The sequence below is a fragment of the Methanolobus halotolerans genome (genome assembly GCF_004745425.1).
GTDB lineage: Archaea > Halobacteriota > Methanosarcinia > Methanosarcinales > Methanosarcinaceae > Methanolobus > Methanolobus halotolerans.
Map to the genome: position 1 here is coordinate 171553 of NZ_PGGK01000002.1, position 56615 is coordinate 228167.

Consider the following 56615-nt stretch of genomic DNA (forward strand, 5'->3'; position numbering starts at 1 on the left):
AAATGGGTATTGAAAGCGAGGTTATAAGGATTGTTGACTACAATGTAAAATTCGGCATCACTTCCGATGAAGGCAAAGGTGATGAGTGGCCTTTGATATTAGAAAAGATCAAAGGATCCGATATTCTTGTGATCGGCTCTCCCATATGGTTCGGCGTACGTTCATCGGTTACACAGCTTGTAATGGAAAGGCTTGACGGGACCTATATGGAAGGAGACCCCCAGACAGGCCAATTCCCCCTGTATGGGAAAGTTGCGGGAGTCCTTGTCACAGGGAATGAGGATGGTGCTCATAATGTGGCAGCAAATACCCTCTTCAATCTGACCCATCTGGGATGTACAGTTCCCCCGAATGCCGATTGTTACTGGGTAGGAAATGCAGGTCCGGGTCCGAGTTACATAGAAGCGGGTGGCGAAAGGCATCTCTATACGAACAAGACGGTCCGTTACATGACGCATAATCTGGCATTCTTTGCAAGACTGCTGAAAGAGAATCCTATTCCCACAAACCTTAATAAAATTTATGAGCAGGCAGCAGAAGAGAGTGACTGATCAGAAATTAGTTTTTAACCCCTGATAGAACTTACATGAATTTCTTTGTTGCCAGCTATTTTTATCAGATATGATAAGTAGGAAAATTCCTACAAATATTTACTCCGGCATTTAATACTGTGGACCACATAAAGAACATTATAATTAAAGGGGGTTCAAGGAGGTGAGAATTTGGCGGCTGTAATGAATGGTCTTGACTGGGCAGCACTAGCCTTGGTCATAATCGGAGGACTTAACTGGGGCCTGGTAGGTGCATTTGGTTTTGACCTTGTAGCGGCAATTTTCGGCGATATGTCCTGGCTATCAAGGATCATATACATACTTGTAGGTCTCGCAGCACTCTATTTGATATACTTCGCTACAAAAGTAAGCAAGTGAATGCGGATTGATAATTATATCTTCTTATGTTGATGATGGATTATTCCATCATCAAATTTAAGAGACTTTTTTTTGCCTCATTGATTTCTGTTACTGATACAGATATATCAAAACCGGCTCCTGACAGATTAAGCTCGTTTCCGCCTACCTTACCAATAACTGCGTGAGGAACATCTTTAAGCATATTTTTTACAGCATCCGGTTCGGAAGTGGTAAGGATTGCCCTTGCATATGATTCTGAAAAGAGCAGGTCATCCGGCCTCATTCCGTTTCCGACATCCTTCAGGTCCACGCTTGCACCCATGTCCTCGCACATCTCACAGAGTGCTACCGCAAGTCCCCCGAGTGAGAGATCATGAGAGGCTGTCAGCTTTCCGCCCTTCACGGAATTAATGATAGAATCAATGACCTGCGAAACGTTTTCAGGTACAATTGGTGATCTTCCGTTTTCCCTGGCACCGATCAGCCTGTAATATTCAGAGCCGCCCAGTTCATCATATGTGGTTCCCACAAGTATGATAATATCACCTTCGTTCTTGAATACCCCTGGCGGGGCCATGGTGACATCCTCAACATATCCGACAAGACCTATGGAGGGAGTGGGGGCGATCGCAGTCTTGAATTCCTCGCTCTCATTGTAGAGGGATACATTCCCACCGACCACAGGGATCGACAATTCCCTTGCACCATCTCCGAGTCCCAGGATAGCCTGTTTGAACTGCCAGTAGATATCCGGCTTTTCGGGATTACCGAAGTTGAGACAGTCTACAAGGGCTATACCATGTGCACCTTTAACAGCCAGATTCATGGCATTTTCGATAACCGTCCCCTTTCCTCCCTGGTACGGGTCAAGCAGGGTATGCTTCGGGTTGCATCCGCATGAAAGTGCAATACCCTCATTACCATCTATGCGCAGTATGCCGGAGTCATCACCGGGTTTTGCTACCGTCCGCAATTGCACATCATGGTCATACTGCCTGTAGATCCATTTCTTTGAGGATACATTGTGAGATGAGAGCAACTCAATGATCGCTTTTTTCAGGTCATCTGTCATTTCCGGTTTTTCCCCTTCCTCGCGGGGAGCCGGTTCACTGGAAGGGCGCTCGAATGTAGGAGCGCCTTCTGTAAGTAGTTTGATGGGAATATCGGTAGCTATTTCCCCGTTGAACTCCACGGTATATGTCAGCTTTTCAGTAAGTTCCCCTATCATGCTTGCGTTAAGGTCATATTTTGCTGCAATGTCCAGCACAGCCTGCACATCCTGAGGCTCCACTTCAAGAAGTATGCGTTCCTGCGATTCGGCAATAAGTATCTCATAAGGAGTCATGCCAGCCTCACGCAGAATCACATTATCTGCTATGATCTTCATCCCGAGATCACCTTTGGACGCCATCTCTGAACTTGCACCTGCAAGACCTGCTGCCCCGAGGTCCCTGCAGGACCTGACGTACCCTTTTTCAATTACTTCAAGGGTTGCTTCTATCAGCAGTTTCTCTGTGAACGGGTCACCGATCTGGATACTTGGCCGGTCCTCTGCCTCGGACGATTCCGACAGGTCTCTTGATGCAAAGGATGCTCCTCCAAGTCCGTCCCTTCCGGTTGTAGAACCCATTAGCACGAGTTTATTACCTGCCTTCTGTGCACATGCCGTCACGATGTTATCCTCACGTGCAAGGCCAACGCACACGACATTCACAAGAGGATTCCCGCTGTAGGATTCATCGAACAGTGCCTCTCCGCGCACTACGGGCACACCGATACAGTTACCGTATCCTGCAATACCCTCGATAATATGCTCGAAAAGATAGAAGTTCTTCGGGTTGTTTAGCGGTCCGAAGTAGAGAGGGTCCATCAGTGCAATAGGACGTGCACCCATGGATATGATATCACGTACAATTCCCCCGACACCTGTTGCAGCTCCGTTATAAGGATCCACGTATGAAGGGTGATTGTGGCTTTCCATTCCTATAGAAAGGGCCCAGCCGTTCCCAAAACTGATGATAGCCGCATCATCTCCGGGACCTATGACCACCCGGTCTCCTGTGGTCGTGAAGGTTTTGAGCAGTGGTGCGCTTGAGCGATATGAGCAATGCTCACTCCAGAGATTAAGAAAACATCCCTGTTCCACAGGATTCGGTTTCCTACCCATCTCTTTAGTTATTATGTCAAGGTCATTTTCAGGTAACATTCATGTGCCTCAGTATTTAAACTAGCATTAACTAGGGGTTTAAAGAACCCGGAAGCAAATAAACGTTTCTTTAAACAATGCCGGGTTTTCAGCATTCGCTCTTGAATGAAAGCATGTCCCCAACATGAAGATCTGCCTTTTCCGGGATTTCCCTGCTGGTCTCAATGATATATTTCACCTTTGTGCCAGATGAGCACAATCCGGCCCAGGGCCTGAGCTGTGAGATCTTTACTATCTTTTTATCCTCATCAAGGAATATCACCCCTATAGCAAAATTGACAAAGAGCATATGTAATGATACTTTCCTGCTTTTTTTCATTACAAATACCAGAGCGTAGCCCTCCGGGATGTTCTTTCGGAACATAAGACCAAGTGCCTGTTTAAAAGTGCTACACGCAAATTCGACGTGTGTAGAGACGTATTCACCATCAGATTTTAATATCATCGCTGTTTACTTTAACCATCTATTTTAGTTAAAGACTATGGAGTGTTTAAAATAGATAATAATCTCGGAGGATATACCACAAGATGAGTTCTGAAATGTGTTCGGTCTGCGGATTGCCAAGAGAGCTTTGCATATGCGAAGAAGTGGCAAAAGAACAGCAAAGGATTACTGTCAAGGTAAATAGAAGAAGATACGGGAAGGAAGTTACCGTTGTAGAGGGCTTTGATGCCCATGAGATAGATCTTCATGAGCTTTCGACCTATTTGAAATCTAAGTTTGCATGTGGCGGTACTGTAAAAGGCACTGGTGTCGAATTGCAGGGAAACCACCTAGGACGCATGAAAGATGTTCTTGTTGAGCGGGGATTTTCTCCGGATCAAATAAAGGATTAATAACTTTTCCAAGGAATCATATTAAGTATCTAAGTATCTGATTTTTTGTGTGAATTCTTTCCTTCACACAATTTTCCCGAGGCCACAGGCCATCTCCTATCGTATCCTAAAACGATCTGGTGTTGGTTATCTATTTATGAAATGCATCCTCTAGTAATGATGAGTACTATGAAACGCATTTATATGGACCACAGTGCGACTACAGAAGTAGACCCTCTTGTGCTTGATTCCATGCTACCCTATTTTACGGAAAAATTTGGCAATGCATCAAGTTTACATTCTTTCGGCCAGGAAGCCATAGAGGCACTTTCTGCAGCACGCCAGCAGGTTGCCGATTCGATTGGTGCAAAGGCCAATGAGATCATATTCACATCGGGAGGTACGGAATCGGATAACCTCGCCATCAGGGGAGTTCTGGCTAAAAAGAAAAATGATACCTCCAGAAGTCAGCATATTATCACATCCATGATAGAACATCCCGCAGTACTCAGCACATGTTCCTTCCTTGAGAGCATAGGATATGAAGTCACTTACGTGCCGGTAGATAGTGAAGGTGTTCTTGATCTCGACAAACTTGAAAGATCCGTACGAGACGATACTTCAATAATAAGTATCATGCATGCAAATAACGAAATAGGAACTATACAGCCTGTAAAAGATATTGCCAGGATTGCACGGGATAAAGATGTTTACTTCCATACCGATGCAGTGCAGTCCTTTGGAAAGATACCTGTTGACGTGAACGAGATGGGAGTAGACATGTTATCCATTTCCTCACATAAGATACACGGGCCAAAAGGGGCAGGTGTACTATATGTAAGAGAAGGTACGGAACTGGAACCCTTTATCTTCGGAGGCGGACATGAGCAAGGCCTGAGACCGGGTACTGAGAATATCCCGGGTATCGTAGGTCTTGGCAAGGCTATGTCCCTCGCAAAGGAGCGTCTCGGACATGATCCGGAACATATGCTCAGGCTGCGTGATTCTCTTATTGACAGGATTTTTGACAGTCTGGACGATGTACGTCTTAACGGTCACCCCACACAGCGCCTTCCAAACAATGTGAACCTGAGCTTCAGATATGTGGAAGGAGAATCACTTCTTATGTTACTTGACGTAAAAGGGATTGCAATATCAACAGCTTCCGCATGTTCATCAATATCGAAAAAAGAATCACACGTATTAAGCTCCATAGGACTTAATGCGGATTATATCCACGGCACCATAAGGATCAGTCTGGGTAAGGACAATACAATAGAAGAAACCGATCATGTAGTTCAGTCCCTGCAGGAAAGTGTTGGCAAGCTCAGGGAAATGTCTGCTATTTCAAAAAGCTGAAATTTTAAAGGGAGAATGCTGATGTATTCAAGAAAGGTAATCGAGGAATTCACCGATCCGAAGAATGTGGGGGTTATAGAAGATGCAGACGGAGTCGGCGAAACCGGCAGTACTGTTGACGGGGATATCATCACTATCTACATCAAGGTAAAGGATGAGGTTCTGGAAGATGTCCGGTTCAAAACATTTGGTTGTGTGGTGGCGATCTCCACATCAACTATGGTCACACAGCTCGCAAAAGGGAAAAAGATTGATGAAGCACTCAAAATAACGAACAAGGATGTTATTGATGCACTCGGAGGACTGCCGGAAGACAAGAGAAGATGCTCGGGTTTTGCCCTGGCCGCCCTTCACAAGGCTATTGAGGATTATAAGGAGAGAGGCACAGCCTGACATCTAAAAGAGGATGATTTTTGTGAAAACAACGTGTGAGATTATGGTTCAGCGGGTTCTGCCTGCTATACGTGCTGAGATTGCCCGCACGATAATTAGTGAACATGGCCGCAGCCAGCAGGAAGCTGCGGAGGTATTGGGGCTTTCAAGAGCAGCCGTATCCCAATACCTCAGTGAGAAACGAGGTGCTGAAGTTGATTTTTCAAAGGACGCCCACGAAGAGATAAGGAAATTCACTGCTGAACTGCTGACAGGCCTCAGTCCGAAGGAAGAAGTGTCAGGAATGTGCAATATATGTAAGTATGTGCAGAAATCAGGTTGGTTGAACAGGAACGAGCCCGAAGCTGCTTATTGTGTTCTTTGCGGAGAGCCGGAGAGCCATTGAACAGCAGCCTCTGCATTAAATGCAAGGGGAAAGGGCTTTGCGGCCGTCCTTTTTGCCCCATCCTTGAAAAATTCCGGTCAGTAGAATCTGCATCCTCCGGGATCTCAGGGGAAACATCCATCTTTGGAGCATCGCCACCTTCTGTTTTCGTAGGGAGCCACAATTACCCGGAAGTACGGGCAGGTCCGATGATACCCCCGTATCTGAAAGATGATGAGGCTATTCAGCTCGAAGATCCCAAGGCCCTGCTTAAGATGGGGATACAGGATATAATCTCCTCACGCTCCCGGCTGGTCAGGGCAAATACCGCCATCAACGTCAGGAATGCTCGCAATCCGGATAATCCGCTTATTGAAAGATCACAGGAGCTGGCCCTCTCAAAAAGACCCGTAGATACCGAGGCCTGGTTCAGCAAACCCATACGCAACAGGCTAAAGTTCGATAATGTACTTACTCCAATGGGCCCATCCGGGGAGTTGAAGGACTTTGATATCACAGAGAACCCGAAAGTACCTAAAAAGATAGATTCCCTGATATACGATACCCATGCCCTTGCAAAGGATGCGATCTCCGAACTGTGGGACAGCAGCATACCTGCAGAGCATATTACTCGCCTTTTTTCGATTGGCCTGCTGGGCCAGGAAAGGCGCCTGGTACCGACAAGGTGGTCCATAACCGCTGTTGACGACCTTGTAGGTAAGGATCTGCTCGGGAGTGTAAGGGACTACCAGCAAATAAGTGACATCCGGGTTTTCAGCGGAGGCGTTTTCGGAAACCATTTTGAGGTTCTGCTCATGCCCAGGACTTTCAGTTTCGAGCTTATAGAGGTGTGGATGCCACGTGCGATATGGTCAGGGCAGAGCACATGGATAGAATCAGATAGCGAGGGTCTCTCAGGAAAGAAGGGATATTCCGGCCTTGCCGGAGGTTATTATGCCTGCAGGCTGGGAGTACTTGAACACCTGAAAGACATCCGCAGGCAGGCTTCTATATTTGTGGTAAGGGAGATCAGACCTGAATACTGGGCACCCCTGGGTGTGTGGATAGTACGGGAAGGAGTACGGGAAGCGATGAGATCAAAACCTATGGTGTTCGAATCCGTGGAAGCGGCACTTCAGGACATGTCCACCCGCATCAGGACACCTTACAGCCAATGGAAGGAAAAAGCAAGGATGTTATCAGACATAAGATCCCAGCGAACTCTTGACTCTTTTTTTATGATTTAATGTAGTAATCCCCTATCAAAAAATATGTATTACTATATATTCTATATAAGACAGCTTTATCTACGAACGGTCCGTTGCCCTACAAAAATATGCAGAGGAAATAACAAATGGTCTTACTCGATCCTTTAGTAATTCTACTTTTGATTGCAGGTTTATATATGGCATGGAACATTGGCGCAAACGATCTTGCCAATGCCATGGGAACGTCTGTGGGTAGTGGCGCCCTCTCCATAAAACAGGTTATCATCATAGCAGGAATATTTGAATTCGCAGGTGCGGTCTTTTTCGGGAAAAAAGTAACATCCACTATTGCCAAGGGCATAGTGCCCATAGATACTATCAGTCTGCTTGACAGCCATCTGGTGGCTATCGGAATGCTGGCAGCGATTCTTGCAGCAGGCTTCTGGATCACCCTTGCAACTTTCTATAATCTTCCGGTTTCTACAACACATTCAATTGTCGGAGCTGTTCTTGGCTTTGGCCTGATAGCTGCCTACAGAGGCATTATCGAGTTCAGTGAGATCAAATGGGAAGTACTTATAAAAATAGTCGGCAGCTGGCTAGTATCTCCGCTGCTGGGCGCTTTGCTTGCCTTCCTGATATTCTCACTTATAAGGCACTTCATCCTGCAGAAAACGGACGACCCCTATAAGATAGAAAATAAGTTCGTTGGCCTGCAGATCATGACCGCATGTTACATCGCGTTCGCACATGGCTCAAATGATGTTGCCAATGCCGTCGGACCACTATATGCAGGACTTCAGGCGATGGAACTTGCAGGTACAGGTATCCCACTCTGGGTGATGCTGGTGGGTGGTTTCGGAATGGTATTTGGCCTTGCTACATGGGGATACCGTGTAATAGAGACCATCGGTACGAAAATCACAGAACTAACTCCCACAAGGGGTTTCTCAGCCGAATTCGCAACAGCTTCTGTTGTGGTACTGCACAGTTACAGTTCCCTACCCATCTCAACCACCCATACACTGGTTGGCTCTGTTATAGGAGTAGGGCTTGCAGGTGGTCTTGCAGCGGTTGATTTAAGTGTGATATGGAAGATAATTGCATCCTGGATAGTTACAGTGCCTGTTGCAGCATTTACATCCGCACTGATATTTGTAGGACTTTTGGGGATTGGATTATGATTAAAAAGGAATATATCCGCTCAGTATTGAATATATTTGCAAAATCACCGTTTAAGCCATTGGGAATGCACGCTAACAAGGCAGGAGAAGCTGTAAGGAAACTCAGTGAATCCGTACTTGCTTATTGTGAAGATGACATGGAAAGAGTGGAACAACTCAATCATGAGATCGATGATATAGAACATGAGGCAGATATGATCAAGCAGACCATCCGGTCTGAACTGTCGTCTTCCATAATGCTCCCGGTGAATGCCAGTGACCTGCTAAGCTTCCTCAAGCCCCAGGACTCAATAACCGATGATGCCCAGGAGGTATCCTATTGGCTGACGCTACGAAGACTCGAGGCATCCACAGACATACGCGAAGGTTTTCTGAAACTCATGGAAAAAACTCTCGAGACTGTCGAGATATACGAGAGACTTGTGGATACCCTGAGCGAACTGCTGGAAACATCTTTCAGCAAAAGAGATGTTGAGGAGACTCTTGCACTTGTAGTTGAAGTTGAGGAGATGGAACATCAGGTCGATATTGTAGAAAAAAAGCTCATTCAAAAAGTGTTTATGGAAGAAGATGCCCTTGGAGGAGCAGGTGTATATCACCTCGTCCAGCTTATAACCGGGATAGGCAACATTGCTGACAAGGCGGAACACGCTGCAGACCGCCTGAGGACGATGGTCATGAGAAGGTGAACCTTCTCAACTCCTGTTTTTTTATCGGTGAAGATTTCGATCTTCATTCATTTTTTTAAGTAGCTCAATGACAGAATAAGAAGCACGTGTGATTCCCATGCTGCGCTTGTCAGTGTCAGTACCGGCAACATAGAGATTTTTGACAGGTGTTCTGACATCCGCAAAATAACCATCGATAGTGACAGCCGCTTTTTCTGGAATGGTGATCTGTTCATGCTTCATCTCAATATGGTCTTCAATCGAAGGTATAGCATGGTAGATCGTTTCATATGCCCTCTTTATATTCGAAGCCTCGTTGCTTTTATCGTCAATGATAAAACTGAAACCAACTAACTGTTTTCCTTTTGGTGCAAGTGATGCATCGTAATTACTGATGGGCATAGCCCAGTAAGGATGGTTCTTGAACCATATTTCTGATCCGATATAACTGAATTCTTCCATTAATTTGTCCAGTCCTATCCAGGTTGTAAGGCTTTTTGTATGGACTATTCCCTTAAGTTCATCCACATACGAAGCAGGCAGGTTATCGATCATTTTCGGCAGGTCTGTAACAAAACCCGTGTAAACGATGTTCTCTGCATAATACATTTCATCAGCTTCAACTCCGATGGCCCTTCCATCCTTAGTAAGTATACTGAATACCTCGCACTCGGTCTTTATCTCAACACTTTTGGGCAGGGAGAAAAGCAGGGCATTAAGAAGTGCCTTCAGCCCTTTACGGGGATATCCCTGCGAATAGCTCACCCGGTTGGTTGCCAGCCTTCCAAGAGATGTAACAGGTCTGGAAACTTTATCCATTCTTGACTGCAGGGACGTATGCAGATTAGAAGTGAGCAGGGATTTGAGAACGGGTTCGGTTTGTGGCTTCTCATGGTTCTTCATTATACTTTCCATCTGTTCCTGAGGCACGCTGTCCCTGACAAAACTGCTACCTGCCAGGATCCTCTGGGCCGATGTATGCTTCATATCTTTTCCAGAAAGGAAATATGATATAGCATCGATGAAGTCATATGTGTCCTTACAAAGGCTTCCGGGCATGAAATCATAGACTGACTGTTTTGAGAGATCGATCCCGAAGGTGCAGAGCGTGAGAGCTTTTGTGATAGCCTGTGTGACCATTATCCGGTCCATTTTCGGAAGCACATCGAATGTAACGAACTCTTTGATATTGGATGGTACTTTCATAAAGGAATCTTCGGTGCGTACATAATAGTGACCGTAATCCTCAAAGATCGGAATATAATCAAAATAGTTGTCCATCAACCTTCTCAGAGGTCCGACTCCAAGATGTGTGATGGCATGGGCACCGGTGTCTACCTGGAAACCATCGACCATGTAACTATTGCAATTTCCCCCGACAACCGAATTCTTTTCAAGAATCAGTACCCGATTTCCGTGTTTGGATAATGCCAGGGCTGACAGCAGGCCGCTTATGCCTGCACCTATAACTATTACATCATATTTTTCCATTGCATCCCCTCAGAATAAGTATAATATGCAAAAGTTATATGTAAAAATAGAATAAGAACCTTTTTCGGTCCTTATTCGAATATCTCAGGCACTATGCGCCTTGCAACTTCTTCGTATGCCTTGGAGAGATCGCCTTTGTCAAACCGGAAGATGTCTTTGTCCATGGACTGTCCTGTGCTCTTGTCCCAGAGCCTGCAGGTGTCGCATGATATCTCATCAGCTACCACGATCTCCCCGCCCTTTCTTCCGAACTCAAGTTTGAAATCGGGGAGAAGGAATCCTTTCTCATCAAGGTATTTCACAAGGATGTCATTTATCCTAAGTGCCATTTCACGTATCTGTGCTATCTCTTCATATGTTGCTATTCCCATGGCAACGGCAATGTCTTCGTTTAGCATCGGGTCGCCGTATTCATCGCTCTTGTAGTCCAGGACTATAACAGGCTTCGCAAAAACAGTTCCTTCCTCGATAGGATATTTACGTGTGATCGAACCTGCTGCGATATTACGTGGTATTACCTCAATGGCCACTATTTCCACAGCATCCACAAGCATGTCTGTGTCTGACACCATTTCTATATAGTGGGTCTTTATGCCTTCTTCCTCGAGCATCTCGAAGAGTTTTCTGGAGATCTGGGCGTTATAGTAACCTTTCTTAGAAGCCTCACTCTTTTTCTTGCCGTCAAATGCTGTCAGGCTGTCCCTGAACTGAGCAATGAACTTCTTTTCATCATCTGTCTTGTAAATTGTCTTTGCTTTACCGGAATACAGTTCTTCTCTTTTCATCGGCATCACTCTTCGAATAAGGCTTTTTATGTTCTAATGCTTTATGCTTAATATAGTATAATTATTTATGTCTTAACTTGTGTACTATAATTGCATACAAAATGTTATTATTTCGACATGGATAAACATTTAAGGTGATCTCATTGGACCAGGAACTTATGCGTATAGGTGTATCACTTCCGGAAAACCTTCTTACCAAGTTTGACACGATTATAGAGAAAAGAGGCTATTCTTCCCGATCAGAGGGCATCAGGGATGCTATAAGGAACTATATTACACACTACGAATGGATGAGCGATGTGAAAGGCAGGCGAGTAGGTACTATCACCTTGATATACGACCATACAAAGCGGGGTCTTTCCAGCGCCCTGACAGATATACAGCATGACTATGCACATCTTATAAAATCAGCGATCCACATACATCTGGACCATGATAACTGTCTGGAGGTTATCATACTTGACGGGGAAGGGGAAGAGGTCAAATCCATTGCAGAAAGGATCATGTCATTGAAAGGTGTTACCTACGTAAAACTGAATACCGCACTTCCTGCTGAAAGCTGAGAAACTATAACTTGCCCTGCAGATTTTCACTAAAGGACGATTCCATCGTCCTTAAAAGGCTTTCACCAAAATCCGTTAAGCAGTACATCTGGAAGTTGCGTTCCCTTTTTGATTCTACCAGGCTTGCATCCTTGAGCAGTTTCAGATGGTATGAGAGTGCCGAATGTTTGTAGTCGGTGATCTCCACCAGCACGCAGACACATAGATCGCTCACCCAGAGGGCCTTAAGTATGTGAATTCTTACCGGATCAGACAATATTTTAAAAAGAGATACCAAAGAACCCACGTCTTCCTGCATTGCCTCATGTACTTTTAAAGTTACCTCATCCGGAAGAAAGTAGGGATCCGGATGCTCCCGGGTTGGTTCTGTTTTCATCTGTTTGACTATTGTCGTTGTGGGTTAATAAGTTTTGTAACCTTTTTGAATCGTAACATATAATAAACTTTTAACCCACCAGCATTTCCTGTTTTCATTTAACACCTCTTGTTACGGCCTTGACACCCTCTATAGCAAGCATCGTGCAAAATGCAACTCCAAGAGGCAGCAACCACTGTTGAAGGCTCAGAGGCACAAGCTCGAATACTTCACTGAGGAACGGGATATACATTGCAGACAGTGTCAGCAGGAAACTGACAACCACACCACCGAGCATTACCCTGTTAGTGAAAAAACCCCTGCTGAATATGGACTTTTCAAGGGATCTGAAAGCAAAGGGTACGAACAGTATCATGCTGACCACAGTTGCAAAGGTAAGTGTCCTTGCAAGCTGTGTGTTCTCGGCAGGGTTGCTGGATATAAAGACCAGGAATGCCGCAGAAGCCATTACAACAGCATTGCTCACCATCATTACAAGATTACGCCTGTTAAGAATACTCTCCTTCGGATCTCTCGGGGCACGGTCCATTACACCTTTTTCCGGCGGGTCAAGCCCCAGACCTATGGACGGCATGATCTCACTGAACATGTTAATGAACAGTATCTGCAAAGCCAGCAGGGGAATTAGTTCAAAACCGAGCAGAGTGATACCCAGCAGTATTAGTATGACCTCGGTAAAGTTCCTTGAGATAAGATAGGTTGTGAATTTCTCGATGTTGTCATAGATCGCTCTTCCCCTCTTAACAGCTTCCACAATGGTCGCAAAATTATCATCCTGCAGCACCATGACACTGGACTCCTTTGAAACATCCGTGCCTTTAATACCCATAGCAATACCAATGTCAGCCTTCTTCAGTGCAGGAGCATCATTGACACCATCACCGGTCATAGCAACGATATGCCCGTTTTTCTGCAATGTCTTAACAATTCTTAACTTCTGTTCGGGCATCGTCCTTGCATAGATATTGATGTGGTCGGCCAGCACTTCGAACTCCTCGTCATCCAGTTCGTCGAGTTCCTGACCCGTGACCGCGCAATCCTCCATTATTCGCCGGACCTTCTCTTCATCGGCAACGTTTACATGCGCGGGTATACCGCATTCCGCCCTGTGATCAAAAAGGCCGATACTGGCACCTATAGCCTTTGCAGTTTCCTGATTGTCCCCTGTGATCATGACCACCTTGATACCGGCCTTATGACTTGTGCTCACAGCTTCCTTTACCTCTTCACGGGGCGGGTCTATCATTGCTACAAGTCCCAGAAATACCATATTTTGCTCAATTGCATCTTCAGAGGACATATCCGGATCCTCCCTGTATGCAATACCAAGTACACGATAAGCAGAGGATGCGAACTCCATGTTCTTATCCATTATATGCTTACGTTTTTCATCATTCAGAGAAACGGACTCCCCACTTATCTCCATACGGTCACAACCGTCGAGGACAGTTTCAGGAGCACCTTTTGTAAAAGATATCAGACTGCCTTCTCTTTCATGCACAGTTGTCATCTGTTTTCTTTCAGAAGTGAATGTAACCTCTTCAGTTCTAGGTTGGGAGTCTTCAAGGTCGTCTTTCCAGAAATCGGCCTTTGCGGCGGCCACCGTGAGTGCAATCTCCGTCGGATCGCCTACAACGTCCCATTCATCTCCCCTTTTCTCCAGGGACGAATTGTTACACAGAGCTATGGCCTGAAGCAGCCTTTCTACTGTAGGATCCTGTTTGACATCAAACTGCTGTTCGTCCTTAAGGAACTCTCCCTTTGGTGCATATCCCGATCCAGTGACCTCAATTATGTTTTCATTCACGAAAATCTTTTCAACGGTCATTTCATTCCTGGTGAGTGTGCCTGTCTTGTCAGTACAGATGATATCCGTCGAACCAAGGGTCTCGACCGCCAGCATCTTCCTGATAATAGCTTTATGATGCGCCATCTGCCTCATCCCAAAGGCAAGGGTCAGTGTCATGGTGAGCGGCAGCCCTTCGGGAACAGCTCCCACTGCAAGTGCAATAGCAATCAGGAGCATCTCCTCGAGAGGAGCACCTTCGACCAGCCCGAGGACAAGCGTGAAGAGCGAAGCAACCAATGCAAGAATTGCAAGGCTGCGTGATAGATTTGCTATCTTTTTCTGAAGAGGGGTGTCCTCACTTTTTACCTGGATAAGGCCTGCTATCTGACCCAACTTAGTATCCATTCCGGTATTGACGACCACCGCCCTGCATTTCCCATGCACTACCTGGGTACCTGCAAATATCTTTTCGGATTTGCCTTTACCTACCGGATGACTTTCTCCCGTCAGGGCGGATTCGTCCACCCTCAAGGCAACACTTTCAAAAACAACCGCATCGCCTGAAATTTTATCTCCGCTCTCCAGAACCAGTATGTCCCCCGGAACGATCTCCTTTGTCTTGATATTTCGTGGCTTGCCCTCTCTGACCACTGTAGTCTCAGGCTGGACTATCTTCTGAAGGGATTCCATGGCTTTTTCGGCACGGTATTCCTGGAAAAAGCCGAGCATAACAACAATGAAGGTAATTACCATTATTACCCAGAAATTAATGACCTCCTCAACCAGCAAAGAAAGGAATGCCGCTGCGATAAGTACCCATATTATAAAATTTTTGAACTGTCTTACGAAAACATCCTTTGTTGTGGTCTTCTTTGTCTCCTTAAGTTCATTCATTCCGTATTTATCGAGACGTTCACGGACCTGCTCCTCGGTTAGTCCTTTTTCAGAACTGTCGACATCTGCGAATACTTCTTCGATCTTCTCTGAACCTTCGGCCACTCGGGCTCCCCCATTAAGCTTAAGGATTGTCTATATAATCAACTGTAACTGTCGCTTTTAAATTTTGCCGGCAAAAACTTCAGAAATATAATTTTCATTCCTTTTGCAGGTTTCCGAAGCAAAGTCTATACCCCTCCCGATAATCTGGTCCCAGACAGGTTCCGGGATATTCTCGGCTTTCCCGGGCGAGAGGCTTTCCCTGAGGAACTGGTAGATGATACCTGCATTGAAATTATCCCCGGCACCGACAGTGCTGACCGTGAGAATATCAGGTGTCCTGTAATACTTTGACAGGGCGGATGTTCTCAGGTAGATACCTTCTTCACCGGTAGTGTATATCAGAGACATACAACCTTTGTCGCGCACATATTCATATGCATCATCTGCATTCAGGGTCCCTTTGATATTCATCATATCCTCATCAGATGCCCTGACAATGTCGGCGAATCCTATGTTCTCGCAAACCAGCTGTTCTGTTTCTTCAGGTGATCGCACACTAGAAGGTCTGAAGTTGGGATCATATAGTATGGCCGCACCTGCCTTTTTTGCTGCATCGAGCAGTTCTCTGAGTTCGGACCTTACCCCTTTTGAGAGAGCAAGGATCGAACCGAACATTACAATATCTTCGGTGCCGGGGTCTCTGATCTTTTTAAGATTCCTTTTTTCAGGCAGATCTTCATAAAAGCTATATCTGGCATCATTCTCACTATTCAGAAAAGCCAGTGCCAGAGGAGACTTCCTGCCTTGATGGATGGACACATATTCAGTGGAAACACGGTTTTTATCCAGAAACCGGAGGATCATTTTACCCACATCATCATCTGCAAACTCGGTTAAAAGCGATACTTCTACTCCTGCCCTACCAAGGGATACGGCACTATTGAGCATGGATCCGCCGGGACAGGCAGAAAGTATACTCATGTTCTTGAAAACAATATCCAGAAAAGCCTCACTGATAGCAAATACCCGGGATATGCTCTCACCTCAGAACAGCGTTAATATTCACTGCTCTTCAATCTCCTTCAGTGTTCCTGTATAGTAAACCGGCCTTCCTTCTTCATTCCTGAAAATTGAGGTATTCTCCTCGACCCACCTTACCTGTCCTTTCCGGGTCCTTATCCTGTATGTCTGGGAGAACTCATAGGCTCCTTCCCTGGCATTCTCCTGGAGTTCAAGTAGTGCACCTGCAGCATCTTCAGGATCTATGATATCCTCATAAGCAAGTTTTCCGGTATAGAAGTCCTTTGCACAATACCCGAATTCCGAGACCTTCTCAGATATGAATTCAACCGCCCCTCCCTCTTTCGCCTCCCTGACAAAAGCAATTACAGGAATATAGTTGATAAGTTCCTCAAGGGCCCTTGTATACATTTCAAAGCCATGTATGGTACTTACAGGCTGTACCTTTTCATTATAGTTGTCTTCAAGAGATATTTGCTCTTCAAGTTCTGTCTCGTTCCTTACCATTCACACTACCCCGGACCGTGATACATCATAGTTCGCGGTACGCCCCCTATTAATCTTTCATGCTATGATTTAAGTAGTTAATGACCCACTCCATGCAGCACCGGTCACTGCAAGGAGTCTATAATGCTTTCCTTGTAGTGTATCGTTCTTTACAGTAAAAATGGGGATAATACTATAGAGATCACCACCATCAGGGCAATTGCTGAAAACATCTCTTCCCTGATAACACACGTTCCCTTCCGATATTGATGATTACAAGTTCCACACCTGCCCCTGGCATCATACCCACTCCGAATATCAGGCTATCCGCAGTGTCAAATCCAATTATTCGATTGTGTCGTTTTCCCCGAAACTGACAGCTCCACGGACATTATTTCACTTACATTGATATTTTTATATATATCGGACAGTTTGGAGCCGCTGCCCGGAGAATCCTTCTCTTTAGTTCCATTCTGCATTATCATTCTCCTTCATGCTGATAAGGAATTGGTTTTAAGTGATATATCCGGAGGGAAGATAAAGAACAATAAAAAATGTGCCCGTTGCCGGGCTAAAATATAGCTTTTCTAATTAGCTGATGTAAAGTCCGCACTTGCAGGCACCACGAGTGGCAATATCCCTTGCCCTTGCGGCACATGGGCAGATAATCTTCTTATCTTTATCCTTGTCCCCGGTCCTCTTCTGACAGAAGCAGTACCATTCTCCGTATTGTTTTTTATTATTGGAGATAGCCTTGACCGCCGTGGTGATCACATCCCAGTCAGTGTTGAGCTTATATTCCGTTTTATCTGTGTTTTTCTTTGATCTTTCATAGAATTCTGCTTCAAGTTCGCCTTCGAATTTCATTTTTTACCACTTCTGTTTTACTAACATAGATTAAACTGTTCACATGAATTTAATAATTTGCCTCTTGCTTTGCCAGTTCTGCAAGTTTAATTCCAACGGTCTTGCATTGCTCAAGGTCCTCCTCAAACGGCCTGAACTTGACCTGCAGGCTTTCCTCAGGCATGTCGAACCTTGCTGACCCCAGTTCCTTTTCCATACCCTTGACTGCTCCTCCTCCCCAGCCATAGGAACCAAAAAGGAAGAATTTCTTACCTTTTGGCCGGAGTCCTGTTATATAAGTAAGGAAACCTGACACAGTATAGAACATCTTATTGTTCATGGTGGGAGATCCGATCGCGATCACCGAGGACTCCATGATCTCTTTCATGGTCATGCTCCAGTCATTTTTTCTCAGATGACGTAACCTGACCTCAACACCTGCTGACTGCACACCTTCAACTATTTCCTTTGCCATCTTCTCGGTGCTGCCCCACATGGTATCGTAAATGACCAGCACTTTCTGAGAGGATCCTCCCTTTGCCCACCTGCTGTATGCCCCGATCACCCCTGCAGGGTCTTTCCTCCATATCACACCGTGGGCAGGTGCTATCATTATATCAGTACCTATACCCAGCTCACCAAGTTTTTCCACGTACTTAAGCACCTGAGAACTAAATGGAAGTAATATGTTGGCATAATAAATAGCCGCATCCTCCATGACATCCTCAACTTCGTCATCAAAACGCTTGGAAGTAGCTATATGCTGGCCAAAGGCATCATTGGAGAACAGTATCTTGTCTTCCCGGACATATGTCTGCATACTGTCAGGCCAGTGAAGCATGGTGGCTTCGATGAACATCAGGGTCCTTTTGCCAAGGTTCAGTTCATCTCCTGTGCCGACGACCTGCAGGTCCCAATCCTCAAAGCCTTCTTCCTTATAATGCTCGTAAAGACCGGCCTTACCTTTGGATGATGCGAACAATTTTGCCTTTGGAGCGATCTGCATGATCTTTGATATGGAACTGGAATGATCCATTTCAACATGGTTGGAGATCACATAGTCTATCTTTGAGAGGTCGACTATCTGGCTTATGCGCTTGATCATCTCTTCTGCAAAAGGAGCTTTTACCGTATCTATGAGCGCTATTTTCTCGTCAACTACCAGATACGCATTGTAGCTCCCACCTTTAGGAGTCTCATAACCGTGGAAATCTCTCAGGTTCCAGTCAACAACACCCACCCAGTATATACCCTCGGCTACTTTCAATGGTTCATAATCGTCCATAGAAATACATCCATTTCATGTCTGCATCCTGAACTGGGTCTCATACTCAAGAAGTTCTTCTATAATCCTGTAATGACTTCTCTCGACATCTTCCATACTTTCGAAGAACTTCTTTTGTTCTTCATCCGTGGATCTCTTTGCCAGCTCAGCATAGAAGTACTCGCTCTTGTGTTCGAACCTGAGAGCCGCAAGCAGTATTCCGACCTCTTCAAGTGTTTTGCCGGAGAACTCTTCTTTGAATGAGACCTTGAACTCGGGATAATTGAACTCAACTACAGGTGCTTTCTTGGATTCTCTGTAATGCCGGAGGTACTCTGCATGCTTCTTCTCCTCTTCCGCAAGGAACATGTAAAGGTTAGTACCGGTTGCATGCTCCATGGCAGATGCCTTTTCCAGGTAGTATTTCCTTCCTTCTTCCTCAAGTTCAATTGCCATAGCAATTGCTTCATCTATCGATTCCATCCGGTCGAGCTCATCTGCTATTTCATGTAGAACATCTTTCATTTAAACATCTCCTGACAGAGTAAATATAATAGTTACCTAATAGTGCCGCATGTTTTTTTGCAGGACCAAAGAATAAAACCCACTGTATCTGCCTATCTGACTAAGGCTTAATATAACTTACGAAGGTTAGCCCCTGCCACAACCTCCTTCGAGATAATCCGATTTTAAGAAAAGGGTTACCTCTTCCTTTATTTAGAAACCTTTTTATCTAAAATAGCACATTTAAGAGTTTATATTTAATTAAATCCCAGAATTTTGAAAACTATTATTTTAGCAGAGGTAATGTAATGGACAAGATCAGGATAGCAATTGCAGGCATTGGCAATTGTGCAAGCTCCCTAATTCAGGGTATCGAGTATTACAAATCCAAGAATGAAAACGATGCTATAGGATTGATGCACTGGGATATTGGCGGTTACAAGCCCTATGATATAGAAGTAGTCTCAGCCTTTGACATCGATGACAGAAAGGTAGGTAAAGATGTTTCAGAGGCAATTTTCGAACTGCCTAACTGTACTACTGTTTTTTGCCCGGATATCCCGATAAGTGGCGTTAAGGTAAAAATGGGCTGTGTACTTGATGGTTTTTCTGAACATATGATCACTTACGATGAAAAAAGAACATTTGTACTGTCTGATAGGCCTGAAGCAACAAAAGAGGAAGTAGTCAGGGAACTTCAGGATTCCGGCGCGGATATACTTTTGAACTACTTGCCTGTAGGCTCCGAAGAAGCAACACGTTTCTACATGGATTGTGCACTTGAAGCAGGTGTCGCCTGTATCAACAATATGCCTGTGTTTATCGCAAGTGATCCCACATGGGCAAAGCGGTTTGAAGAAAAGGGCATACCGATCATCGGGGACGATATCAAAGCCCAGCTTGGTGCTACCATCACCCATCGTACACTGGCAGATCTCTTTAACAAACGAGGTGTGAAAATAGAGAGAACCTACCAGCTCAACACCGGCGGTAATACTGATTTCCTTAACATGCTCAACAGAAGCAGGCTCGCCTCTAAGAAAGAATCAAAGACAGAGGCTGTACAGTCGGTGGTTGGCCAGAGGATGGACGATGATAATATCCATGTAGGACCAAGTGACTACGTTCCATGGCAAAACGACAATAAAGTATGTTTCCTGAGAATAGAAGGTAAACTCTTTGGTGATGTTCCTATGAATCTGGAGTTGCGCCTTTCAGTTGAGGATTCACCGAATTCCGCAGGTGTGGTTATTGATGCTATCAGATGCTGCAAGCTCGCATTGAACCGTGGGACAGGCGGTATCCTCTATTCACCTTCAGCATATTTCATGAAACATCCGCCTAAGCAGTTCACAGATGACGAAGCTCATAAGATGACCCTTGAATTTATCTGTGGCGAGCGTCCCAACTGAAAGGTCGTTACCATGACACCGTCTGGAGTCAGGCACCGGATTTATGGTGTTGACTTCAGTGGTTCAAAGATAGCATGTAATAAGATATGGATCAGCGAAGCTGTTGTTCAAAATGGAATTCTCCGCATCATAAGTTGTTATCCTGTTAGAGACATAGTCCCGGATAACAAAAAGGACAGGGATTCATGCCTTCTGGCCCTGAGGTCACTTATCAGCAGCAGTAAAGACAGTGTTTTCGGGATGGATTTTCCTTTCAGCCTGCCCGGGGAACTGATGTTTGCCGACGACTGGAAATCCTTTATATTGGAATTTGCCGAAAGATACACTTCTCCCGAACATTTCCGCAACGAAATGAAAGCATCCATGCAGAACAGGGAACTTAAGCGCCTGACTGACACCGAGGTCAAAGCGCCTTTTTGTGTATACAACCTGAGATTATACAGGCAGACCTTTTTCGGCATCCGTGATGTTCTATTACCCTTGCTGAAAGAAAATAGTGCCTGCATGATACCGATGCACGGACCGACAGGAAACAAGCCATGGCTCATAGAGATATGTCCGGCCTCGACCTTGAAGAAAGAAGAACTTTACATACCGTATAAAGGAAAATCCCTCCGGGAAAAACAAGCAAGAGAATACATACTTGAAGAGATACAGAAGAAGGGAATCGTCACAACCCCTGCGATCAGGGACCTGGCTGTGAACGATCATGAAGGGGATGCACTGGACAGTATGATCGCGGCTTTTGCCGCTTCAAAGGCAGTCCCCGGACTGGAAATGACTCTGAATAAACTTCCGGATATTTATCGTCTGGAAGGTTATACTTTCTATTGAGTATATTATCAGGTATCCTGCAGGCATTTAAGTACGTTTTACTCCAACTATATCGTATATATCCTCCGGACTTTTCAGTACAGTGATGTTCTCCATCTGTGCAAGTTTTTCCGTATTGGTGATATCAACTTCCCTCATCTTGAGTTCCATTTCCCTTCCTTCTGGAGAATAAGTCTTGACACTACCCCTTTCCCTGTCAACTGCCAGGACATATACAGGTGTTTTTCCCTTTGCGGTCTGCGATACAGCATTGGTCACGAGCGTATCTGCAATTCCATATACGATCTTGGCAACGGTGTTCGCTGTAGCAGGTGCTATGATCAGCGCATCGTAGTATCCAACCTGAAGAGGACCGGCGATGAAAGGTGAGTTCGGGCCGCCTTCGGTCTTGAAGTTAGGGAAATCCTTCTGTATACTATCCCACATGTGATACCATTTCATAACCACTTCGCCGTCCTTTGAAAGGAAGACCATCATCTCGATATCGGTCTTCTTCTTGATATCCTTCATTATCTCATATGTTTCCTTGATCAGGTCTCCAGAACCTGTTATACCCCATGCTATCCTTTTCATTCAAATCCTCCTGTAATATATTTTTGTAATGGATAAAGTTGATTAAAATTGTAATTTAATATCCTGTGATCGATTCCTTTTTTATCTTCTCTTCTGGTATATCTATCGTATGAAGTATTTCCATCATTGATTCCACCATACCGGGAGGACCACAAACAAAGAAGTGTCTTGTTAGATAATCCGGAACCTGGTGCTTTATGATGCCTGCATTGATCCTCTCTCTGGAACCTTTCCAGTTTCCAGAAGCTCTTGTAAGGGTCTGGAATACCATGAGGTTGCGATTTTTGTGCATCATTTCTTCCAGTTCGTTCCAGAAGACCATATCTTCCTCTGTCTTGTCACTGCATATGAGCACCACGTCGGTATCCAGCCCCATGTCGGTACAATACCTGCAGATACTTCTCATAGGTGTGATACCTATGCCCCCGCTCAGGAGAACTATCCTGTCAAATTCTCCCTCAAAGCTCATCTTCCCGTATGGCCCGCTTATGCCGGCGGAATCCCCTGCTCTCATGGAATCGAGAGCGTTGGAGTATTCATGCCCTGTCAGCTTTTTTGTGAACTCAATATGGTCTTTTTCCGTCGGACTGCTTGAGAGACTGAAAGGTTTGCTGGCCTTCTTTCCAGCTACATCAATGGTGACTACTATATACTGTCCTGCTTTGAAATCAAATTTATCGGGCCGCCTGAACCTGAAACTTTTTATATTATGACTTCTTTGCAATATTTGAGTTACCCCACTCTCAAACTTCAGGATACTCACCCCTGTTGTATATTTTTCAGCAATTGTGCAGTCTCCATTAGTTTCTTCATTGTCCTGTGAAGACTCCTTATACCTTCCGGATCTTCAGCCACCCCTTCCGCACCCTTATCCCGGGACCAGAAAGTTCCTCCGAAGTTGGAGCCGAATGACCCTCCTCCCACAGGTATCATTTCATTGATGATATAAAATGCATGTATATCCTGTATAGCGGGTTCCTGACCACCGACCCGATCGCCACCCACGGCAGCAGCAGCACCTACTTTATTAAGGAATACCTTGGGATCACGTGCGACGACCGCACGGCACCTGTCCAGTATCGTCTTTGTCTGGGCACTGAGTGTACCCTGATATACCGGAGTGCCGATTATCCAGGCATCCGCCCATATCATCCTGTCATATAGTTCTACAAGGTCATCCTTGTGTATACACCCTTTTTTGGTGCGCACACAGTAATCGCAGTGGATGCAGAACTTCATGTTTTTTCCGCTGGCAGAAAAGTATTCGGTTTCCGCCCCGAATTTATCATTTGCATACTGAAGGGCATCATTGACTATGTAATCCGTAGCCTTTTTTCGTGGGCTGCCTGATATTCCCAGCAAACGGATACCTTGATCGTCTGACATGCTGGCACTCCTCATTTAATCTTTAGTCCAGGGTTATGGATTCTGTGGGACAGGCATCCACACAGTTTCCGCATTCAACACAATCATCAGGTCGTGCAATGACGGACTTCAGTTCCCCTGCCTCATTTTCTTCAATATCTATTACATCGGTCGGACACGATTCGGCACATGCGCCAATTCCTTCACATTTGTTCAAGTCTACTTTTGGTGGCATATTTTATCCTCCTTTCTTATTGTTTTTAAGTACATATATAATCAACAATAATGCAACTGCTATAAAAATAGTAAAACCGGGGGAAGACCGGGATTCGGTTCTGGATCCAGGTGGCGAACCCGGGTCGTAGATGACATTTGAGATCTCCGCCATATCAATAACAGGAACCTCATGAACACCTTCCCCGAAGAGATGATCGATCAGTTCCTGCGGAGCCGAACGATACTTCAGGATTGCATCAACCGTTACGGGATACACTGTGTTCTCAGGCATGAAGAATGTGTGCTCTTCACTTACGGTTTCTTTCGGCCCTATCCTGTTATCAGAAAGGACCCTGTCGGCAAGCCAGAAACTCAATGTGGGATCACCCTGATCGTCTCCGAGCACATTGTTATAGATTTTAAGTGCAGAGATAATGCCTCCTTTATTGTCTGTTCTTCCCGCATTATATATTTCGCGGCCTCCGGCATCAGTGACTCTTACTTCAAGCCAGATCTGCCGGATCTCAGAAACACCTGTGGGTATATTGTGACCGGCACCGGAGTTTGTTATAGAGACCTCAACCGTAACATCCTCACCTGTATGTGCCGTTTCCGGGGAACTCATATCAAGCGTTGCAGCCTTTTCAAGCCTCTCAATAGCCATCTTCTTTACATCATCGGCTCCGAGGATCCCCGTAACAAACGCATTCCCTCCCACTGTACTGTGCAGGGAGATATGATCCCTTTTCGGGGCACCCGACCCGGACCTCCCGGGATTTGCCTCGAATTCGGTTATGCCTGGTGTCATATGACAGTCCTGACAGGTCACGCCTTCCTGTGCATAGGTGCTGTTCTTCCATACGGGATATGTGTCATCGATCAGCAGTCCGTTAACAGGGTGTGAAACCTCATGACACATACCGCAGAACTCGGACTTTGTATGCAGATCAAGGTATTCAGAGTCATGATATGCAGATCTGGAATCATTAAAAGGACCCCATTTAGTGTCTCCGGGGGTGACTATGAAAGGCGCGTTGCCTGTGCCATTACTGCCTGATACTGTATGGCAGAAGTCACACTGCACTCCATCTTTTGCGATACCGCTCAACCGGGAGCCATCGGCAGGAGGAATCTCGCCTGAGACCACACCTATTGGCGTATGGCAGCGGGAGCAAAAAGAGTCAATCAAGCCGTCCGTATCCTGACTTGCAGTCTCGAATTCCTTAAGATAGAAAGGATCGGTATAGGCATTTGAATGCATTGTTCCATCCCATTGTGAGTGAATAATAGCATGGCACTGAATGCATCTGTCGGTACCGGTGAAGTCAGAAGATGATAGCTCCCCGGATGCTGTTGGTTCTGCTGCATTGGCACATCCAAGCAGTAGCATGATCACTGCGATCAGTATAAAGATTGATACGTGTTTCATACAGCCCCCTTTTGTACCCTGAAACAGATCGGTATCCCAATGCATTTACCGGCTGACAGATATTCTCGGGTAAAGACAAAGGATAGTAATATAAGGGGACTGGAATCCCCTTTTCTTTTCTCAGATCATTTTAACAATTTCAGTGCATCCCTACATGCTGCAACTGCCGGAGCACCGGATGTTATGAAGATAACATCCATGGTTTCCATAATCTCATCCTTTGTTGCACCATTCTTCAGAGCGCTCTTCATCTGTGATGCAACACAACGTTCACACTGCTTTGATGCAACAACCGCAAGAGCCATCAGGATCTTTGTTTTGGCCGGAAGTGCTCCGTCTTTGAGTATCTTGTTGTTGCACATATTATACTTCTTCAAAAACTCCGGCTCAAGCTCCCCGAGTGTTTCCAGTATCTGAGGTGTGAAACCCAGTTTATCTGACATATCGTCGATTATCTCTCTGTGCCCGCAACCTTTTCCTTTATTTTCTCCGCACATAATTCTATCTCCTTTAAATCCAGTGATCAGTCAAATCCGTCTACTATGGTCCGGTCCAGACAATACTGGCACATGAGCCTCGGAAGTCCCTTTGGAAGCCTTTCAACATGAGGAGGTTTTCCTACAGATACCGGCAGCTCAAACTCCTTTGAATGGTCTACGCAAAGACCCTTGCCGCAAACTATACACACGCATGCTGCTTCAGTTTCTTTTCCGTCTTCCATACAATCATAGCATTTCATCATGGTATCACCTAGTAGTTCTCCTTCAGAGCTTCATGGCAGGGTATACAGAGAACTTTCTTCATATGCTGTACATCCTCATATTTGCATTCTACTCCCATGCCGCACTTTAATTTTATACCATACTCCCCTTCCCAGACGGGGGTATCCTCCCTGACCAGATGATCCCTGCACACTCCTCTTCCGCAGACGATGCATATAGCTACAGTATCACTATCTTTTCCATTTTTAGAACATTCATAACATTTCATTACTATCACTTCGTTATTAATTTCATTCATCTATATATTTCACGGAACAGACCTAATTATGAAATTAACTGCTACTGATTATATCCCGATTCACGGATCTCTGGAATACACCCCCATTTAAATTTACTAGTTAATATCTTACATTTCAGTAAATATAGCTGTATCGGTAGTAAATTTTTCCTGAAAGATCAAACCAACAAACTTTTAAATATGTATAGATACCTGAATAGGAACACACTTTAGAGGAGGATTCAAATGACATTTGGAATTGAATTTGTACCAAGCGACCCCGTTTTGAAAATAGCTCACTATGCAAAACTTGCCGAACAGCAGGGTTTTGACAATGTATGGATCACAGACCACTATAACAACCGTGATGTATATTCAACTTTAACCGTGCTTGCAATGAACACAAACAGTATCAAGCTCGGAACAGGCGTCACAAATCCTTACACAAGGAATGCAGCTGTTACAGCATCAAGCATTGGTGCCGTCAACGAGATATCAGGCGGCCGTGCAATTCTCGGTCTCGGCCCCGGAGACAAGGCAACCTTTGATGCAATGGGCATCTCATGGGACAAACCACTGACAACAACAAAGGAAAGCATTTCAGCTATTCGTGGTTTCCTTGCCGGAGATAAGGTTAACCAGGATGGTTCAATGGTAAAGTTCAGCGGTGCAAAGATGGCATTCAAGACCGGTGATGTACCTATATACATGGGTGCACAGGGTCCTAAAATGCTTGAACTCTCAGGAGAAGTAGCAGACGGTGTACTTATCAACGCATCACATCCCAAGGACTTCGAAGTAGCTGTGCAGCAGATCGCATCTGGTGCAAAGAAGGCAGGACGCGACCCAAAGGAAGTTGACGTTGCAGCATACGCATGTTTCTCAATCGACAAGGACCCGGTAAAGGCAGCAAATGCAGCAAAGGTAGTAGTGGCATTTATCGTCGCAGGCTCCCCTGACATGGTACTTGAGCGCCACGGCATTGATGCATCAGTGAAAGGTGATATCGGCGGAGCTATCGCAAAGGGAGACTTCGGTTCACTCATGGGCGGTATGGTCACAAATGACATGATGGATGCATTCTCGATCTACGGAACACCTGATGACTGTAAGGCAAGGATCAATGACCTGCTTGACATCGGCGTAACACAGATTGTTGCAGGATCCCCGATCGGGCCAAACAAAGAGAAGGCGATCAAGCTCATCGGTAAAGAGATAATCGGATAAACAAAAAATGATAGTCGGAGGCAATTAATGGCCCATCCAAAAATATTAGAGGTCATTGAACACGACATCTGTACTGCTTGCGGGGCATGTGTATCAACATGCCCTGCCGGCGCTATTGTCATGAACAAGCGTGCAGAGATCCGTGACCCTGAGAATTTAGATTTGTACGTTAAAGGAGCAGCACCTGATGTATGTGAAGGATGTCTCACATGCGGAAGACTTTGCCCTGTGATCGACGGATATGTGGAAGATGAATTTACAAATGTGAAGGAATTCTTTGGAGCAAAGAGCAATATTGAAGGCCAGGATGGCGGTGTCACATCTATACTGGCAAAGGCTCTGCTAGAGTCTGGCACGGTGGATTGTATTGTTGGTATTACCAGGAATGATGAATGGGGTACCGAGCTTATTCTTATGACCGAGCCGGAAGATGTTGACAAGACAACAGGTACCAAATATACCTATGACTCTGTCCTTTCAGCCCTTAAAGAACCATTTGAGAAATACGATAAAATAGGTGTTATCGGTGTTCCCTGCCAGGCACATGGTGCACGCCTTATTTTCGAGAACGCAAGCGATAAGATAGTCGTGATCATTGGACTGCTGTGCATGGAAAGTTTCTACCATGACGTTATGACCGAGAAGATCGTTCCTGAGATAATGGGACTTAAACTTGAGGATGTCGTCAAGATGGACTTTGGCAAAGGTAAATTCTGGAACTACACAAAAGATGGTGAAGCCCACAGTGTGAAGATTCCCGAAATTGCCCACCATGCAAGGAACCCGTGCCATCACTGCTGTGACTATACATCAGTGTTTGCAGATATCTCGCTTGGATCGGTCGGTACCCCCGACGGATGGAACTCTGTGCTCATACGTACGGATGTAGGCAAAGAGGTATTCGAGCTTGTCAAGGATAAGGTCGAGATCATGGAAGATCCGAAACCAGGCATAGATCTTATAAAGAAACTTACAAAAATGAAACACGATAACAACGCAGAACACTATCTAGAAGTGTGTGAGAAGTTCACATTCGATGAATGTGGCATTCACTGATGGTTGTCACCATTTACTGATGGTTATCACATATGTACATGAGAAGAGCGTTCTATATAGGACGCTTTCAACCATTCCATCTCGGGCATTACTCAATCATTAAAAGTATTGCCCAGGATGTGGATGAACTGGTAATCGGCATTGGCAGTGCACAGAAAAGCCATGAACCAAAGAATCCTTTTACTGCCGGTGAACGTGTAATGATGATAAGGCATGCCCTCGAGGATGCCGATATCGCCCATTATGCAATACCCATTGAAGATCTTCAGAGAAACGCCGTATGGGTATCACATATTATTTCCATGACCCCGCCTTTTGATACAGTATATTCGAATAACCCTCTTGTCATCCAGCTGTTCAAAGAAGTCGGGATAGAGGTCAGGCAACCTCCCATGTATTACCGGAACAACGGATATTCCGGCAGGGAGATACGTAAGAGGATGATCGCCGAGGAGGACTGGAAGACCTTGGTACATCCTGCTGTTGCGGATGTCATAGAAGAGATCCACGGTGTGGAAAGATTAAAGCAGATATCCAAGACTGATATTGACTAGATATGAAGCTTCTTCTCTTCAGAGGCGAAAACTTTTTTGTCATGACATCACTCCTGCTGGCATCATTTCTTTCGCAGTTCGAGTTTAAGACTTTCCAGCGGATAGTCCGAATACTGCCTTTTACTGATATCCTTGTCCTCATCAATGATCCTAACTTGGAAACCCGCATCTTTTATTATCCGAAGATAATCATCTTTCAATAATGCACCCCCGACACATGCACATATAAGTTCCTCATTGTTTTTTTCCTCTTCTGTCAGCTCCTTCAACAGGACAATATCAGAAATGTACATCCTCCCATCATCCATGAGTACACGATATGCTTCCTTGAATACTCCGGATTTGTCAGGTGCGAGATTTATGACACAATTACTTATGATGACATCAATGGAATCTGTTTCAACCGGCAGGTCCTCTATATCCCCCTGCCTGAACTCCACATTCCCATACCCGTATTCCTTGGCATTTTTTCTGGCCCTTGCGATCATGTCCCCGGTCATGTCCACGCCAATTACCTTCCCGGCATCACCTACTTTTTTTGCAGCCAGGAAACTGTCGAACCCGGCCCCTGAACCCAGGTCGAGAACAGTGTCGCCTTCTTTTATCTCTCCAAGTGCCGTCGGGTTCCCGCACCCGAGCCCGAGGTTCGCTTCGGGGAATGATTGTGTATCTTCAGGTGAATATCCTATAGAGCTTGCTACATGTTCACGTGTAAGGTCTCCGCAGCATCCGCATCCCTGCACAACCCCCAATGCGATCTTGCCGTAGTTCTTCTTCACAACATCTTTCTTCGTATTCGCATCCATTGTGCTTCCCGGACAGCACGAGTCTACCTTTTCTACCCCGCATCTCTCAAGTGTTTCTTTCATCATATCATCCTTTATACTGTATATTACATATCTGCCGTCTTTCTCATACTGCAGGATTCCGGCCTCGACAAGTACCTTCAGGTGCCGGGATATGGTAGTCTGATCCTTTCCTGCAATCGCGGAAAAATCGCAGGCGCAGTGATCATGCTTCAAAAGACATCCTACAATCGTCAGTCGGGTCCTGTCCCCAAGGGCTTTGAAGAAGCTGGCTTTGTCCTTGCTCATTTAATATGTATATTTGTACATATGCACATATAATTGTTGCCATAATTATTGCCTAAATACCCCAAACCCATAAATATATAAAGAATTCAGTTTCGATTATTCAAACAAGCATATTCCCTTCAAGTACAGTAACAGCTTTTCCAAAAAGCCGTACCCTCTCGCCTTTGACCTGTACTTTTAGGTACCCTCCCCTGCGGGATGCCTGATATGCATTAAAATTATCCTTACCAAGCCTCTGCATCCAGTATGGGCCAAGACAGCAATGTGCCGAGCCGGTCACCTGATCTTCGGGGATACCTATTGCAGGAGCAAAGAGCCGGGATACAAAATCATATTCCCCGGAACAGGACATGGATGTCACGATCACACCTCTCTCAGTGACCTTTGCAAGCATGGACAGGTCTGGCTCAATGGACCTTAATTCCTTTTCAGACTCTATCTCGATAATATAATCAAAAGCATTCCTGCCAATGTATTTTGCTTCTATCCCCAGCGCCTCGATCAACCCTTCAGGCGCAACGGTTTCCTCTTCCGGGAGAACAGGCAGATCAAGCTCGATCCAGCCATCATTGAATTCAGCCGTGAGCACACCGCTTATAGTAAAGAAACTGGCAGTCTCACCCTTTCCAAGATATCCTTTTTCCCACAGTATATGGGCGCTTGCAAGAGTGGCATGTCCGCAAAGGGCAACTTCGGCATCAGGTGCGAACCAGCGCAGATTGTAAGCATCATCTTCCGGGTACAAAAAAGCGGTTTCCGGCAGTGACATTTCCCTTGCGACTTCCTGCATCCATTTCTCATCCGCAGGTTCTTCAAGAACACACACTCCTGCCGGGTTTCCTGAAAAGGGTCTGTCTGTGAAGGCATCGACCTGGCAGATCACAGCCATAGTCTATCGCCTTTGATCAATGTAAAGTAAATCGACAGTTGTTTCAGCTTTAAATATAATCTCATGTCCGCCTCCACCTGACACCTTCCTTCCCGTCCTCAATGAAAATACCCTTGTCCTGAAGCTCGTCCCGGATGGCATCTGCCCTTGCCCAGTCCTTAGCCTTGCGGGATTTTTCCCGCTGGTGTATCAGTTCCTCTATTTCTTCATCTGATGGTCCCTCTGCTATTTTCTCCCCGACGGCCATTTCCTTCCGGAAAACCCCAAGTACTTCGTCTATCTCCGAGAAAAAATCAAGTACTTTCCTGAGAGATTTTTTATCAGGGCCATTTGCAGATATGATGGCATTGACCCTGCGTGCAAACACGAAAAGATTTGCAAGGGCTTCTCTTGTATTGAAGTCCTCGTCCATGGAAGTTATGAACGAATCTCTGGCCTGACGTACCTGTTCTGAGAGGCCGTGATCACTGTCTTTATCAGGCGCTTCTTTCAGAGCGAATTTCAAATTGACAATCGTGTTTGCAATCCTTTCATAGGCCCTGCCAGCCTCTTCAAGGTGTTTCTCACTGAAATCTATTGTATTGCGGTAGTGAGTGTTCAGTATGAAGAACCTGATAACTTCAGGCGGGAACTCTTCGAGCACCTGCTTAATGGTAAAAAAATTGCCCAGGGACTTTGACATCTTCTCCTGGTCGATGGTAAGGAAACCATTATGCATCCAGTACTTGCTGAACGGTTGCAGACCGGTGTAACCTTCGGACTGCAGGATCTCCGCTTCATGATGAGGGAAGATCAGATCCACTCCCCCTCCATGGATATCCAGCTGTTGCGAGCCGTATTTCCTGGACATTACCGAACACTCGATATGCCACCCGGGCCGCCCCCTGCCCCATGGACTCTCCCAGCCCGGCTCGTCCGGGGAAGAGGACTTCCATAGCACGAAATCCAGCCTGTAATTCTTATCCTCCTCCACCTCCACACGGCTTCCCGAGCCTTCCAGCAGGCCTTCGACGGTCTGGTGGCTCAGTATCCCCACACGACCAAGGGAGCTTGTCAGATCATAGTAGACATTACCCACTTGTGTCGGATAGGCAAGTCCCCTGTCTATCAGCCCTTCTATCATCCCGATTATTTCAGGTATATGGTCGGTTACCAGGGGTTGTATATCAGGTCTTACTACATTGAGCCGGTCCATATCTTCAATAAAGGAGAGGGCGAATCTTGATGAAAGCTCAAATGGATCTACCCCGATTTCCCTTGCCCTGTTTATAATCTTGTCATCCACGTCGGTTATATTCGAAACGTATCTGACATCATATTTCCTGTAACCGAGATAGCGTCTGATAACATCAAATGAAATGTAACTCCTGGCATGCCCCAGATGACAGTGGTCATACACAGTGGGACCGCAGACATACATGTTTACCTTCATGTCATGCAGAGGGACAAAATCCTCCATCTGCCTTGTTAAAGTGTTGTAAACCCTGAGTACCATCGGACATCTCCATATCCATTTCTTGAAAATACTAATAAAAATAATGCCGAGGGGAAGATTCGAACTCCCGGAAAACCGCTCTGCAGGCGGTCACATTAACCACTCTGTCACCTCGGCAGCCTGCAAGGTAGAACCTGTTGATATGCAATGTTCACTGGTAGCCTTATCTAGTTTTTGCTTGGCTCAAAAATAGATGATGTTGCCACATTATCTTCCTTTGTTAATATGTCACAAACGAAAATGATGTTTGTGCCGAAAATATTTTATTTGTTAACCCCCTAATAATTTTGTATTATAATTTAATAACAAATCGGGTTGGTTAATATATGCTGACAAAAAATATTGATATGTTAAATGTAGCTGGAATTACGCTGTTCCTTCTAGGAATATCAGTCGGTACAATAGATTATTTTGTTAATTCGAACGATCATTCACTTGGATTGATCTTTATTTCGGTTGCAGCATTGTTCACATCCGTCAAAATGTTATCAAAACGCAATTTACCGGTATTGAAGTTACTTGTAGGTATTTCCCTGACACTTGCGTTATTTTCGCAGGCATATTTTATCGATAGTGAATATAGCGCAGCTCTGGGTCTTGTGATGTTCCTTACATCGGCTGTGGAATACAGGAAGACAGTTTAAAAAGCGCATGATGTAATCCTGTCATTTATTTAATTTTGAAGTTATTTACTAGCAATTGAACCCATGTTTGCCGATATTCATACATTGTGCTCTACAAGATATATTTTTTTCTACCGGTAAAGAAGATCAATTATAATATCTACTCCGGATTTTTTCTTTTGATCAGCCCCGGTTAGTTAGATAATGAAATCTGAAAACTTCTTTTCGAACGATCGTGAATACTGAGCAGTGTGTATAATACTTACATACTTTTATAAAATATAATTATATATATATATATATATATAGAACAATTCCTGATCACGCGAGTAACTGTAATTAAATACATAATAAGATAATATAAATACATATTATAAAATATGAAAACCTTAAGCAAATAACCTGCACAGATTGTTTGGAAATGAGAAAGTATGACAGTACCAACAAAAAAGTTCTTTTTGCTTAGATCGGGGACTGAATGAATAACGAAGCACTTATCGGCATAATCAACAATGCAGCCCTCCTCCTTGCACTGGGACTACTGTATGATTCATTTTCCGACAAAATGAGTCACAACACTCATTTGAACAAGGTCGTTACAGGATCACTTATAGGTATTATTGGCATTGCCCTTATGTTCAATTCCTGGGAACTTTCACCAGGCATTGTTTTTGACAGCAGGTCCATTCTGCTTAGCATCACCGGGCTTTTCTTTGGTTTTATTCCTGTGATCATTGCCACACTTATAAGCTCTCTTTTCCGTATTTACACAGGTGGACCCGGAGTATTGACAGGTATCTCTGTCATTGTATCTTCTGCAGTTCTTGGACTATTATGGCGCCGCCATCATCAAAGACTTAAAGGGCTTCTTGGGAAGATGGAGCTCTACGTATTCGGAATCGTGGTGCATGCTTCTATGCTCCTCCTGATGTTCACACTACCACTGGAGACAGCTGTCGAAGTCTTAAGGAATATCACTATCCCGGTAATGGTAGTATATCCGATAGGGACAGTCCTGCTTGGAACCCTTCTTAAGCGGCAGATCGTCCGCAAAGAATCACGGTATGCAATCGAGGAAAGTGAAGCCAGGATCAAGCAAATATATGACAACGTGCCAGTGGGGATATTCAGTACCAGTTCCGGAGGAAGAACCCTCAGTGTAAATCAGGAGATGGCCAGGATCGTTGGATGTGATTCCCCTGAAGAGGCAATAAAGTATTTCACGGATATTGGAAAGCAACTTTATGCCGATCCTGAAAGACGTAAGGAATTCATTGATCAGCTAAACAAAAACGGGCATGTCGAGAATTTCGAATATGAGGCTCATCGCAGGGATGGTAAGCATTTATGGCTTCTTATGAATGCAAAAATAAGCAAGGTAAATGATGATTTGGTAATCGATGGATTCACCATGGACATTACCGAACGCAAGATGGCAGACTTCAGGATAAACGAAAGTGAAGAAAGGTTCCGTGCCACATTTGAGCAGGCTGCGGTAGGGATGTGCCAGGCAACCATGGAAGGAGACCTTGTCCGTGTTAACCAGCGTTTCTCCAATATTACAGGTTATCCTATCGAAGAACTGATGAGCATCAACTTCAAAGACATCACATATCCGGAAGACCTGCCTGAGGAGCTGGAGCTTGTAGAAAGGATATTTCAGGGAAAAGTAAATAGTTATTCCGTTGAGAAAAGATATCTGCACAAGAACGGGAGCTTAATGTGGGTGAATGTTACCGTATCCCTGATCAATTCCCCTGAAGAGAAAAAGAATTATTTCCTTGCTGTGGTCGAGGATATAGGTGACCGCAGGGAAGCAGATGAACAGATGTTGCGTGCAAGGTTAGCTGCTGAAGAAGCTAATCGCTATAAGAATGAATTGCTGGCAAATGTAAATCACGAACTCAGAACTCCGCTAAGTTCAATCATCGGTTTTACGGACATCATTCTCTCCGACATGTCAGATAACCTGGATCAAAAGCAGAAGAAGTACCTCACTCTCGTAAACCATAGTGGGAAACTACTTTTGAAGATCATATGTAAAATGCTGGACATCTCCAGGATAGAATCGGGAGGTATGGACCTTCGTTTCGAGAAATTCCACATACATCCGACAATTGAAGGGGTCATACAGGAAACAAGACCAATGGCTGCTATTAAGAACATCATCGTCAACGTTGATATGGATGGCACCCATGAAATTACCGCGGATAAAGGCAAGATCAAGGCTATCATCTACAACCTCCTTGAGAATTCCCTGAAATTCACTCCTGCAAATGGGGAAGTAGTTATCATAATCAGGAACATAGGAAGCAATATACAGGTATCAATTACTGACAACGGCATCGGCATACTGGAGAAGGACAGGGAGAGAATATTCGATCCTTTCGTGCAGGTTGACGGTTCTTCTACCCGCAGGCAGGGAGGCACAGGACTTGGGCTCATGCTTGTCAGGGAATATGTATCCATGCACAATGGAGATATTCAGGTAGAAAGCGAATATGGTAAAGGTAGTACGTTTACCTTCACAATTCCCACACATCCTGATATCCTGCAGGATTGAGGTTATCTTAGAACCGATTATTTCCGGATCAATCGAAGAACGCTTCACTCCAGTCAACAGAACCAGGTTTGTATCGCAAGTGCATTTCTTGCTCCCCGTCCTTGAGAAGTCCTTCTACTATATCATCCACAATTGCGACGGTTTCTTCAACCGACATATCCGTAGTATCGATCTCAAAGACTCTTTCACACCACTCCACGGATTCGACAAGGATAACATCCAGTGCTTCAGCATCCAGATTCTCCTCTATCTTCTCCACAGAATAGCCCCTCTTTGCAAGTCTTTCCCTAAGCGTATAGGGATTCGTTCTCAGTACAATGACATTATCAGCAATATAATGAGAAAGGTGACTGTCCAGCAAGGTTACGGGATAACTGTTACTGATCAGCTCCTTTACCCTTTTTTCCACAACATCCATGTCGGCAACAACACAGTCCCTCTCCTGATCGACTTCTGAGTAAAGCCCCTCTTTCCTGATGAGCTCATTGAGGTGAATTATGTGATATTGCCGTTTCCTTTCCAGCAGCCTTGTTACAGCAGTCTTTCCTGTGCCGGGAGTCCCGGTGATTCCCACAAGCATAACTCTCAAAAGGACTTCAAGTGCTTAATTCTTATGCATGCCTGCAATTTTCAGGAAGTTCTCGATGATCATCAGGCCTTCACCGGTGAGTATCGATTCCGGATGGAACTGGAGTCCGTAAACCGGGTGTTCCCCATGCTCTACTGCCATGATTATATCGTCTTCAGTTCTTGCTGTAACTCTCATGCCATCTGCAAGTTCTTTTATTTCAAGGGAATGATAACGCCCCCCTTTGAAGGTATCCGGCACTCCATTGAAAAGTGGTGATGTACTATGAGTTATCTCAGATGTCTTCCCATGGACAGGACCGCTCTTTGCATGTCCGATGCTGCCGCCAAATGCCGTATTTACTGCCTGGTGCCCGAGGCATACCCCAAGTACAGGGACATCAGGTCCGAATTCTCTGATAATATCAATGCATGTGCCTATGTCCCGGACTTTGTGGGGAGTGCCGGGACCTGGCGAGATTATGATGGCATCCGGGGAAATTGACCTGACCTCCTCAAGAGAGATCGTGTTAGAGACCACGAGCGTGTCCGGTTCGAACATGGAGACATAGTCTACCAGGTTCCATACGAAGGAATCCTTGTTGTTAATGAACAGTACCTTCATTATTTGCCCCCTATAGCTTTGATCATTGCAGCCATTTTCCTTTCGGTCTCCTCGAATTCATAAGCCGGATCGGAGTCTGCAACAATACCTGCACCTGCCTGAACGTATGCAGTATTGTCTTTTATGAGCACAGTCCTGATGACTATGGCAAAATCGGCATCTCCGTTCCAGGAATAGTAACCTACGCCTCCTCCATATATCCCCCGCGATCCCGGCTCAAGATCATCTATAATCTCCATGGCTCTTATCTTGGGAGCTCCGGAAAGCGTCCCTGCGGGGAAGATGGCCCTTGTTGCATCGAACTGATCACATTCATCCCGCATATCCCCACTGACAGTACTTTCGATATGTTGTACATGGGAATATTTGATGACACTCATCAAGTCATCGACCTTGACTGTTCCGCCCTTTGCAACCATCCTCACATCATTGCGCCCGAGATCTACTAGCATGACATGTTCTGCACACTCTTTCTCATCGTTGAGCATTTTCACTGCAAATTCCCTGTCCTCTTCATCATCCTTGCCCCGGGGACAGGTACCTGCAATGGGATTGGTCATGACTCTCTTATCGTAGACGGTCATCAGAGTCTCAGGACTGGCACCCACGATACCGATGTCCCTGAAATTGAATATGTACATGTAAGGACTCGGGTTGATGTTCCTCAACCTTATATAGAGCTGCAGGGGTGTCTGGCCCATCTTAACAGTATATCTTCTGGATATGACGACCTGGAAGATATCCCCGTCAATGATATGCTGTTTTGCAGCCAGTACCCCTTTTTCAAACGTTTCCTGGTCTGTATTGGGTACAGGCTCCTCCGATCGTACATTTCCCAGTGTGCCTTCACTGATTCCTATAACAGATGCCATGTTCAGGGAGCGTTCCATCAGCCGGGCATCTGCATAAGCATGTTCATAGACAGCATCAAGGTCACTTTCATCCGTTACAAACGGTGTTATGACCATGTATGTTTCATTGGTTACGTGATCAAATACAAAGGTCTTTGTCATGATGGCAAAGTGCATGTCAGGGACTTCTGCATCTTGTTTTTTTTTCATGCCCAACCATGAATCATATACAAAATCGTAGCTGTTATATCCTATTGCTCCTCCAAGGAAGGTCTGCCTGTCAAAACGTTTCCGGTTCAGAAGAACCGTCTCATTGCTTGTAGGGAAAATAGCACGGAACGCATCGAGGGCATCCTTTCCCTTTTCAACTTCCACCCTTATTTTCCCGCCTATGAGTGACTCGGTCTCGCCCATAGCCTTTACCTTCCCGTAGATGTACCTCGTGAGCTCAGAGTTCTGCTGACATTCTATTGTCAGGAACCTGTCTTTGATTGATACGACTATCTCAGGATCAGAACCTGCAAATGAGTACCTTGCATGTTTCTTTTCCTTTTCTACTGACTCAAGCAGGTACGAATGACCTGCGTTTTGCAGGGTCGCGTACAGCTGAAGGGGACTGCAGATATTCTCAACCTTTGCCATCAGCTGTACAATGGCAGGTTTTTGTGCTCCCCTGACCAGGGATATGAACTCTTCTTTATTAAGATCGAAATTAACCATTAATACACCTTGCTTCTCTTACAAACCTGCAAACCTTAGCAGGATCCTTTTTTCCACCGGTTTCGACCCCGGATGCCGTATCAACTCCGAACGGCCGGACCTTTTCAACTGCACTCCTGACGTTTTCCGGATTGAGCCCGCCTGCAAGTATTACCGGCATATCCATACTTTCTATTATATCCCTGCTCAATGACCAGTTGTGGGTAAGTCCTGTTCCCCCGCTCATCCCGGCCTTGCCGGTGTCCAGCAGGATACCGTCTACCAGATCGTTTTCAACCAACTTATCCATCTGTGAGATCATTTCCTTCGCTATGACCGATGTACCCAAAGGTATAGTGAAAGTTTTAATTATACTCTTGCTGGTATTGTCCCTTATGAGCCCCATGTCCTCAACGTCAATATCGTTGTGTAACTGGACTACATCAGGTTCTGCTTTCTCTATTAACCGAAGTGCTTCGCACCCGTCAGATGGCATGATGACAAGCACCGAGTCAACGAAAAGTGGTACTTTATTTACAAGTCCGGCTGCTGTCCGCACATCTATTTTCCTTGAAGAATCCACTGGCACCTCAGTAATGAAACCAACAGCATCAGCACCGCAGTTCACAGCCATTTTTATGTCTTCAGCACATTTCATACCGCATATCTTCACTTTTGGCAGATGTTTCATTTATTGCCTCACAGATGCCTTTGTCATCGCTAAACTCCATGAGTTTCTCCATTGCCTTCCCACTGTCGATTATTTCCTCTACTACAGGAATGGCTTCTTTAATGGAACTAACCTTGCCTGCAAGGTACAGGACTGCAGCGGAGTTGATAACTATTATATCTCTCTTCGGACCTTTCTCGCCCCTGAGCACATAGAGGATATCCTTTGCATTCTCTTTTGGGGTACCACCAACTATATCCGTTGCCTTTGCCCTCTTAATGCCAAGTTCTTCCGGGTCAAGGGTGTAAGTCCTGATCCTGCCGTCCTTAAGTTCTGCGACACAGGTCTCCGAGATGCTGGAGATCTCATCCATGCCATCCCCGTGGACTACCATTGCTCTTTCTACCCCCATCTTCTGCATGACCTCGGCAAGAGGTTTGCACAGTTTCTTATCAAAGACCCCTACAAGTTGCACTTTAGCATTTGCAGGGTTTGTAAGCGGCCCGAGTATGTTGAATACGGTCCGCGTACCCATCTCCTGCCTTATAGCTGCAACCCTCTTCATTGAAGGATGGAATACAGGAGCAAACATGAATCCGATACCAGTGGTTTCGATCGTTCTTTGTACTTCCTCAGGTGATTTATCAACTTTTATGCCAAGCTCTTTTAGTACATCGGCACTTCCTGAAAGGGAAGTGATAGAACGGTTCCCATGTTTCGCAACAGCCACACCTGCTGCTGCAATGATGATTGAGGAAGCTGTTGAAACATTGATCGTATTGTGCCTGTCAGCACCCGTTCCCACCACATCGACCAGTGCTTCCTCTAAATCGGGATATATCAGGTTAGCTGCCTTTTTCATGCCGATAGCAAAACCTGCTATCTCGTCAGAAGTTTCGCCTTTCATTTTCAAGGCTATAAGCAGACCGGCGATCTGTGCATCCGTTGCTTCCGTGAAGATCTTTGTTATAGCATCCTCAGCTTCCTTTATTGTCAGGTTCTGCCCTTCACTTACTTTCTTGATATATGCCTTCATCCAAGCACCTTCTGAATCATTGATGTATATTATTGTACAATAATGATATAAAAGGTATCAACCCTATATAAACATATGGCCCCCCAATCCCTGCGTCATAAATTATAATGAACAGACACAGTGACTAAGCACTTCACAAAACAAGACTGAGAATTCCGCAAGGTGAAAAAGTATGCCTTTTCATGAAACCCTGCCACAGGCACTTCTCCCTTTTTCTGTGAGCCGGTAGGATCGCATACTCGCCAGTGAAAGGAAAGTTTTAGTACCTGTGCACAGATCAGAGCACCCCGAACACTTCCCGCCGCACATGGCAACTTCTTCTTTAATCTGCTCAAGATCCCCTTTTCGTTCCATTATGCTTAATAGGTCCCTGAACTCATTTTGTCTCAGGTTGAGCTTTTCTGCCATAGTCCCCACAGTAAGTTTCTCCTTTGAATCCAGCATGGTGGATATCCTTCTTAAAAAGAAATTGTAACCGATGACCATTATACTTCCTCCCTGACCGATATCCCGTTGGAAGAGAAACGGCCCTTCCAAGAGAATGCAGCCATAAGTGAAAGAAGACCCAGATAGATACCCGGCCTGAGGCTCTCCATAATGTTCCACCCTTCGTAATCCCCGGGTACAATAAAGGAATCAAGCAGGTTACCCCCCATTATCAGGAGATATACAGCCATAAAAATGATAGACAGTAAAATCCCCACATAAGCGAAGGACATGCCGGCTTTTATGCCTCTTCTCATTTCAAGGAGACCATACAGAAAAACCATGCCTATTACCGCAAGGCAGAAACCTCCAAGTATGTCCGCCTGAACGAACAGCAAAGCTGCAAATCCTGTATCCGCCCCAAGGCCTTCTACTATGTGCAGGGTTCCGGAAATGACATACAGCACCCCTGCAAGTGCTGCAAACAAAGCTTCTTTCTTTTGATATGAATAATTCATTATAATTTACCTCCTTTGTCAGACATCAGGACAGCAAACCTATCCTGCTACCGGTCTGGTAAACAAGGAACGCAAGTCCCCATGCAAGTCCGGTACCATAGAACAGCTGGAACAGTGTCCATTTCCAGGAACCGGTCTCTCTTTTGATTACGCCTATACATGCAAAGCATGGGACGTACAGCAGGACAAATACCATAAGTCCAAGCCCGACAAGAGGACTCATTGCACCTGCTGCAAGTATCCCGGCCAGGTTCTCTTCATTGGTTCCCGCACCGTAAAGCACTCCCATAGAACCTACAACGATCTCCTTTGCAACAACACCGAAAAGCAATGCCACTGCAATCCTCCAGTCAAATCCAAGTGGTGCGACAAGAGGCTCTATCAGCATACCGATGGCCCCCAGCAGGGAACTGGTAGTGCCATAGATATCCCCTGAAGCGAACTGTCCACCACTTCCCGGCACAGGAATGGATGCGAGCAGCCACACACCGACAACACCCAAAAGTATGATGCCTCCGGCTTTTTTGAGGTATATCTTCCCCCTTTCCCACATGTGGATAATGCCACTCCTGAGTGTGGGTATCCGATATTCGGGAAGCTCCATAATAAAAGGTGCATCCTCACCCCTCAGCACTGTGCCCCTCATAAGCTTTGCACTCAGCAACGCAACAAGTATTCCCAGGGCATAGAGGCTGAATATCACCACACCTGCATCTCTGCCAAAGAACGCGCCTGCCAGCAGTACATATACAGGAAGCCTTGCGCCGCACGATATGAACGGAGTGACAAGTATCGTGATCAACCTGTCCCTGCTGTCCTCAATGGTACGTGTGGCCATGATGGCAGGCACGTTGCATCCGAATCCCATGATAAGAGGTATGAAGGATTTTCCATGCAGGCCGATTCTGCTCATCACCCGGTCCATTATGAATGCCGCCCTTGAGATGTATCCGCTGTCCTCCATAATGGAAAGCATGAAGAAGAGCAGGAGAATGTTGGGAAGGAATATCAGAACAGAACCCACACCTGCAATAATGCCTTCCCCTATAAGAGAGGAAAGCCAGTCTGTGCTGATCAGGCTGACAGTAACTTCCCCAAGCCATGCAAAAAAGATATCTATCATGTTCATGAAGGGCGTGGCAAAGGTGAAGGTGACCTCGAATGCCGCCCACATCAAAGACAGGAAGATGGGTATTCCCAGATACTTGTTTGTCACCACACGGTCCACCATATCTGAACCGCTCAGGTGGGACGTATTGATATCACACACCTGTCTGAGCATGAATTGTATGGTGCCATACCTCTGGTCGGCTATCCTCGATTCAAAACTGTCAGGGTCGAGATTGTCCAGTACATTCTTTATTTTGGGGTAGCTTTCACTTCCCCGGGCTTTTCTTAATATATTTTCGTCCCCCTCCAGCAACTTCAGGCTGAACCAGCGGGACGGATAATGTGCAAAGTAAGGGTCCTTCTCAAGTATCATTTCAAGCTCTTCTGCCCTTACCTCGATATCTTCCTCATAGTCGAATGTATTTCCATACACCCTTTTATCCGAAGATCGTTCTATGATCGTATCAAGAAGTCCGTGGATTCCGTTCCCGGTGCTGCCTATCGTGGATACAACAGGGACCTCAAGGTACTCCTGCATCTTCGCTTCATCGATGTGAACCCCCTTTGAAAGAACAAGGTCTGACATATTTAATGCTATAACAAGCTTTACACCCAGCTCCATAAGCTGTGTGGTCAGGTACAGGTTCCTTTCAAGATTTGTACCATCAACCACCTGGACAACAATATCAGGTTTCTCCTCAATGATGAAGTCCCTTGCTACGATCTCATCCAGAGAATAGGCTGTCAGGCTATAGGTCCCCGGCAGGTCCACGACCTCCATCTCAACATCTGAGTGGACCCTTTTTCCCATCTTCTTTTCCACTGTGACACCGGGCCAGTTACCAACATGCTGTTTTGACCCTGTGATCGCATTGAATATAGAGGTCTTACCGACATTGGGATTTCCTGCAAGTGCTACAATTATTTTTTCTGCCATGATGCTGCCCTTCTCCTACCTTCTCCTATTATTTACTCCGGCACCTGTTCAGGGGCTTCCACAAGAATGGTCCGGGCCTCTTTTTTCCGCAGAGAGAGATTATAACCTTTAAGTTTGAACTCCACCGGGTCTCCAAGCGGGGCCCTGCGTATGACCTCAACTCTTGTACCGGGAGTCAGTCCCATGTCAAGTATCCTTTTTCTGGAAGATTTCTGCCCGATCACCTTCAGTACCTTCACGGATATTTCAGGTTCTATGAGATCCAATGTCATTTCATCCGGTCTTCTTTCATCCATTATATGTCACCTTTAAGTATTGTTACATATTGTAGTATTGCCTACAATAACTAATCTAGTATAAATTAATTTCCCATGGCTTTTTTAAGTAGCCTGCTATATACAGTGTAACCATGCAAACTAAAAAAAAGAAGACCTGAATAGGTCAATAGGCTTTAAGCGAAAAATAATGGTTGTTTTTATGGATCAAAAAGAAAAAAAAGGAAAAATAAATAATTAAAGGAGCCTGTAAGCAATTTCCTGCAGACAGGATAGTAAGTTAAGCCTGCTCCTCTATTATCTCATATATCCGTTTCATATCCAGGCAGCTTTCAACAACCTCTGCAAGCTCATTATATGCTTCTTCCTCGGTGGTCACGGCTTCGGGATGGTACTCCACACCCTTTTTCTCAGCCAGGTATATCATAAGGGCATGCCTGATATTCTCATTCCCGAAGAGACCATGCAGGTATGTGCCAACTACAGTACCACTCTCATCGATGCTGCCATCATCACCGAAAACCGTCCGGGGAGTCTTTGTAGCACCCATGTGGATCTCATAGCCCCATATCTCATCACCTTTGATATGCCTGAAGATAGGACCCCCAGCAACAATATCTTTGCGGACCTGGACGGTCTTTTTCTTGTATTCACCAAAGGATGTCTCGATATCCAGCAAGCCAAGACCTTCATAGTCCGCTTCGACACCATTCTCTATTCCGGAGTCATGGATCACCTTGCCAAGCATCTGGTAACCGCCGCAAATGCCGAAGACGACCGCCTTTCCTTTGAGCTTGCGTATCTGAGCATCCATACCGCTCTCTTTCAGGTCAAGCAGGTCACTTACCGTATTCTTGGTACCGGGTATTATGACACAATCAGGATTTCCTAGGTGATCGTCAAGGTCCACATACCTGACATGAGCGATCCTCTCAAGAGGTTCGAAATCAGTGAAATTAGATATCCTTGGCAGACGAATGACAGCAATATCAACGTCATTGATGTGCTCTTCATCCGCCTTCATCCTCTTCTTCTTCCTTATAGCCATGGAATCTTCGGAAGGGATCTTCAGGTTATAGTAAGGCAGCACGCCAAGTACAGGCACCCCAGTCAGTTCTTCAAGTTGTCTGAGACCGGGTTCAAGTATCGCAGGATCGCCCCTGAATTTGTTGATCACAAACCCTTTGAGATTGCAGCCTACATCTTCGGGTAGCAGGGCCTGTGTTCCGTAAAGACTTGCGAAAACACCTCCTGACTCGATGTCACCCACCAGGATGATGGGAGCATCAGTGATTCGAGCGGTTCCGACGTTTACGATATCACGATCATAGAGGTTAATCTCCGCGGCCCCTCCTGCCCCTTCCATTACAATCAGCTCGTACCCGGATTCGAGCCTTTCCAGGGCTCCCCTGAGCACATCGTGCATTTCTTCGATGGAATCGTAATAGTTGCCTGCGGATTTGTCAGCATATGGTTCTCCCAGAACTATTACCTGTGAAGTCCTATCACCCTTGGGTTTTAACAGGACAGGGTTCATATCGGCCGTTGGCTCCACACCAGCTGCCTTTGCCTGTATTGCCTGGGCTATACCGATCTCCTTCCCATCCTTTGTTATCCACGAGTTCAGACTCATGTTCTGGGCCTTAAAAGGTGCAACCTTGTACTTTCTGGAAAGGATCCTGCAAAGTCCGGTGACCATTATACTTTTCCCGACATCCGATGCGGTACCAAGAACCAATAATTTCTTCGCTTTTTTGCCATTTGCCATTTACAACAACCCTTAGATCAGAACTGTATAAATCGTACAATAATGCAACAGTTTTATGAGGGACAAGTTATATCTACTTAACTCCAATAACTCAAATTTATCTTAGTTAAGGTGGAACATGACAGAACTTTTGCGTGTAAGTGGCGGACCTACAAAACCCGAGATAATTGCAGTATCCCTATCTAAACTTGATTTAAGTGACGGGAGCAGTTTCTTTGACATAGGTTGTGGTACAGGAGCTGTATCGATCGAAGCTAACAGGATGGTACGTAACCTGGAGATACATGCCATCGACGCCAGGGAAGAGGCCATCGAAGTTGCAAGACGCAATTTTGAGTCCTTCAATGTTGATAACGCGACCATTCATTCAGGAGAATCCTCTGAGATACTTGAAAAGCAGCCGAAGGGTAGCATTGATTGCGCCTTTATCGGCGGCACCAAGAACATCTCCCGGGTGCTGGAGGTCCTGGCTGAGAAGAAGGTAGGTAGTGTAGTTGTCAATGCGGTCAGGATCGAAACAGTCGTAAATGTAATAAACAAGATGAAAGAACTTGGCTTATTCGATGAGGTACTGCATTTAATTGTTTCACGTGGTGCACCCCTGACAGGCGAGACAATGTTCAAACCGGAAAATCCGGTATACATGATCGTTGGCAGGTCAGGTGCAAAAAAATATAATGGTGATTGAAAATGCTTGTTGGAGTAGGACTTGGACCCGGTGACCCGGAACTTTTGACACTTAAAGCTGTTGAGACCCTGAAAAAAGCATATAAGGTTTATGTTCCCGGCCGACTTGCGGCCGATCTTGTGGCACCCTATGCAGATGCGGATATCCTGGAATTCCCTATGCTGACAGATTACGAGGTACTCAACGCCATATGGAAGAAGAACGCGGATATGCTCGCGGAAGAATCCCGGAATAACCTTGTGGTTTTCGGCCTGATCGGCGACCCTAACTTTTTTTCAACATTCACTCACTTAAAACGCGTAATGAAAAAATTCTATCCGGATGTTGAAATGACAACAATTCCGGGAATCAGCTCGATAACATCATTTGCCGCACAGACAGGTGCTGAGGTGGATTCCTCTTTTGAGGTAAGCGATGGTTCAGAGAGCCAGTACAAGATAAGGTTGAAGGCCAGCAGGCCCCGGGAAATAATCAGCTCTTTTGAAAAGGAAGGTTATAATAAGTTCACTTTTGCTGAACGACTCTTCAGCCAGAATGAGCTTATAATCACAGAAAAAGAGAAGATACCCGAGAAGGGAAACTATTTCAGTATAATCTTTGCAGAAAAAGAATAAGCACAGGGAGAATCCAGATGACGGACAAGAAAGTTCATTTCGTAGGGTCAGGCCCGGGAAACGCTAAGTATATAACCGTAATGGGAAAAGAGCTTCTTGAGGGGGCAGACCTTGTAATATATGCGGGCTCCCTTGTGAATCCTGAAGTGCTCGGTTACTCGACAGGGGAAAAGATAGACAGCTATGGCCTTACACTCGATGAGACCAACAAGCTCATTGTTGATAATCTCGAAGCAGGTAAAAAAGTAGTCAGATTACACAGTGGCGACCCCTCTCTCTATGGCTCCATTGTCGAACAGATAGAGGAACTTAAGAAGTTCGATGTTGAGGTCGAGATAATACCCGGTGTCTCCTCGGTGTTTGCAACCGCAGCAGCCTTGCAGACCCAGCTTACACTCAACGATGTGTCAGAAACACTGATAATCACACGCCCGGCAGGTAAGACACTTGATAAGGACCAGATCAAGGAACTTTCCAGACATAATGCGACCATGGCAGTCTTCCTGGGAACCCAGAAGATTGAGGAGATAATGGAAAAGGTGGAATATACACCTGACACCCCGGTTGCAGTGGTATTCCATGCATCGTGGCCTGACCAGAAGATAATAAAGGGCACTGTTGCAGACATTGCAGGCAAGGTCAAGGCAGCAGGTATCAAGCGCTCCGCAATGATACTTATCGGCGGGGTTGTTGAGCCTGTAGAATATGGTAATTTCGGGAGGTCTTACCTATACGGAGTGGCACAAGAACCGTTGTCATAACCTTTGAGAGAAATCTTGAGGTGGCACAGCGCCTGGCAGGACATCTGAATGCTGATGTCCTGATGTATAATAAGAGCGTCTTCAAAAAGGCCTTCGAGGAATATGATGCTATTGTGGCTGTGTTTGCCACAGGTATTGTGGTACGGGAGATTGCGCCGCTCATCGAGGATAAATGGAAGGACCCCGCGGTCATTGTGGTGGATTCGAACATGAATTTCGCTATCCCCCTGCTTGGCGGACATCATGGTGGCAATGAAGTTGTCAGGAAGATAGCCGAGATCGGCCCCATTCCAGTCGTCACAACGGCTACCGAGGTTCATAACAGGAATTCAGTGGAAGGCATTGCCAGATCGCTTGGTTGTAACATTGTTAACAAACCCTCTACCGTACAGGTGAACTGCGCCCTGCTTGATGAGGATGTGGAGGTCCTTGAGATAAAGGGTCCCAAAATAGTCATTGTAGGAAACGATGTGTCGGTCCTTAAAAAGGAAAAGGCTGAAAACGCATGATCATAGGTATCGGAGCCCGGAGGGGTATCAACAGCCAGGAGGCCGTCGACGCGATAAACAACGCACTTGTCGAAGCAGGCAGGAGCATCGCTGAAGTGGAGGGGCTGGCATCTGCGAAATTAAAAGAAAACGAGGCAGGCTTGCATGATGCGGCAAATATCCTCGGACTCAATATTACATTCATAGATCATGAAGTATTGAATAACTATGATACGCCGTCGGCTTCGCAGGCAAAACGCTTCGGGCTTACAGGAGTGGCAGAACCTGCTGCGCTGGCGTTGTCGGAAAAAAAGGAATTAATACTAAGGAAGAAGGTATATGGAAGGATCACAATCGCAATCGCAGAGTGAAGTAAAAGGAAAACTTTACATTATTGGCATAGGTCCGGGTTCTGTGGAACAGCTGACGGTCAGAGCAAGAGATGTTATCCTGAATTCAGATTATGTTGTAGGGAACGGCACATATCTTGACCAGATGGCAAGCCTGCTGGATAAACAGAAGATCGTGCGCAGCGCCATGGGTAAGGAAGTAGATCGTTCAAGCAAGGCAGTGGAACTTGCACAGGAAAATGTAGTTTCCATGATCAGTGGGGGAGATGCAAATGTTTACGGCATGGCAGGTCTTGTACTTGAGGTCGCAGAGCATGCAGACCTGAATGTCGAGATAGAGGTCCTTCCGGGTGTAACTGCCATCACTGCAGCTGCAAGTGTGCTTGGTGCGCCCATCGTGAACGACATGTGTACAGTAAGCCTGAGCGACCTTCTGACACCCTGGGAAGTCATTGAGAAAAGGCTGGATGCAGCAGCAGCAGCAGACTTTGTAATGTCACTGTACAACCCGAAAAGCCGCCAGCGCAAATCCAATTTCTCAAAGGCCATCGAGATCATCAGGCGCCATAAGGATGACTCCGTTCCTGTGGGTCTTGTTAAGAACGCCCTGAGGGATGAGGACCAGGATTACATCGTCACAACACTCGGCGAGGTAATGGACCACAATGACTGGGTGGACATGAGCACAACGATCCTCATCACAACAAATGATTCCCGCATATGGGATTCACCATACGGCAAGAGGATTATCACTCCAAGGGGGTATCATAGGAAATATGACTACTGAATCCAAAAAGACAGACGCAAGTATTGAAGAACTTGTGGAAATGACTACTGAGATCGATCCTGAACTTGTAGATATCTGCACCGACCTTGGATCACAGACCGATGAGGCCAAAGCCATCTACATGACCAGCCGCAACATCGCCCGCAAGCTTGTAGGAGACGAGACACTAGAAGATAAAATTAAACAGCGCTGTGTCACCTCTACAGGCGATCCTGCTGTCGCAGATATCATGCGTTTTGTGAATGATCCTATCAAAGCGGGTGTGGAAGCTATCAAAAAAGGTGCCCCTATTCTTGTTGATATCAACATGGTCAAAGCAGGGATTACCAAGAGAGGTCACAACTGCGAGATAATCTGTGTACTCGATAAGGATGAAAATGCAGAACTCGCCCGCAAATATGGTATTACAAGGACTGCAGCAGGTTTCCTCAAATGTAAAGACATACTTGAAGGTTCAATTGTCGCTATCGGCAATGCACCATCTGCCGCATTTGCAGTATGCAGGATGATCGAGCACGGCATCAAACCGGCTATCATTGTGGGTACACCTGTAGGCTTTGTCAATGCGGCAGAATCAAAAGAAGCTGTCAGGGACGTGCCGGTACCTTCGATCACATGTGTTGGAACACGTGGCGGAACACCAATGGCAGTTGCATGTGTCAATGAACTTGTTGCAATAGCAAATGAAGATGAATGTGTTATTGATTAAGCACATTCACCATTTCTAATATTTGTTCTTATTCTGGATATTTCTGATTCACTGTTTTCTTCTGCTACTCAAAATCAGTGAGCAGGTCAGCAAAGAAATTACCCCTATTACTACTGAGAAGCCCGGAGCCTGCCCATCCTGGCCTTGCGGGGCCATCTCCGCACTCTCTATTGCAGATAGGAAGTTATTACTGCCTGCTACAGTATAGTATCCTGAGCCAGGTGCCCTGTCATACAATGTTCGACTGAACTTATCAGGACTCAGATGAACCTGACCTACACCCGTTTTAACATCATCACCCGACAACCATTCCTTGGTCATGTCTGTCTGAGGGATATTGGCCCCATAGACCACCAGAGCAGTCTCAACAGCTATGTTCATATTACCATCGTCATTTCCTAGGAACACTGCAGGGATACTGAGGTGCATCTTGTCACCCTGCATGGTTACGAGATGTGAAACTTCTTTCACCCGGTATTCACCGTCATAGTATCCCATCATAGTGGCGGCCAGTTTGCCGTACATTAAACTGTAGGCAAGAGAGTAATCTTCCCTGCCGTCCTGGTCTGTGTCAAAGGAAATGGTTGTAATAGCACCGTCATCCAGACTCAGGCTGCTGTAGGTGATGGCCATCAGCATCTTATCTTCGGCAAATCCCGTTTCCACCGAAACTATCTCATCCCCGTCCTGCCCGAAACCTGTGGAATCGGAACTTGGGTCCATGAAGGTATTGCGGTCATTACCGTAACTAAGTAAAGATTTAACAGATCCGTCTGAAGTGTCTATGGCCCCCTTGCCGTTGTCAGGTATGCTTTCCATGTGACCTCCAAGAGGATCGTATATTGTAAAAGAATCAACTACAAGGTACATGCCACCGTCATCATTACCAAGAAGCGTCAGCGGAATTGTGAGGTACACCTTGTTCCCGGATACCCGGTACATGCCGTCGTTATAAGGCACTCCGAGAGACATAGTCGTTGTATCCGAATATCCTTCTTTTGCCAGTTCCGAATCTGCATTTATCATTCTGATGCCTGCATCCATACCTGTCAGGCTTCCTGCGGTGTACTCGATTACATAGTCGGCTCCGAACGTGGGAGGTACCTGCTCGGTGTTTGTAAATCCCGTTGCAAGCTGCTGATCTATATCTACATATACCCACCCGGTAATATCCTCCCCGTAAGAATAGGCACCGGGTTCCACATTACCAGCATAGCTTATCACAAGTTCAAGCACCCCGCTACCCACAGTCGCCTCAACATTCTCTATATCTGCCGCCGCACCGTCACCTATTGTATCAGATATGAGCACATTGCTAGAAGCCGAAACAGGCAGTTTTACCTCCCCTGTGCCTGTATCGATAACTCCGTAATCAGGTGCACGATCAAAATAAAGGGCTTTTACCATCTGGTCATGGACTGCAACGAAAACATCGGCACTGCCATCATCGTTTCCAAGCATCTCAAGGGGAAGTGTGATGGATATCGTATTACCCCATACCTGCATTGAACCGGTACCTATTGCATCATCGTTGAGCGTGGTCGTTATCATCGGCTCGGCATAGATTATACTCATATAACTGAACTGATAGACATAATCCGCCCCGTTCTCAACATACCCGGTCCGGGAATCCTGGTCCGTATCAATGAACACAGCCCCGTAAAAACTATAGTCCGTAACATCCTCGGCGCATAAAACATCTATATATAGGTTATTCCCATCGGTTGAGACATCTAATGAACTTATATCCGGGGAGGAGAAATCTCCCAATGGATCAGATAACTCTGCACCTGCAATCGAAACCATAAATACGATCAACAGCGAAATAATAATCGACGTGGCCAGCCTTTCTGATCCCATTGTATCACCAACAAACCCGTCTCTGTAAGATCTGATAATATAAGTGAGGAATAGCTCTTATTTAGCTTTTATGAAATCATTTTGCAAATTTAAGTTTCATAAGTAAACAATGTGATTGCTATACACCATCCACAGGCCTGCAAGTACAAGCACAAGTCCTGCAAGCTTTTTCAGCTTAATGTCATATCTTGATATTTCAGCCAGCCTTGCAGATGAAAACTTCGCAAAATATGCAATTAGCAACATAGGTACCGCAAAGCCTACTGAGTATACGAAAAGGTGCGTTGCTCCGTAAGCAATGTCTCCCTGAATGGCCACCGTCGTGAGTATTGCCCCGAGTATTGGTCCCACACACGGGATCCACAATATCCCCAGCGAAGCACCAACCAGCAATCCGCCAAGAACACCTTTTTTCTCAACATGCAGATTTCCGGCATGCCGGGCAAAGACGCCGAATAGTTCATAGTCCGCCAGCATCGAAAGTCCAAGTGCGATTATCAGGATTTCGGCCAGTATCCTGAAACCCTGGATATATGCCTGAAAGACCGCACCAAAGACAGACGCGGCCATTCCCATCAACGTGAATGAAAGGCTGAGCCCCAGAACAATGGCAAAGGGCCTGAACCTGCTCTGACCTGCAGAATAGGCCAGGATAACCGGCAGCAAAGGAAGCACACAAGGAGAAAGTATACTGATCACACCAGCAAAAAAAGATGCGATAGGATCCAATGTCAATGTATCAGTATTCATATTAACCCATATCTGCAGATTAAGACTTCTGCCGGGCCTCTATGGCTTTTTTAAGAGTTTGCACGAGAGGTTCTTTTTCGGCCGGTCCGAGGAACCTGGCACCATTCCTGTCATTGGTCGTTTGTCCGTCAGGCCTCATGTATACATATTGTCCGTTCTCGATATCCACAATGACGAAGGAATCAGGCACATAACCGGCTCCAAGCCAAACTGCAAGCTCGGCGCCTCTTCTTGTATCGATATACAGGACACGGGCTTGGCCCTGGTATTCGGTTGCGATCTCTTCCATGATAGGCTTCTGGGCAACACAGGCAGAACAGCTTTCAGAACCCACTTCCACAAGCACGGGTCCGGTTACCAAGGTCTGATTTATCTCCTCAAAACTGGTGACCTCCACCATTTCAGCTGGACTGGTTTCTTCCTCTTCGAAAAGATCAACTTCTCCCTGCCGGACTTCGATAGCCTGGTCAAGAGTTGCCGTAAGAGTCTCTTTCCGAGTCAGTCCGACAAACCTGGCACCATTCCTGTCGGTGGTATTTTGCCCATCGTCCCCCATGTATATATATTGACCATCCCTCATATCCACAATGACAAAGGAATCAGGCACATAGCCGACTCCAAATCGCATAGCTAAAGAACGGGCATTCCTTGTATCGACATACATGACACTGGCTTGGTCCTGGTACTCAGATGCAATTTCCTCCATTACAGCTTTCTGAGCAACGCAGGCAGAACAGCTTGCAGAACCTAATTCTACAAGCACAGGGCCACTTGCAAGTGCTTGATCGATCTGCTCAGGACTGCTGACTTCGATCAGACCTGCATATTCCTGAGTTGATGTATCAGCATCCGAACCGTTAATATCGACACAACCACTGAACAGGATTATCAGGATTACAAGAGATATTAATTGCAGGGTCATTCTGTTCATATTATTACCATTATTTTCTTAGGTATTATAGCTTCTTTTTACAAATATTTTTGCATGAATGTGGCTAAACCCCACAAAACCCAATGTCAAAAAAACAATCTTTTCAGTAACAAGGTAATACCTTCCATTTTAAAAGAATGCCTTCTTCCATACCTTCTGCTTCGAACAGATCGAGTCTCATTATTTCCTTTTCCGTAAAACCCTCACCATCCACAAAAGTAGGAGACGTATTTCCACCGATTATCAGGTTTCCAATAAAGGTATACACTTCATCAACAAGACCGTTTGACAACATTCCCCAGTTGAGGGTAGCTCCTCCTTCAACCATCAATCTGTTAATACCTGTTTTCCGGAGTTCTTCCATGGCTGCTGCAAGGTCCACTTTGTCCTCACCTGCAATGATTATTGTTGCAACATCCTCAAGCTGCCTGAGCTTTTCTGAAGATGCGGATCCGGAAACGATAACTATACGCCTGCCTTCCCCCTTTTTAAAGATATCAGCATCCAAAGGGATCTTTGCATTACTGTCGACTACAACTCTTACAGGGTTTTCCTCAAGTCCTGCCTGTTTACGCTCGATCTGCCTCTTTTCAGATTTTACCGTCAGGCTGGGGTCATCGGCAATTACAGTCCCGATGCCTACCATAACAGCATCCGAACCTGCCCGGAGCGCATCCACCCTGTCAAAGTCAAAACTTCCGGATATCTTTACCTGTTTTCTTTCTTTTGTGGATATCTTTCCGTCTGCCGACATTGCAGAATTGATGAATACAAAAGGCCTTTCCATAATAACTACTCCAGGTCGGGAAAAAAGAAATATGAACCTCCACAAAGGTTCAGTGATCAGCTGCCGTTGACGATTGCTTTTAACAGATTGCGGTCCTTTAACAGACCAAGGAACCGCTGGTTCGCATTTACGACAGGGATCTGGTCTATGTGGTTACGCTTCATCTTAAGCGCACATTCACTTACACCTGATATGTAAGCGGCTTTTACCAGATCGCTTACCATTATATCCCTTGCCGGAACCTCAGGCACTTTGACCCTTGAAACACTGTAATAAATGCTCATGGTATCCCTCATGGACTCCCATGTCCACTCATCATCATCAGCACCGTTGGACATGTCAGCCACTTCTACGGAGTCTTCGATGACACTTGCACTGATGATATCACGGTCAGTGATTATACCAACTACCTCAAGATCACTATCTATCACTGGAACAGCTTTGGACCTTGCAAGCTCCATGATCCTTGCCACAACGTTCAGAGGAGTATTTGTCCATACCGGTACGGACATCGGATTCATGTACTGACCCACATGGTCCGGGATGTTCATCTCTGCAAGGACTGCTACGATATCCGCCACGGAAATGATCCCCCGGAGTTTACCATCTTCGACAACAGGTAATCTCCTGATACCATTTTCAAGAAGCATCTTAGCTGCGATCGTTATATCTACATCCGGATCGATCGTCAGCGGGTTACGTGTCATTAACAAAGCCAACTGTTCCTCTTCGGGACTTTTTAGCAGATTTGCCCTGCTGACAATCCCAACAACTTTTCCGTCTTTTAGGACAGGCACACCGGAAACCCTCTTTTCCTTGAGTATTGAGTGGACCTCATCCCTTGAACCAGGCAATGTTGCATAAGCAACATCCGTCCTCATTATATCCATTACTTTAACATTCTTTGGCATCTTCAACCTCCATTACTATTGATCGGAGGATTTACCACGTACAACAAGTACGGGTACCTTGGAGTTTCTGATGACGTTCTCAGCGACACTACCAAGTAAAAAGTGGTCGAGCCCTCTCTTTCCAAGAGTTCCCATGACAATCAGATCCATTCCCTGCTCCTCTGCAAACTGAACAATTTCAGGACCGGGATGCCCTTCAAGGACAACTGATTCAAACAGGATAGATTGTTTTTCTGCCATCTCTCCTACGGATCTGGTTGTGTCCTTAGCTTCCTGTTCCAGAAGCTCATACATCATTTCCCACCCCGCATCCATTGGTATTGAAGCAAAAGCAGCAGTATCAACAACATATCCTGCATACAATTTAGCCCCACATGCCCTTGCAAGCTCCAGTGCATGCCGGACTGCCTTTTTGTTTTGCTCGGATCCATCTGTTGCAATAAAAATTTTCTTGTAGAGATCGCTCTTCATAATCCCTCACCTATGTGATAATATGTGATCATACGTACATTAAATTATTACAGATAGTATATCGTCAGGTCTCCCTCTTCTAACAATGCTGTTGATAGGGTTCTTTATTCCTGCGAGATTACTCGAATTCCCGTTAAGGATCATCACTTTAGCTTTGTTCCTTTCAATAATAGGACCTGCATTTTCCAGCCCTAATACTGGTGCTCCCATAAGCGTACACATAATAAATACTTGTCTGTCCTCCAGCCCAAAAACCTTTGACAGTAGTTCCATTTCAGAGAACATGTTAACTGAGTTGAGCATCACATTATCAGTCCCCACAGCGACATCAATCCCGGCCTTTAGCATGTCCCTCACAGGTGCCATACCAACCCCTGTAATGAAGTTGGAACGGGGGCAGATGACGACCGGTATGCCCTCATCAGCTACTTTCTTCAGATCGGCATTATCTGCCTGTGTCAGATGTATCAGAATATCAGGACTCAGCGAAAGTGCTTTTTCGACGTCGCTCCTGCTATTTTCCCCGGCATGGATAGCAAAGGTCTTGCGTTTTCTCTTTGCAACATCCCTTATATTTTCAAGGACTTGGATATCCATATCATTAGCTCCGCTCATACCAAGGCCATCCGCATCTGTGAGGATATTTTCAACTTCGATACGCAGTTCATCATCACTTGCATGGATGCTCTTCGGCCTTCCAAACATCCTGCACTCTATATCATAAACCCGAAGAGCTTCATGGAGTGCAAGTATTCCGGTCAAGCCACCTTCCCTGAAGTCAGAGAATGCACATGTCCCCGTCTGTATCATATCCATGACAGAATGTTTCATAGATTCCACTAGTTCAGAATATGGGGTCCTTTCCAATACCCTGTGTTTAAGCCCGTGAGGAGGCTGCACCAATGAACTAAGGTCCCTTTCTACATAACTGTCCACACACTTCCCAAGGATCGGATCTTTAATTACAGAGTCGCCTATATGAGTATGCGCATTCACAAAACATGGTGCTATGATATTGCCAGAACTTGTCTTCTCCTCTGCAACCTCAGTGATGATACCGTTCTTTATGACTATGTATCCTTCGATAACTTCCAGTTCCGGGCCGTAAAGGATTGTTCCGTGGAGGGTCTTTTCACTAACCATAGAATCTATACCTCTACTCACACCACTAGTATTAATCTTTATACATCTTCTTACAGTAGCAGCGATAAGTATATAAGCAAGATTCCACTTTAATCAAGTGCGTATTATTAGGTCCTTGCATGAGAAAATGGTAAAACCTATCTGTGATTGTACAGACAACCTCAATGCGCTACATCAGGATAATGCGATAAAAGCCTGTCACGAGGGAAACCGGGAAGGACAGCGGGAACCCCATAGGATGAACTCCCGGAGTTAGTGCGTCAGGCGACAGTATTATCTCACTTATTCTTCATATCGATTTTTAGAAATATAAAACCCTGAGCATTGATATGCCCTTTGAGGATGCACTAAAAAAGACTGAAGATGGCATCATAATAGATAT

The 56615-nt window shown here is 45.5% G+C and carries 65 protein-coding genes and 1 tRNA gene (2 of these 66 only partly in view); 25 read left to right on the forward strand and 41 right to left on the reverse strand.

The genetic code is table 11. The annotated features are described in order from the left end of the window. A protein-coding gene (locus CUN85_RS02470) for a flavodoxin family protein (RefSeq protein WP_135388652.1) crosses the window boundary here: on the forward strand, window positions 1-551 show its 3' portion. Its footprint begins 100 nt before the window's first position; 551 of the gene's 651 nt are visible here — the last part of the coding sequence; its start codon lies beyond the left edge, outside the window; the stop codon is at window positions 549-551. Between the two features lie 171 nt (window positions 552-722). Continuing rightward, on the forward strand, window positions 723-929 hold the full coding sequence (locus CUN85_RS02475; protein WP_328591217.1) for a DUF378 domain-containing protein: 207 nt from the start codon (window positions 723-725) through the stop codon (window positions 927-929). Window positions 930-969: 40 nt separating this feature from the next. Here CUN85_RS02475 and purL read toward each other — a convergent pair whose 3' ends face one another. Both purL and CUN85_RS02485 read right to left on the reverse strand, forming a co-directional pair. After that, window positions 970-3117, reverse strand: a complete 2148-nt coding sequence (gene purL, locus CUN85_RS02480) for a phosphoribosylformylglycinamidine synthase subunit PurL (protein WP_135388654.1) — start codon at window positions 3115-3117, stop codon at window positions 970-972. 88 nt (window positions 3118-3205) lie between these two features. Further along, window positions 3206-3562, reverse strand: a complete 357-nt coding sequence (locus tag CUN85_RS02485) for a DUF192 domain-containing protein (RefSeq protein WP_135388656.1) — start codon at window positions 3560-3562, stop codon at window positions 3206-3208. Window positions 3563-3645: 83 nt separating this feature from the next. Here CUN85_RS02485 and yciH point away from each other — a divergent pair, with 83 nt between their 5' ends. The 7 genes from yciH to CUN85_RS02520 all read left to right on the forward strand — a co-directional run bounded on the left by yciH (window position 3646) and on the right by CUN85_RS02520 (window position 9130). After that, window positions 3646-3954 carry a stress response translation initiation inhibitor YciH gene (gene yciH, locus CUN85_RS02490; protein ID WP_135388658.1) on the forward strand — a complete coding sequence of 103 codons (309 nt, stop codon included), beginning with the start codon at window positions 3646-3648 and terminating at the stop codon, window positions 3952-3954. 168 nt (window positions 3955-4122) lie between these two features. After that, window positions 4123-5292, forward strand: a complete 1170-nt coding sequence (gene nifS / locus CUN85_RS02495) for a cysteine desulfurase NifS (protein WP_135388660.1) — start codon at window positions 4123-4125, stop codon at window positions 5290-5292. Window positions 5293-5313: 21 nt separating this feature from the next. Beyond that, window positions 5314-5685: an iron-sulfur cluster assembly scaffold protein gene (locus tag CUN85_RS02500; protein ID WP_135388662.1), complete on the forward strand. Its 372-nt coding sequence runs from the start codon at window positions 5314-5316 to the stop codon at window positions 5683-5685. Window positions 5686-5728: 43 nt separating this feature from the next. Further along, complete coding sequence (locus CUN85_RS02505; RefSeq protein WP_235856157.1) at window positions 5729-6070, forward strand: transcriptional regulator; 342 nt, start codon at window positions 5729-5731, stop codon at window positions 6068-6070. Next, window positions 6067-7296, forward strand: coding sequence for an Nre family DNA repair protein (locus tag CUN85_RS02510; protein WP_135388666.1), 1230 nt, complete (start codon window positions 6067-6069; stop codon window positions 7294-7296). The genes CUN85_RS02505 and CUN85_RS02510 overlap by 4 nt, the downstream gene beginning before the upstream one ends. Before the next feature lie 158 nt (window positions 7297-7454). Continuing rightward, complete coding sequence (locus tag CUN85_RS02515) at window positions 7455-8441, forward strand: inorganic phosphate transporter (RefSeq protein WP_235856158.1); 987 nt, start codon at window positions 7455-7457, stop codon at window positions 8439-8441. Beyond that, window positions 8438-9130: a TIGR00153 family protein gene (locus tag CUN85_RS02520; protein ID WP_135388670.1), complete on the forward strand. Its 693-nt coding sequence runs from the start codon at window positions 8438-8440 to the stop codon at window positions 9128-9130. Before CUN85_RS02515 ends, CUN85_RS02520 begins: the two co-directional genes overlap by 4 nt. Window positions 9131-9151: 21 nt before the next feature. Here the strand turns inward: CUN85_RS02520 and CUN85_RS02525 are convergent, their stop codons facing one another. Together CUN85_RS02525 and purC are read right to left on the reverse strand one after the other, a co-directional pair. Continuing rightward, window positions 9152-10600 carry a phytoene desaturase family protein gene (locus CUN85_RS02525; RefSeq protein WP_135388672.1) on the reverse strand — a complete coding sequence of 483 codons (1449 nt, stop codon included), beginning with the start codon at window positions 10598-10600 and terminating at the stop codon, window positions 9152-9154. A gap of 71 nt (window positions 10601-10671) precedes the next feature. Beyond that, window positions 10672-11385 carry a phosphoribosylaminoimidazolesuccinocarboxamide synthase gene (purC, locus tag CUN85_RS02530; RefSeq protein ID WP_135388674.1) on the reverse strand — a complete coding sequence of 238 codons (714 nt, stop codon included), beginning with the start codon at window positions 11383-11385 and terminating at the stop codon, window positions 10672-10674. Between the two features lie 143 nt (window positions 11386-11528). On the opposite strand from purC, the gene nikR reads away from it, so the two are divergent. After that, window positions 11529-11948 (forward strand): nickel-responsive transcriptional regulator NikR, encoded by a 420-nt coding sequence (gene nikR / locus CUN85_RS02535; protein ID WP_135388676.1) that lies wholly within the window; start codon window positions 11529-11531, stop codon window positions 11946-11948. Window positions 11949-11952: 4 nt separating this feature from the next. Here nikR and CUN85_RS02540 read toward each other — a convergent pair whose 3' ends face one another. The 8 genes from CUN85_RS02540 to CUN85_RS02570 all read right to left on the reverse strand — a co-directional run bounded on the left by CUN85_RS02540 (window position 11953) and on the right by CUN85_RS02570 (window position 19193). Continuing rightward, the gene (locus CUN85_RS02540; protein ID WP_135388678.1) at window positions 11953-12324 is read right to left on the reverse strand and encodes an ArsR/SmtB family transcription factor; all 372 of its coding nucleotides are present in this window, start codon (window positions 12322-12324) and stop codon (window positions 11953-11955) included. 94 nt (window positions 12325-12418) lie between these two features. Next, window positions 12419-15112: a cation-translocating P-type ATPase gene (locus CUN85_RS02545; RefSeq protein ID WP_135388680.1), complete on the reverse strand. Its 2694-nt coding sequence runs from the start codon at window positions 15110-15112 to the stop codon at window positions 12419-12421. A 57-nt stretch (window positions 15113-15169) separates the two neighbouring features. Then, window positions 15170-16033: a carbohydrate kinase family protein gene (locus CUN85_RS02550; RefSeq protein ID WP_135388682.1), complete on the reverse strand. Its 864-nt coding sequence runs from the start codon at window positions 16031-16033 to the stop codon at window positions 15170-15172. Window positions 16034-16114: 81 nt separating this feature from the next. Continuing rightward, window positions 16115-16579, reverse strand: a complete 465-nt coding sequence (locus CUN85_RS02555; protein ID WP_135388684.1) for a PAS domain-containing protein — start codon at window positions 16577-16579, stop codon at window positions 16115-16117. Window positions 16580-16893: 314 nt separating this feature from the next. Beyond that, on the reverse strand, window positions 16894-17037 hold the full coding sequence (locus CUN85_RS12910) for a hypothetical protein (RefSeq protein ID WP_167848766.1): 144 nt from the start codon (window positions 17035-17037) through the stop codon (window positions 16894-16896). A 112-nt stretch (window positions 17038-17149) separates the two neighbouring features. Beyond that, window positions 17150-17425, reverse strand: coding sequence for a ferredoxin-thioredoxin reductase catalytic domain-containing protein (locus CUN85_RS02560; protein ID WP_135388686.1), 276 nt, complete (start codon window positions 17423-17425; stop codon window positions 17150-17152). Window positions 17426-17474: 49 nt separating this feature from the next. Beyond that, entirely contained in the window at window positions 17475-18689 is a 1215-nt protein-coding gene (locus tag CUN85_RS02565; RefSeq protein ID WP_135388688.1) for an FprA family A-type flavoprotein, read from the reverse strand. Window positions 18690-18704: 15 nt separating this feature from the next. Beyond that, entirely contained in the window at window positions 18705-19193 is a 489-nt protein-coding gene (locus tag CUN85_RS02570) for a ferritin family protein (protein ID WP_135388689.1), read from the reverse strand. 287 nt (window positions 19194-19480) lie between these two features. Here CUN85_RS02570 and CUN85_RS02575 point away from each other — a divergent pair, with 287 nt between their 5' ends. Beyond that, on the forward strand, window positions 19481-20584 hold the full coding sequence (locus CUN85_RS02575; protein ID WP_135388691.1) for an inositol-3-phosphate synthase: 1104 nt from the start codon (window positions 19481-19483) through the stop codon (window positions 20582-20584). A gap of 12 nt (window positions 20585-20596) precedes the next feature. Continuing rightward, window positions 20597-21418: a hypothetical protein gene (locus CUN85_RS02580; protein ID WP_135388693.1), complete on the forward strand. Its 822-nt coding sequence runs from the start codon at window positions 20597-20599 to the stop codon at window positions 21416-21418. Between the two features lie 27 nt (window positions 21419-21445). On the opposite strand, the gene afpA is transcribed toward CUN85_RS02580, so the two are convergent. The 8 genes from afpA to CUN85_RS02620 form a co-directional block, all read right to left on the reverse strand. Next, the gene (gene afpA, locus CUN85_RS02585) at window positions 21446-21991 is read right to left on the reverse strand and encodes an archaeoflavoprotein AfpA (protein ID WP_135388695.1); all 546 of its coding nucleotides are present in this window, start codon (window positions 21989-21991) and stop codon (window positions 21446-21448) included. Between the two features lie 55 nt (window positions 21992-22046). Next, a complete protein-coding gene (locus tag CUN85_RS02590; RefSeq protein ID WP_235856159.1) occupies window positions 22047-22715 on the reverse strand; it encodes a ferredoxin--NADP reductase in 669 nt (222 codons plus the stop codon). Window positions 22716-22750: 35 nt separating this feature from the next. Further along, window positions 22751-23377, reverse strand: coding sequence for a flavodoxin family protein (locus CUN85_RS02595; RefSeq protein ID WP_135388697.1), 627 nt, complete (start codon window positions 23375-23377; stop codon window positions 22751-22753). A gap of 22 nt (window positions 23378-23399) precedes the next feature. Then, window positions 23400-23591, reverse strand: a complete 192-nt coding sequence (locus tag CUN85_RS02600; RefSeq protein WP_135388699.1) for a 4Fe-4S dicluster domain-containing protein — start codon at window positions 23589-23591, stop codon at window positions 23400-23402. 3 nt (window positions 23592-23594) lie between these two features. Next, window positions 23595-25001 (reverse strand): multiheme c-type cytochrome, encoded by a 1407-nt coding sequence (locus CUN85_RS02605; protein WP_235856160.1) that lies wholly within the window; start codon window positions 24999-25001, stop codon window positions 23595-23597. A 125-nt stretch (window positions 25002-25126) separates the two neighbouring features. Continuing rightward, window positions 25127-25498 (reverse strand): carboxymuconolactone decarboxylase family protein, encoded by a 372-nt coding sequence (locus CUN85_RS02610; protein WP_135388701.1) that lies wholly within the window; start codon window positions 25496-25498, stop codon window positions 25127-25129. 26 nt (window positions 25499-25524) lie between these two features. Continuing rightward, window positions 25525-25743, reverse strand: a complete 219-nt coding sequence (locus CUN85_RS02615) for a DUF2180 family protein (RefSeq protein ID WP_135388703.1) — start codon at window positions 25741-25743, stop codon at window positions 25525-25527. A gap of 8 nt (window positions 25744-25751) precedes the next feature. Continuing rightward, window positions 25752-25991: a DUF2180 family protein gene (locus CUN85_RS02620; protein WP_135388895.1), complete on the reverse strand. Its 240-nt coding sequence runs from the start codon at window positions 25989-25991 to the stop codon at window positions 25752-25754. Window positions 25992-26246: 255 nt separating this feature from the next. On the opposite strand from CUN85_RS02620, the gene mer reads away from it, so the two are divergent. The 3 genes from mer to CUN85_RS02635 are packed head-to-tail and all read left to right on the forward strand — an operon-like array spanning window position 26247 to window position 28837. Further along, a complete protein-coding gene (gene mer / locus CUN85_RS02625) occupies window positions 26247-27227 on the forward strand; it encodes a 5,10-methylenetetrahydromethanopterin reductase (protein WP_135388705.1) in 981 nt (326 codons plus the stop codon). A gap of 27 nt (window positions 27228-27254) precedes the next feature. After that, entirely contained in the window at window positions 27255-28283 is a 1029-nt protein-coding gene (gene fpoF, locus CUN85_RS02630) for a F420H2 dehydrogenase subunit FpoF (RefSeq protein WP_135388707.1), read from the forward strand. A gap of 32 nt (window positions 28284-28315) precedes the next feature. Beyond that, complete coding sequence (locus tag CUN85_RS02635) at window positions 28316-28837, forward strand: nicotinamide-nucleotide adenylyltransferase (RefSeq protein ID WP_135388709.1); 522 nt, start codon at window positions 28316-28318, stop codon at window positions 28835-28837. Window positions 28838-28899: 62 nt separating this feature from the next. Here CUN85_RS02635 and arsM read toward each other — a convergent pair whose 3' ends face one another. The 4 genes from arsM to CUN85_RS02655 all read right to left on the reverse strand — a co-directional run bounded on the left by arsM (window position 28900) and on the right by CUN85_RS02655 (window position 32432). Further along, window positions 28900-29931, reverse strand: a complete 1032-nt coding sequence (gene arsM, locus CUN85_RS02640; RefSeq protein WP_135388711.1) for an arsenite methyltransferase — start codon at window positions 29929-29931, stop codon at window positions 28900-28902. Window positions 29932-30031: 100 nt separating this feature from the next. After that, window positions 30032-30820 carry a PhzF family phenazine biosynthesis protein gene (locus tag CUN85_RS02645; protein ID WP_135388713.1) on the reverse strand — a complete coding sequence of 263 codons (789 nt, stop codon included), beginning with the start codon at window positions 30818-30820 and terminating at the stop codon, window positions 30032-30034. Between the two features lie 61 nt (window positions 30821-30881). Further along, window positions 30882-32315 carry a cysteine--tRNA ligase gene (gene cysS / locus CUN85_RS02650; RefSeq protein ID WP_135388715.1) on the reverse strand — a complete coding sequence of 478 codons (1434 nt, stop codon included), beginning with the start codon at window positions 32313-32315 and terminating at the stop codon, window positions 30882-30884. Window positions 32316-32359: 44 nt separating this feature from the next. Continuing rightward, window positions 32360-32432, reverse strand: a tRNA-Cys gene (locus CUN85_RS02655). A gap of 230 nt (window positions 32433-32662) precedes the next feature. Here CUN85_RS02655 and CUN85_RS02660 point away from each other — a divergent pair. Beyond that, complete coding sequence (locus tag CUN85_RS02660; protein ID WP_135388717.1) at window positions 32663-32959, forward strand: hypothetical protein; 297 nt, start codon at window positions 32663-32665, stop codon at window positions 32957-32959. Window positions 32960-33416: 457 nt separating this feature from the next. Continuing rightward, on the forward strand, window positions 33417-35501 hold the full coding sequence (locus CUN85_RS02665; RefSeq protein WP_135388719.1) for a PAS domain S-box protein: 2085 nt from the start codon (window positions 33417-33419) through the stop codon (window positions 35499-35501). A gap of 28 nt (window positions 35502-35529) precedes the next feature. Here CUN85_RS02665 and CUN85_RS02670 read toward each other — a convergent pair whose 3' ends face one another. From CUN85_RS02670 to CUN85_RS02715, 10 genes are all read right to left on the reverse strand, one after another. Then, window positions 35530-36081 (reverse strand): adenylate kinase family protein, encoded by a 552-nt coding sequence (locus CUN85_RS02670; protein WP_135388896.1) that lies wholly within the window; start codon window positions 36079-36081, stop codon window positions 35530-35532. A gap of 24 nt (window positions 36082-36105) precedes the next feature. After that, window positions 36106-36693, reverse strand: coding sequence for an anthranilate synthase component II (locus tag CUN85_RS02675; RefSeq protein ID WP_135388721.1), 588 nt, complete (start codon window positions 36691-36693; stop codon window positions 36106-36108). After that, a complete protein-coding gene (trpE, locus tag CUN85_RS02680) occupies window positions 36693-38264 on the reverse strand; it encodes an anthranilate synthase component I (RefSeq protein WP_135388723.1) in 1572 nt (523 codons plus the stop codon). The genes CUN85_RS02675 and trpE overlap by 1 nt, the downstream gene beginning before the upstream one ends. Next, window positions 38257-38934, reverse strand: a complete 678-nt coding sequence (locus CUN85_RS02685) for a phosphoribosylanthranilate isomerase (protein ID WP_135388725.1) — start codon at window positions 38932-38934, stop codon at window positions 38257-38259. The genes trpE and CUN85_RS02685 overlap by 8 nt, the downstream gene beginning before the upstream one ends. Further along, complete coding sequence (trpD, locus tag CUN85_RS02690; RefSeq protein WP_135388727.1) at window positions 38888-39949, reverse strand: anthranilate phosphoribosyltransferase; 1062 nt, start codon at window positions 39947-39949, stop codon at window positions 38888-38890. Before trpD ends, CUN85_RS02685 begins: the two co-directional genes overlap by 47 nt. Window positions 39950-40129: 180 nt before the next feature. Beyond that, the gene (locus CUN85_RS02695) at window positions 40130-40435 is read right to left on the reverse strand and encodes a FeoC-like transcriptional regulator (protein ID WP_135388729.1); all 306 of its coding nucleotides are present in this window, start codon (window positions 40433-40435) and stop codon (window positions 40130-40132) included. After that, window positions 40435-40893, reverse strand: a complete 459-nt coding sequence (locus CUN85_RS02700) for a hypothetical protein (protein WP_135388731.1) — start codon at window positions 40891-40893, stop codon at window positions 40435-40437. The genes CUN85_RS02695 and CUN85_RS02700 overlap by 1 nt, the downstream gene beginning before the upstream one ends. 25 nt (window positions 40894-40918) lie before the next feature. Then, entirely contained in the window at window positions 40919-42940 is a 2022-nt protein-coding gene (feoB, locus tag CUN85_RS02705) for a ferrous iron transport protein B (protein ID WP_135388733.1), read from the reverse strand. 32 nt (window positions 42941-42972) lie between these two features. Further along, entirely contained in the window at window positions 42973-43236 is a 264-nt protein-coding gene (locus CUN85_RS02710) for a FeoA family protein (protein ID WP_167848767.1), read from the reverse strand. 259 nt (window positions 43237-43495) lie between these two features. Continuing rightward, window positions 43496-44983, reverse strand: a complete 1488-nt coding sequence (locus tag CUN85_RS02715; protein WP_135388735.1) for a cobyric acid synthase — start codon at window positions 44981-44983, stop codon at window positions 43496-43498. A gap of 118 nt (window positions 44984-45101) precedes the next feature. On the opposite strand from CUN85_RS02715, the gene cbiT reads away from it, so the two are divergent. From cbiT to CUN85_RS02750, 7 genes are read left to right on the forward strand one after another with little or no spacing between them, the layout of a single operon-like run. Continuing rightward, the gene (cbiT, locus tag CUN85_RS02720; RefSeq protein ID WP_135388737.1) at window positions 45102-45671 is read left to right on the forward strand and encodes a precorrin-6Y C5,15-methyltransferase (decarboxylating) subunit CbiT; all 570 of its coding nucleotides are present in this window, start codon (window positions 45102-45104) and stop codon (window positions 45669-45671) included. A gap of 2 nt (window positions 45672-45673) precedes the next feature. Continuing rightward, window positions 45674-46285 (forward strand): cobalt-factor II C(20)-methyltransferase, encoded by a 612-nt coding sequence (locus tag CUN85_RS02725; protein ID WP_135388739.1) that lies wholly within the window; start codon window positions 45674-45676, stop codon window positions 46283-46285. 17 nt (window positions 46286-46302) lie between these two features. Continuing rightward, window positions 46303-47046, forward strand: a complete 744-nt coding sequence (locus tag CUN85_RS02730) for a cobalt-precorrin-4/precorrin-4 C(11)-methyltransferase (protein WP_135388741.1) — start codon at window positions 46303-46305, stop codon at window positions 47044-47046. Window positions 47047-47066: 20 nt separating this feature from the next. Beyond that, a complete protein-coding gene (locus CUN85_RS02735; RefSeq protein WP_235856161.1) occupies window positions 47067-47555 on the forward strand; it encodes a cobalamin biosynthesis protein CbiG in 489 nt (162 codons plus the stop codon). Continuing rightward, window positions 47552-47905, forward strand: a complete 354-nt coding sequence (locus tag CUN85_RS02740; RefSeq protein WP_135388743.1) for a cobalamin biosynthesis protein — start codon at window positions 47552-47554, stop codon at window positions 47903-47905. Before CUN85_RS02735 ends, CUN85_RS02740 begins: the two co-directional genes overlap by 4 nt. Then, window positions 47874-48671, forward strand: a complete 798-nt coding sequence (gene cobJ / locus CUN85_RS02745; protein WP_135388745.1) for a precorrin-3B C(17)-methyltransferase — start codon at window positions 47874-47876, stop codon at window positions 48669-48671. The genes CUN85_RS02740 and cobJ overlap by 32 nt, the downstream gene beginning before the upstream one ends. Continuing rightward, window positions 48661-49380, forward strand: a complete 720-nt coding sequence (locus CUN85_RS02750) for a precorrin-8X methylmutase (RefSeq protein ID WP_135388747.1) — start codon at window positions 48661-48663, stop codon at window positions 49378-49380. The genes cobJ and CUN85_RS02750 overlap by 11 nt, the downstream gene beginning before the upstream one ends. Before the next feature lie 48 nt (window positions 49381-49428). On the opposite strand, the gene CUN85_RS02755 is transcribed toward CUN85_RS02750, so the two are convergent. The 7 genes from CUN85_RS02755 to CUN85_RS02785 form a co-directional block, all read right to left on the reverse strand. After that, on the reverse strand, window positions 49429-51240 hold the full coding sequence (locus tag CUN85_RS02755; RefSeq protein WP_135388749.1) for a hypothetical protein: 1812 nt from the start codon (window positions 51238-51240) through the stop codon (window positions 49429-49431). Between the two features lie 96 nt (window positions 51241-51336). Continuing rightward, window positions 51337-51975, reverse strand: coding sequence for a cytochrome c biogenesis CcdA family protein (locus CUN85_RS02760; RefSeq protein WP_328591219.1), 639 nt, complete (start codon window positions 51973-51975; stop codon window positions 51337-51339). Between the two features lie 34 nt (window positions 51976-52009). After that, a complete protein-coding gene (locus CUN85_RS02765) occupies window positions 52010-52921 on the reverse strand; it encodes a thioredoxin family protein (RefSeq protein WP_135388753.1) in 912 nt (303 codons plus the stop codon). Window positions 52922-53024: 103 nt separating this feature from the next. Continuing rightward, on the reverse strand, window positions 53025-53708 hold the full coding sequence (locus CUN85_RS02770) for a 2,5-diamino-6-(ribosylamino)-4(3H)-pyrimidinone 5'-phosphate reductase (RefSeq protein ID WP_135388755.1): 684 nt from the start codon (window positions 53706-53708) through the stop codon (window positions 53025-53027). Between the two features lie 56 nt (window positions 53709-53764). Next, window positions 53765-54619 (reverse strand): CBS domain-containing protein, encoded by an 855-nt coding sequence (locus CUN85_RS02775; RefSeq protein WP_135388757.1) that lies wholly within the window; start codon window positions 54617-54619, stop codon window positions 53765-53767. A 15-nt stretch (window positions 54620-54634) separates the two neighbouring features. Beyond that, a complete protein-coding gene (locus CUN85_RS02780; RefSeq protein WP_135388759.1) occupies window positions 54635-55090 on the reverse strand; it encodes a universal stress protein in 456 nt (151 codons plus the stop codon). A gap of 39 nt (window positions 55091-55129) precedes the next feature. After that, window positions 55130-56233 carry an amidohydrolase family protein gene (locus CUN85_RS02785; RefSeq protein ID WP_135388761.1) on the reverse strand — a complete coding sequence of 368 codons (1104 nt, stop codon included), beginning with the start codon at window positions 56231-56233 and terminating at the stop codon, window positions 55130-55132. 329 nt (window positions 56234-56562) lie between these two features. Here CUN85_RS02785 and CUN85_RS02790 point away from each other — a divergent pair, with 329 nt between their 5' ends. Further along, window positions 56563-56615, forward strand: partial view of a DUF167 domain-containing protein gene (locus CUN85_RS02790; RefSeq protein ID WP_135388763.1) — the beginning only. 274 nt of this gene lie beyond the right edge of the window; only the first 53 of its 327 coding nucleotides appear in the window; the start codon lies at window positions 56563-56565; the stop codon falls past the right edge of the window.

What these genes read in the sequence shown, in the direction of transcription:
- cobJ (WP_135388745.1), top strand. Translation starts at nt 47,874, where the DNA reads ATGGAAGGATCACAATCGCAATCGCAGAGTGAAGTAAAAGGAAAACTT.
- CUN85_RS02565 (WP_135388688.1), bottom strand. Translation starts at nt 18,689, where the DNA reads ATGGACGATTATGAACCATTGAAAGTAGCCGAGGGTATATACTGGGTG.
- CUN85_RS02725 (WP_135388739.1), top strand. Translation starts at nt 45,674, where the DNA reads ATGCTTGTTGGAGTAGGACTTGGACCCGGTGACCCGGAACTTTTGACA.
- trpE (WP_135388723.1), bottom strand. Translation starts at nt 38,264, where the DNA reads ATGGTTAATTTCGATCTTAATAAAGAAGAGTTCATATCCCTGGTCAGG.
- CUN85_RS02615 (WP_135388703.1), bottom strand. Translation starts at nt 25,743, where the DNA reads ATGATGAAATGCTATGATTGTATGGAAGACGGAAAAGAAACTGAAGCA.
- cysS (WP_135388715.1), bottom strand. Translation starts at nt 32,315, where the DNA reads ATGGTACTCAGGGTTTACAACACTTTAACAAGGCAGATGGAGGATTTT.
- cbiT (WP_135388737.1), top strand. Translation starts at nt 45,102, where the DNA reads ATGACAGAACTTTTGCGTGTAAGTGGCGGACCTACAAAACCCGAGATA.
- CUN85_RS02765 (WP_135388753.1), bottom strand. Translation starts at nt 52,921, where the DNA reads ATGAACAGAATGACCCTGCAATTAATATCTCTTGTAATCCTGATAATC.
- CUN85_RS02600 (WP_135388699.1), bottom strand. Translation starts at nt 23,591, where the DNA reads ATGCCACCAAAAGTAGACTTGAACAAATGTGAAGGAATTGGCGCATGT.
- afpA (WP_135388695.1), bottom strand. Translation starts at nt 21,991, where the DNA reads ATGAAAAGGATAGCATGGGGTATAACAGGTTCTGGAGACCTGATCAAG.
- CUN85_RS02540 (WP_135388678.1), bottom strand. Translation starts at nt 12,324, where the DNA reads ATGAAAACAGAACCAACCCGGGAGCATCCGGATCCCTACTTTCTTCCG.
- purC (WP_135388674.1), bottom strand. Translation starts at nt 11,385, where the DNA reads ATGAAAAGAGAAGAACTGTATTCCGGTAAAGCAAAGACAATTTACAAG.
- CUN85_RS02595 (WP_135388697.1), bottom strand. Translation starts at nt 23,377, where the DNA reads ATGTCAGACGATCAAGGTATCCGTTTGCTGGGAATATCAGGCAGCCCA.
- CUN85_RS02660 (WP_135388717.1), top strand. Translation starts at nt 32,663, where the DNA reads ATGTTAAATGTAGCTGGAATTACGCTGTTCCTTCTAGGAATATCAGTC.
- CUN85_RS02550 (WP_135388682.1), bottom strand. Translation starts at nt 16,033, where the DNA reads ATGAGTATACTTTCTGCCTGTCCCGGCGGATCCATGCTCAATAGTGCC.
- CUN85_RS02525 (WP_135388672.1), bottom strand. Translation starts at nt 10,600, where the DNA reads ATGGAAAAATATGATGTAATAGTTATAGGTGCAGGCATAAGCGGCCTG.
- nifS (WP_135388660.1), top strand. Translation starts at nt 4,123, where the DNA reads ATGAAACGCATTTATATGGACCACAGTGCGACTACAGAAGTAGACCCT.
- CUN85_RS02570 (WP_135388689.1), bottom strand. Translation starts at nt 19,193, where the DNA reads ATGAAAGATGTTCTACATGAAATAGCAGATGAGCTCGACCGGATGGAA.
- CUN85_RS02700 (WP_135388731.1), bottom strand. Translation starts at nt 40,893, where the DNA reads ATGAATTATTCATATCAAAAGAAAGAAGCTTTGTTTGCAGCACTTGCA.
- yciH (WP_135388658.1), top strand. Translation starts at nt 3,646, where the DNA reads ATGAGTTCTGAAATGTGTTCGGTCTGCGGATTGCCAAGAGAGCTTTGC.
- CUN85_RS02580 (WP_135388693.1), top strand. Translation starts at nt 20,597, where the DNA reads ATGACACCGTCTGGAGTCAGGCACCGGATTTATGGTGTTGACTTCAGT.
- CUN85_RS02740 (WP_135388743.1), top strand. Translation starts at nt 47,552, where the DNA reads ATGATCATAGGTATCGGAGCCCGGAGGGGTATCAACAGCCAGGAGGCC.
- CUN85_RS02515 (WP_235856158.1), top strand. Translation starts at nt 7,455, where the DNA reads ATGGCATGGAACATTGGCGCAAACGATCTTGCCAATGCCATGGGAACG.
- CUN85_RS02500 (WP_135388662.1), top strand. Translation starts at nt 5,314, where the DNA reads ATGTATTCAAGAAAGGTAATCGAGGAATTCACCGATCCGAAGAATGTG.
- CUN85_RS02675 (WP_135388721.1), bottom strand. Translation starts at nt 36,693, where the DNA reads ATGAAGGTACTGTTCATTAACAACAAGGATTCCTTCGTATGGAACCTG.
- CUN85_RS02715 (WP_135388735.1), bottom strand. Translation starts at nt 44,983, where the DNA reads ATGGCAAATGGCAAAAAAGCGAAGAAATTATTGGTTCTTGGTACCGCA.
- CUN85_RS02665 (WP_135388719.1), top strand. Translation starts at nt 33,417, where the DNA reads ATGAATAACGAAGCACTTATCGGCATAATCAACAATGCAGCCCTCCTC.
- CUN85_RS02750 (WP_135388747.1), top strand. Translation starts at nt 48,661, where the DNA reads ATGACTACTGAATCCAAAAAGACAGACGCAAGTATTGAAGAACTTGTG.
- CUN85_RS02620 (WP_135388895.1), bottom strand. Translation starts at nt 25,991, where the DNA reads ATGAAATGTTATGAATGTTCTAAAAATGGAAAAGATAGTGATACTGTA.
- CUN85_RS02780 (WP_135388759.1), bottom strand. Translation starts at nt 55,090, where the DNA reads ATGAAGAGCGATCTCTACAAGAAAATTTTTATTGCAACAGATGGATCC.
- fpoF (WP_135388707.1), top strand. Translation starts at nt 27,255, where the DNA reads ATGGCCCATCCAAAAATATTAGAGGTCATTGAACACGACATCTGTACT.
- CUN85_RS02785 (WP_135388761.1), bottom strand. Translation starts at nt 56,233, where the DNA reads ATGGTTAGTGAAAAGACCCTCCACGGAACAATCCTTTACGGCCCGGAA.
- CUN85_RS02520 (WP_135388670.1), top strand. Translation starts at nt 8,438, where the DNA reads ATGATTAAAAAGGAATATATCCGCTCAGTATTGAATATATTTGCAAAA.
- feoB (WP_135388733.1), bottom strand. Translation starts at nt 42,940, where the DNA reads ATGGCAGAAAAAATAATTGTAGCACTTGCAGGAAATCCCAATGTCGGT.
- CUN85_RS02605 (WP_235856160.1), bottom strand. Translation starts at nt 25,001, where the DNA reads ATGAAACACGTATCAATCTTTATACTGATCGCAGTGATCATGCTACTG.
- CUN85_RS02505 (WP_235856157.1), top strand. Translation starts at nt 5,729, where the DNA reads ATGGTTCAGCGGGTTCTGCCTGCTATACGTGCTGAGATTGCCCGCACG.
- CUN85_RS02775 (WP_135388757.1), bottom strand. Translation starts at nt 54,619, where the DNA reads ATGCCAAAGAATGTTAAAGTAATGGATATAATGAGGACGGATGTTGCT.
- CUN85_RS02560 (WP_135388686.1), bottom strand. Translation starts at nt 17,425, where the DNA reads ATGAAATTCGAAGGCGAACTTGAAGCAGAATTCTATGAAAGATCAAAG.
- CUN85_RS12910 (WP_167848766.1), bottom strand. Translation starts at nt 17,037, where the DNA reads ATGCAGAATGGAACTAAAGAGAAGGATTCTCCGGGCAGCGGCTCCAAA.
- CUN85_RS02645 (WP_135388713.1), bottom strand. Translation starts at nt 30,820, where the DNA reads ATGGCTGTGATCTGCCAGGTCGATGCCTTCACAGACAGACCCTTTTCA.
- purL (WP_135388654.1), bottom strand. Translation starts at nt 3,117, where the DNA reads ATGTTACCTGAAAATGACCTTGACATAATAACTAAAGAGATGGGTAGG.
- CUN85_RS02710 (WP_167848767.1), bottom strand. Translation starts at nt 43,236, where the DNA reads ATGGATGAAAGAAGACCGGATGAAATGACATTGGATCTCATAGAACCT.
- arsM (WP_135388711.1), bottom strand. Translation starts at nt 29,931, where the DNA reads ATGAGCAAGGACAAAGCCAGCTTCTTCAAAGCCCTTGGGGACAGGACC.
- CUN85_RS02755 (WP_135388749.1), bottom strand. Translation starts at nt 51,240, where the DNA reads ATGGGATCAGAAAGGCTGGCCACGTCGATTATTATTTCGCTGTTGATC.
- CUN85_RS02730 (WP_135388741.1), top strand. Translation starts at nt 46,303, where the DNA reads ATGACGGACAAGAAAGTTCATTTCGTAGGGTCAGGCCCGGGAAACGCT.
- CUN85_RS02685 (WP_135388725.1), bottom strand. Translation starts at nt 38,934, where the DNA reads ATGAAACATCTGCCAAAAGTGAAGATATGCGGTATGAAATGTGCTGAA.
- CUN85_RS02485 (WP_135388656.1), bottom strand. Translation starts at nt 3,562, where the DNA reads ATGATATTAAAATCTGATGGTGAATACGTCTCTACACACGTCGAATTT.
- CUN85_RS02635 (WP_135388709.1), top strand. Translation starts at nt 28,316, where the DNA reads ATGTACATGAGAAGAGCGTTCTATATAGGACGCTTTCAACCATTCCAT.
- CUN85_RS02770 (WP_135388755.1), bottom strand. Translation starts at nt 53,708, where the DNA reads ATGGAAAGGCCTTTTGTATTCATCAATTCTGCAATGTCGGCAGACGGA.
- mer (WP_135388705.1), top strand. Translation starts at nt 26,247, where the DNA reads ATGACATTTGGAATTGAATTTGTACCAAGCGACCCCGTTTTGAAAATA.
- CUN85_RS02695 (WP_135388729.1), bottom strand. Translation starts at nt 40,435, where the DNA reads ATGGTCATCGGTTACAATTTCTTTTTAAGAAGGATATCCACCATGCTG.
- CUN85_RS02610 (WP_135388701.1), bottom strand. Translation starts at nt 25,498, where the DNA reads ATGTGCGGAGAAAATAAAGGAAAAGGTTGCGGGCACAGAGAGATAATC.
- CUN85_RS02575 (WP_135388691.1), top strand. Translation starts at nt 19,481, where the DNA reads ATGGACAAGATCAGGATAGCAATTGCAGGCATTGGCAATTGTGCAAGC.
- trpD (WP_135388727.1), bottom strand. Translation starts at nt 39,949, where the DNA reads ATGAAGGCATATATCAAGAAAGTAAGTGAAGGGCAGAACCTGACAATA.
- CUN85_RS02670 (WP_135388896.1), bottom strand. Translation starts at nt 36,081, where the DNA reads ATGCTTGTGGGAATCACCGGGACTCCCGGCACAGGAAAGACTGCTGTA.
- CUN85_RS02555 (WP_135388684.1), bottom strand. Translation starts at nt 16,579, where the DNA reads ATGGTAAGGAACGAGACAGAACTTGAAGAGCAAATATCTCTTGAAGAC.